Consider the following 57,671-nt stretch of genomic DNA (forward strand, 5'->3'; position numbering starts at 1 on the left):
CAACGTCGCCGACCGTCGCTACCCCGGTTGTCACCACTTCCCCGGTGGTGGCGAGTGAGGACCGGCTCGCGGTGCGCGATAGCCTGATCGTGACGATCGGCGGTCAACTGGAGCGGGCGGTCGGTACCTTGACGGCGCTGGTCATGAAGTGGGGGCTCGACCCGGCGCAGCATGGGGTTTACTCCGGACTTCGGCTGACGCTCGACCATGCCAACCGGGCAAGCCTGGGGATCGGCCGGGGAGCGGTGCAGGAAATTCCGATTCTGCGCGCCGCCGGCAACGACGCCGAAGCAACGCGCGTGGCCGACGTGGCCTTCGCGGCCTGCTCGATTGGCGCCTTGCTTTACGCAATAGGCTTGCTCGCCTTCGCCTGGTGGTGCTGGCCGAGCGGCGGCAGTGCCGATCCGATCGACCTGGCCTGGAGCGGCGGCCTGGTGGCGGTGGCGGCACTGGTCTTGATAAAACGTTATCAGGACTTCTTGATCGCCTTGCATCGGGCGCATCGGCGGTTCCGTCTGACGACCGAGTTGGCGATTCTTGATGCAGCCGTGTTTGCCGCCTTGGTGGCCGCGGGGCTTTGGCTGGCGGGATTGTGGGGCTTGCTGGCGGCAGTCGGCCTGCTCTGCCTGTTCAACGTGGCCTATCTGCATGCAAGACATCCGATGCGCCTCGGGTGGGCCTGGGACGGCGCGATCGTCTGGCGGCTCCTGCGCACGGGGCTGCCGATCCTGGCGAACTCGGCGGCGTTCGCGGGCTTGTTGAGTTTGGATCGCGTCTTGATTCTCTCGATCGCCCCGAACGGAGCCGAGGCGGCGGGCTACTACGCGATCGCCCTGATGGGGACCGGCTGGACGATGGATCTGGCGGGTCGGATCGCGTCGGTGATGTACACGTACTTTCAGACGACGATCGGCCGGACGCGCGACGCGGTGGCCGTGGCGAAACAGGCCAGCCGAGTGGTTGAGGCAATGGCGCCTCCACTGGCGGCAGGCAGCGCGGTGGCGTATCTGGTCGCCCCGACGTTCCTGGGCTTGCTCATTCCTCGATATGCTCCCGGACTGGAGGCGCTCCGGCCATTGCTGCCGGGAACGCTCTTGCTCGGGTTGGCGTTGCCAAGTCGAGAGGCGATGATCGCGGTCGATCGACCGTATCGCCTGGCCCTCGTCACGCTGCCGGGCCTGGCGCTGGCAGCACTGGTGGGGGCGGTGGGAGCGTCGGAGACGGGCATCGTCGGCGTGGCGTGGGGGATGACGATCGGCTACGCCGTGGTCTATTTGCTGACCTCACTGGCGAGTCTCGGTAGCGGATTAGGATTGCGGGGGTGGGCAACCCATCAATCGCGAGTAATTCGATCAGTCTCCTGGTATGCGGTCGGGGCCCTGGTCGCGGCCCATGTGCCGATTGACGGGCCGGCGTGGCAAGTGTTTGCCCTCCGGGTGTTGATCCTCACCGCCTGGGGACTGCCGGCGTTGGCCTTGTGGGGACGAACTCACGGATGGGGGGGGCTCGCCGACCGATTCCGAAGGAGACGCGTGGGCTGATCCTTCGTCATCTCGAGAGACCACACGGAGCGCACGGATGCTCGACCTGGGATTTGTGAGCCTTTTGATCATCTGGTCGGCGGTGGTGGGGCTGGCTCTACTGCGCTGGTTCGGCCCCTTGCCGGAAGACGGAAGGGAAGCGGTTGGCCTGGCCGTCCCGCTGGGCCTGGGCGTGCTGGCAATGGCTGCGCTGGGGCTGGGCCAAGTGGGATGGCTTGGGCAACCGGGCTTGATTGGGCTGTTGCTTGTGGGCCTGGCAGTGGGACTTCGGCCGTGGGTCTGGAACGCCTTGCGATTGGGGCTGCGTCGTCCAAGGTTTCTGCGAACCGAGACTGGGCGGATCGATCCGATCGGAGCGGTCTTTGACCTGACCCTGGGGGTGATTCTGCTCGGATCGCTGCTGACGGCCATGATCCCACCGACTGATGGCGATGCTTTATGCTATCATCTTCAAGTGCCAAAGCTCTTCCTCTGGAGCGGGTCGGTCTTCTATGAGCCCGACCTGCACGAGACAGTCTATCCGCTGGTGACGGAGATGCTCTACGCGGTCGCGCTGTCCTTTCGGGGACCGGTGGCGTGCCGTTTGATTCAGTGGGCGCTTGGGGTGTTTTTCGCCTGGAACGTGGCGAGTCTCGCCAGGCCGTTGCTGGGGGATCGGGCTCGGTGGGCGGCGACGATCGCGCTGGGAGTTCCGGCGGTCTCGAACGGCATGGGAGCCCCGCTGAACGATGTCGCCCTGGCAACGATGGCAACGGCGGCCCTCGTAGCCTGGGCTCGTTGGCTCGACCGGCCGTCGGCTTCCGCGGCGGCGCTGACCGGCGTGCTGCTTGGGCTGGCGATGGGAGTGAAGTACCCGGCGTTGGTGTGGGGAGGAGTGATCGGGCTCGGGATGGTGCTGGCAATCCGGCCCGGCCGGGTGCCCTGGAACCGGGCGATCAAGCACGCGGCGGTCTTCGGAGGAGTTGCGCTGGTCATCGGTGGATCGTGGTATCTGAGAGCGTACCTCCACACGGGAAACCCGGTGCATCCCTTCTTCCGAGAGACGTTCGGCTCGGGGTTCGACGTGGTGCTCTCGGACGACAAGCGGCCGATGGAGCCGACGGCGTGGAACCTGATCACGGCAATTGTGCCGATGACGCTCGATCCGAACCGTTTTGATAGCTTTGCGCATCAGTTTGGCCCCGCGTTCCTGCTGTTCCTGCCCGCCGTCTTGATCTGGAAGCCGCCGACCCGCCTGGCGACCCTGATGGCGGTGGCGTATGCCTTTTTGCTCATTTGCCTCTCGCAGCGGCAGAGCATGCGGTTCGTCTTGCCAAGCGTTGGGCCGATGGCCGTGGCGGTCGCCTGGTTGGTGGCGGATTGGAGCAAGCGACGAGGGATCGCACCGAAGCTCTTGATAGCAAGCGTGGCATTGATGCTCGCGTTCGAGGCGACCATTGCCCTGTCTCGTCCAAGGCACGGCCTGGCCGTGGCATTGGGGATCGAATCGGCCGAGCAGTTCCTTACCCGCCGCGAGCCAACGTATCGGGTTGGGCAATGGATCGACGCTCGGTTACCGGACTCGGCGCGGATTGTCGGGCAGGACCACCGGGGGTTTTATCTGCCTCGACCGTATGCGATGGAGAAGGCGCACCGCAGGCGAACGAGCCTCGGGACTCGGGGAGAATCACCGGAGCAGATCCTCGCGCACTTTTCCGAGCAGGGGTTTACACACGTCCTGTTTTGTCCGCCCGAGCCGCTGGATGCGATCGAATTTGACCCGGATCTTCAGACGTTGCTGGGTCCTTGGGTCGAAGATCAGGTGCCGCTTTATGCCGAGTCGATCACCGACCCCGACGGCGTGACCCGGCATTACGCCCTCTATCGCTTACCTGATCCGGCCCCCTTGGCACGCAACGAGACACCGGGAGCGGCCCGCCAATGACGCAATCACGTCCAACCCTGGCCGAGCTGCGCCGTCGCGAGTTGTACGGGCCGGACGCTCGGATCGGCAACCTTCTGGCTCGTTGGTTCGCGCGGCCGACGGCGATTTACGGAACCTGGCTGGCGGTGCGGCTGGGACTCTCGGCGCATCAACTCACGGTGGCGTCGCTGGTGGCGGCCCTGGCGGGGGCAGCAAGCCTGGCCTCGGGAAGTCAACTCGGGTTCGTCGCCGGGGCATTGCTGAGTTTGCTCGCGTTCTGGCTCGATCGGGTGGATGGTCAGGTGGCTCGCTGGCGAGGGACGGTGGGAATCAACGGGGTTTATCTCGATTACCTCATGCACCATGCGGCCTCGATGGCGCAGGGGTTCGCCCTGGGCTTCGGGCTGGCCGCCCGGACAGGATCGCTGGGCTGGGCGGCGGCGGGGGCCTTCGTGTCGGCGGGCTGGATGTTCCTGAGCCTCCAGAACGATTGTCGATACAAAGCGTTCTTTCAACCGTTGAAACGATCGCCGGGTGCCTTCCGGGTGGAAGGAGGAGCCGGAGGCCGGCCCTCCCCTGCTCCTCCGTGGCCGAGACGAGGGATCGGGATGCTCACCTGGCCGTCGTACAAGGTGTGCGAACCGCATGTCGTGCTGATGGCCTTGCAGGGTATGGCAGTGCTTGCCGTCGTCGAGCCAAGCGTCTGGGAGTGGGTTTGGAAAGGGTATGTCGGCGGGATGGCCGTGCTGGCCCCAGCCCTGGCGACGGCTCGCATTGCGCGAGCGGTGTGGAAGGGAGCCGTTGAGGAGGAGTTCGCCCGCTGGTTTCGTCCGGAGCCCGTTGAACCGGTTCAGGAGGCCTCGATCGGAGGACCTCACCTGACGAGTGTCTGCCGCTCGGCTACGATGGACGGCTGAGTGAACGTTGAGGATGGTCGATCAACGCCGCCCCTCTCCGCCGGAGCCGAACCGATGAGCAACACTCCTCTGCTGGCCCCCGATGCCCACCTGCCCCGGATGCCCGAGCGGAAGGACTGGGGGATCGGCGTCGTGGGGGCGGGGTTTATCGTGAGGGATTGCCACCTGGTCGCGTATGCCGATGCCGGGTTCCCGGTCGTTGGGATCACCTCACGAACCCGATCGACGGCCGAAGAGGTCGCGCGGTCGCGGGGGGTTCCCCGGGTCTTCGATTCGGTTGAGGACTTGCTCGACGGAGCGGAGGTCGGCATTGTCGACCTGGCCGTGCCGCCGCAGGATCAACCGGAAATGATCCGCCGCGTGGTGGCGCATCCGAAGAAACCCCGTGGCATCCTGGCGCAAAAGCCGCTGGCGATGACGATCGAGGAAGCAAGGGAACTGGTGTCCCTCTGCGAATCGGCGGGAATCGTGCTGCAAGTCAATCAGAACATGCGGTACGATCACTCGGTTCGAGCCTTAAAGGCGTTGATTGACGGCGGAGCGCTGGGCGATCCGGTGCTGGCGACAATCGACATGAGGGCCATTCCCCACTGGATGCCCTGGGCCGAGGGGTTGCGGTCGCTCTCGACGTTTATCATGAGCATCCACCACCTGGATACGATGCGGTACTGGCTGGGTCATCCGAGCCGGGTGCTGGCCAGTACGAGGCCCGATCCGAGAACGAAGTTTCCACACACGGACGGCATCAACCTCTACATCCTCGAATACGACAACGGCGCTCGAGGGTGCGGCTGGGACGACGTCTGGACCGGCCCGGCGCGGGAAGGCGGCGGGGCCGAGATCGGAATTCGATGGCGATTCGAGGGGACGCGAGGCACGGCGATCGGTACGATCGGATGGCCGGGATGGCCGGACCGGATGCCAAGCACGATCGACTATTCGACGGTGGACGACGGCCAGTGGCATCGGCCCAGATGGCCCGAAGCCTGGTTCCCCGACGCCTTCGCCGGGCCGATGGCGGGCCTGATGATCGCCCTGGAAACCGGAACCGAGCCCGACATCTCGGGTCGGGAGAACCTGGGGACGGTCGCGCTCTGCGAGGCAGTGCTGACTGCTGCGGCCGAGCACCGGGCCATCGCTCCGGCAGTCTGACACGCTCCTGTTGGCTTCAAACCATTCTGAGTCACTCAAGCGATGAGCGCAACGCGATCGGTGTACATCGGGACGGACAGTGGCGCGACGACCTCGAAGGTTGGTGCGGTCTGGGAGGATGGGTCGCTCGTCTCGACCAAGCTCTTGCAGCAGCCGACCGACTCGCACGTGGGTCCCGAGGCGGTGGTCCGAGGCTGGGTCGAGGCGATCGGGCGGTTTCTGGAGCAACACGGACTCGTCTGGGACCAGGTCCAGGGGGTCGGTCTGGCGATTCCGGGGCCGTTCCGGAGCGACGGCGTGCTCGATCGCTCGGCCAACCTGGACGAGAGTTTTGTCGGGTTTGACATTCGATCGGCTTACATGGCAGCTTTGTTCGCCCGGACCGGGCGGCCGATTCCGGTGGTCGTGGGGAACGACGGCGACCTGGGGGGTGTTGGCGAAGCCCAGCGGGTCCGAGGTTCGGGAACCGGCAGTGTGGTGATGCTCGCCGCCGGATCGGGCCTGGGGGCAGCCTATGTCGATGGGCGAGGCTTGCCGCTCAATGGTGATTCGCTGGCGGGCATGGAGGCCGGGCACATGCCGGCGCCGTTGCAGATGCTCGGGGTGCCGGCCTATCCGTGTGGCTGCGGACGAGATTGGGGATGCGTGGAGGTGTATACCACGCTCTCCGGCTTGCCTCACCTGCTCGGGGCGAAGCTCCCTGAGTATCCTGATCATGAGCTGGCGAAGTCGGATCGCCCCATGAAGGAGCGCGTGTTCGCGCTGCGAGAGTTGGCCCAGCAGGGAGACGAGCTGGCCCTGTCGCTCTTTGATTTCCAGGCCAGGGCGATGGGCTTCCACGTGGCGAACCTGACGATCGCGCTCGATCCGTCGTTCTTTGTCATCGGCGGGGGATTGATGGACCCGGAGGCGACCACTACCGAATTCCGGGAGCGGTATCTCGGGATTGTCCGGAAAACGGCGGAACCGTACCTGTTCCCCAGGCAGCGCGAGCGAATGAAGATTGTGCCGGCGACGCTCGGCGATCTGTCGCAGTCGATCGGCGCGGCCCTGGTGGCGTTGTATCAAGGCCGAGCGTGACTCACTCTCCGGTCCAATTCACGCGCCAGAAGCAGGGGAAACATTGGCCCTTGCTGATCGGACAACGCAAATGATCCGGGAGAGCCGTTCGGGCGACCTTGCCGCATGGAGGGGTGTCGGCTTACCATGCAGTATTGACCCACCGCAAGACGCACTCCCCGCTCGGGACGTCCGAACCAGAGAGGGTTCGGAACGGCCCGATCCCCTGGCACGGCATGGAGCCCGATGCAGCAGTACAATCCCGCCAACCCCTTGATCGTGCAGGGCGACCGGACAGTCCTGCTTGAGGTGGACAACCCGCTCTATCCGGAGGCCCGCGACGCGCTGGCCCCCTTCGCCGAGCTGGAACGAAGCCCCGAGCACATCCACACCTACCGGCTCACCCCGCTTTCGCTCTGGAACGCGGCGGCCGCGGGGATGACGGCCGATGAGATGGTCGAGGTCCTGGCCCGCTACACCAAGTTCCCGCTCCCCCCAAGCCTCGGGGCCGACCTGGCCGAGCTGGTCGATCGCTACGGCCGGGTCCGCCTGGAGCGGGTCGACGGCGAGCTGCGTCTGATTTCGTCCGATCGGCCGTTACTGGAGGAGCTGGCCCGCCGCAAAGGCTTGCGAGACCTCCTCTTTCATCGGCTCGACGAGACGACATTCGCCGTCGATGACGAACACCGAGGATTGCTCAAGCAGCAGCTTATCGCCGCCGGGTATCCGGCCGAGGACCTAGCGGGATACTCCCCCGGCACTCCGCTAGAAGTCGAGATGCGCGAGGGGACGGCGGCCTCGGGTCGGCCGTTCCAGGTCCGGGATTACCAGCGGCAGTCGGTCGACGCCTTCTACGCCGGGGGAGACGCCCGGGGGGGCTCCGGGGTCATCGTCCTGCCTTGCGGGGCGGGGAAGACGGTCGTCGGCATCGCGGCAATGGCTCGGTTGAAGACGCAAACCCTTGTCCTGACAACCAGCACGACAGCCGTTGAGCAATGGCGGCGCGAAATCCTCGACAAGACCGATCTGACCGAGGATCAGGTGGCCACCTACACGGGAGACTCGAAAGGGATCGCCCCTGTCACGCTCGCTACCTATCAGATCGTCACCTACCGCCCGAGCAAGACCGGGCCGTTTCCGCACTTCAAACTCTTTGCCGAACGAGATTGGGGGCTGATCGTCTACGACGAGGTCCACCTCTTGCCCGCACCGGTCTTCCGCGTGACGGCCGACATTCAGGCCCGCCGACGCCTGGGTCTGACGGCCACGCTCGTCCGCGAGGACGGCCGCGAGGACGACGTCTTCAGCCTCATCGGCCCGAAGAAGTTCGATGTCCCTTGGCGGATTCTGGAGCAGAAAGGCTGGATCGCCGAGGCCCGCTGCACCGAAATTCGGGCCGGATTGCCCGACCCGAACCGGATGGAATACGCCATCGCCGAGTGGCGAGACAAGTTCCGCCTGGCGAGTGAAAATCCGCTCAAGGATGAACTCGTCGCCGAACTCCTCACCCGGCACGACGGCCCCGAGGATCGGGTGCTCATCATCGGCCAGTACATCAAGCAGCTCCGGCAGCTTTCCGAGCGGTTCGACATTCCCGTGATCACCGGGCAAACGTCGAACGGAGTCCGAGAAGACCTGTACGGCAAGTTCCGCCGGGGGGAGCTTCGGCGCTTGATTCTCTCGAAGGTCGGCAACTTCGCCATCGATCTGCCCGACGCGAACGTGATGATCCAGATCTCCGGCACCTTCGGCAGCCGACAGGAAGAAGCCCAGCGGCTCGGCCGCATCCTCCGGCCCAAAGGGAGCGAGGAGCCGGCGCACTTCTACTCGATCGTCTCACGAGACACGAGGGAAATGGAGTTCGCCCATCACCGGCAACTGTTCCTGACCGAACAGGGATACGCCTATGAGATCGTCGATGCCAGTGAGTTGCTCGACGGCCTTGATCTGAGTGCCTGCTCGGCCTCGGCCGGAAGGCAAGACGACGAGCCGGAGCGCAACCAGGACGAGGCGGAGGAATCGCTTCCGACCGACCGCTCTCAGCGTGCCGGAGCGAGAAACGAGTGAGTGACTGATGCCCCCCCCACCGACCGCCCGAACGCCAATCAAGCTGCATCGCAACGTGGCCCTGATCCGGACCGAAGATCCGCTTGTCGTCGAGGAATTGATGGCCCGCAAGCCCCTAGCCCGCTTGATCGCCGGGCGGCTCTCAGACACGGTCCTTCTGGTCCGATCGGAAGACGAGACAACCCTGCTTGAGGAACTGAGGCGCATGGGCCACGCCCCTCGCGTTGTGCGCTGAGATGATTGACCCGACGCTTGACGACGACTTCGACGCCGACGAACGCGGGGATTCGTCTCCGCCCTGTTCCTATCGTGCCGCGCTGGCCGAGGCCACCCCGTTCCGGCTCCGGTTGATCTTGCGGGAACTCGGCCACGAGCCGGGCCGGAGGACCTCGGGCCTGGCCGACGAACTGGCCGATCGGCTGGACGAGCCGGGAGTCGTCGCCGGCCTCCTGGCCGACCTCTCGCCAGTCGAGCGGCAAGGACTCGGACTCTTTGCGCTGAGCGAAACCGCCGCCTGGCCGGCGGTGGCCTTCGGCGAGACCTTGCGCGGGCTCGGGCTCGACCAGCAGCAGGCCATCGAGCGGCCAATGGCCCTGGGCCTGATTGTGCCAATGCCCCCGGCGGCCGATCCCGAAGATCGGCTCTGGCCGCTCGACCCCGAGCGCGTGGGCGGCATGCGTCTGGTCGCTCATCCCGCGGTGCTCGAAACGGCCCGGATGGACGAGCCGGAGGGAGAAGGACCGCCGGTCCTCGACGAACCGGCGCGGCTCGTCCGGGAATCGGATGGCCTGGAGGCGGTCCTCCGCCTGGCGGCCCTCTGGCAGCTTGCCGATACCAGCCCCCTGAAGCGCACTCGGCAAGGGGGGCTCTACAAGCGCGATCGTCAGCGGCTCGACGAAGACCCTGCACTGGCCGGGCCGATTGCCGACGTGTTGCACCCGCCCGAGGATCACGTCTCGCTCTGGTTGAGCCTCGGTCGGTCGATCGGCCTGCTCATCGACGAACCGGAAAGCGATCGGATTGTCGCGGCTCCGGCGTCGATCTGGGCGGAGCACGGGGTCCATCTGCCGCAGATGATCGCCGCGCGGTGGCTCGGCGGAGTGGACCTGACCGACGGAGGGGACGATCCGGGATCGAACCTCGCCCTACGTCCGGTCGCCTTGCTCTGGCTGGCCAGCCTGGAGGAAGGGGCATGGGCCCGACTTGACGAGCTGGCCGCCTGGCTCTCGGGTCGGATGCGACCCCCGAACCCTCCGGAACCGAGCGGCAAGGCCGAGCGCCGTCGAGGCCGATCGGCCGACGAGACTCCCTCGGGCGATCCGATGACCGAGGTCCTGCGATCGACCTTGCTCGGCCCGGCGTATTTGCTTGGCCTGGTCCGGGTCGGCGAAGCGGGACCGAGTCGCACACCAGCCGTGCAACTGACCGATCGCGGACGCTATGTGCTGGGTCTCGGGCCGCCGCCGCCGCCACCGCCTCGGATCGAGCAATTCCTGTTTGTGCAGCCGAACTTTGAGATCGTCGCCTATCGCCAGGGGCTCAATCCGGCCCTGATCGGCCGTCTCAGCCGGTTCGCCAGGTGGTCGCAACTGGGTTCGGCCCTGACGCTTCGGCTCAACTCCGACGCGATCGACCGCGGCCTGGCCTCGGGGCTCTCGGTTGATCAGATCCGAGACTGGCTGACCCGGCACGGCGTCCGCCCGTTGCCCGATGGAGTGGCCGGGGCGATTGCCTCGTGGGCCGGTCGGCGCGATCGGCTGACCTACTACGCCTCAGCCACCTTGATCGAGTTCTCCAGCGCCGAGGACCTTGAAGTGGCCCTGGCCGATTGGGCCGAGGGAACCGCTCCGCCGCCGGTTCGGGTCGCCGATCGCGTCTTGCTCGTCGAGGATGAGGGGGCAATCCCGTTCCGCCGTTTTCAACTGGCCGGAGCAAGAGATTATCGCAAGCCGCCCGAATCGTGCGTGGAAGTCGGCTCGGACGGCATCTCACTCTCTGCCGACCCTGCGAGGGGAGATCTGTTCATCGAGGCCGAACTGTCACGCTTTGCCGACCCGATGCCGGGGGACGGATCGGAAACAACGCTCCGGCGCCGCTACATCGTTTCGCCGGAGTCCTTGAAGCGAGCGTCGCACGAGGGGCTGACGCTCACTGGCCTGTCTCAGTGGTATTCGCACCGAACCGGCGCGCCGATGCCGCCGGTCATCCGATGGCTGGCGAGCATCGTCGGATTCGAAGGGGCCCAACCGGCCGAGGTGGTCCGAGCTGGACGCCCCCTGATTGTTCGGACAGAGCGATCGGAGGTTCTCGACGGCTTGCTCCAGCATCCCGAGACCCGCCCCCTGTTCGGTGATCGCCTGGGGCCGACCGCGGCCATCGTCCGATCGGGCGACCCCGATCGGCTTCAGCAAGTCCTGGCAAAGCTGGGTGTCTCGCTGGCTGTGGAGTGAGTCACGGGCGGCGCGGAGGGCGGCGACCGCAAGAGCTCAACTCACGCGATGGCCAGGCCCTGGCTCATCGAGAGCGTTCTTCGGCCGCTTCACGGAGCTTGCGGCGAGCCGTGGCGAGGATCGGACCGACGGAATTTTCGGGAATGCCGAGTTGCTTGCCGATCTGACGGTAATTGAGGGAGGAGAGGTGATAAAGGCGCACCACCTCGGCCTCTCGCCCCGAAAGCTGGCGGAGCATGACCTCAACTTCCTCGGCCGAGGCGATCGGCTCGGCCAGGTCTTCCTCATCCTCAGCCATGACCACGGCGCGATGGGCGCGGGCATGACCGAGCGAAGCTTCTCGCTGACGCTTGACCAGTTCCTTGACGCAGATCCGACGGGTAATGACCGTCAAGTACGTGGGCAGGGAACTTTGCCCCTTGAAGCGCCGAAGAACGGCGTAATCGTCATCAATGAGCCGCAGCATGATCTCGGCGCAGATGTCCTCGACGTCGGCGGCCGAAAGGGTCACGCTTCGAGCGTAGGCGACATGATTGATGACATGATAAATCAGACCCATGTAACGATCGACGAACTCGATCCAGGAACCGGGTTCGTGCTTCAGACAGCGATCGAGAAGCTGGCGGTCGAAGTCGCGGAGGGGCACGTCCAGACCTCCCAGGAGAGACGATCGATCGTCGAAGGTCCGCGGACCGTCCCGGTTGCGAGCCAAGCCCCAAGAAAAAGGGAATGCCGAGCGGGGGGTCTTTGGAATCGAAAGACACGATGCGGACGAAACCAATCGTCCGAAGTCCCTGGTGCGAACCCGGGGTTCTCCGGTCGCGTTCGAGACGTCGAGCGATCACGACGCGCATCGGTCCACAAAAGAAGTCTTACACCAGGAATGCTCTCGGGCAAGGGCCGCCGTCCGGGTTGATCGGGAGGAACCGGAGGAGCAACCCCGGTCGGCGGAAGCCGCATTCCTGCGTTTCGTCGGAATTGGTAGACTCAGGGCGACAATGGGGATCCGAATTGACGGATCGTTCCGAAGATCGTGGAACCAGGGCAAACCCACGCATGGACACCTCCTCGGATCAGCCGGTCATCCTGATCGCCGACGACAATCCGCAGAACGTTGAGCTGCTGGAAGCCTATCTTGCCGGCCTCGATTGCGAGATCCTGACGGCTTCGGACGGCGAAGAGACGCTGAAGGTCGTCGCCGAGCACAAGCCGGACCTCGTCCTGCTCGATGTGATGATGCCTCGCGTCTCGGGCTTCGAGGTCTGCCGGACCATCCGATCCGACCCGGAGACAAGCAACACCCTCATCCTCATTGTCACCGCCCTGAACGAGGCGTCCGACTTTGAGCGCGGTGTGCAGGCCGGGACCGACGACTTCCTGACCAAGCCGGTCAACAAGGTCGAGCTGCTCTGCCGGGTCAAGAGCCTCCTGCGGGTGCGCCACCTGAAAAACCAGCTCGACCGAACCCTGGCCTACCTGGCCGATGTCGAGACCAGCAGCCGAGATCAGGACTGAAGGCCTGGATCTTCGGGGGTGGCGACGATTTGATTCCAACAAACCTCCCCGGTGAACGCGACGCAGCGAAGCCATTGGGGCGGTAGGATGAACAGGACAGGTCACTAACGTCTCCGACCGAGGCCGCCCCCTCCTCTCGGTGCTCCTCGATGATGGATCTGCCTCCGCTGCTTCGTAATCCGCGTTACACGCTCCTCGACGTGTTCCGAGGGGTCGCCTGCCTGATGGTCGTGGTCCATCACGCGGGTTTTGTCCTCTTACCAGGCGAGGCACCGCAGTCGGGGGCCTTTGCCGGGCTGGGACGGACGATGAACGACGTCCTCAGGCATTTCGACCTGGGCGTGCCGTTATTCTTCGTCATCAGCGGCTATTGCATCGCGGCAAGTGTCGACGCGATGAGACGGCGAGGAACCTCGCCGGCGCGATTCGTGGGGCGTCGGCTCTGGCGGATCTATCCGCCGTACTGGGTGGCGGTCGCCTGGTTCGTGCTGGTGGCCATCACGTTTCAGCGGCTGGGCCTGGAGCGATTGCTCTGCTGCCATTCTCCTTACGGCCTGGAAATGAACCTGCCGCAGGGCATGAACCGGCTCCAGTGGCTTGGGAACCTGACACTGACCGAGACGTGGCGACCATTGGTCACGGGTGGACCGGCCTTGATCTTCACGAGGGTCGCCTGGTCGCTCTGCTACGAGGAGCAGTTCTACTTCATCTGCTTCCTGATGCTGATGCTCGCGTCGAAGCGGTTGTACGCGGCGATGGGGTGGACGACCGTCGTGATCGTCTTGATCCGGGTCGTGGCGGCCGACGTGGGGATGATTCACCGGCTCAGTGGAACCTTCTTCGACCTCTGGCATCAGTTCGCCATCGGCCTGGCGGTCTACTGGCGGCTCAACGTGCCGTCGGAACCCTGGAAGCGAAGGGCCGTCGAGCTGGCCCTGGTGGGAACGGCGTTGATCGGCTTTCAGGAACGGATGGTCAATACACCGGTCGCCTATTCGACCGGAGTGACGGCCGTCTTCGGTCTGGTCCTGATCGCCCTGCGCGACCACGACGATCGCATCTGCCAGTGGCGCTGGATCGTGCCACTCAAGGAAATCGGTCGGCGCAGTTACAGTGTCTACCTGTACCACCTGCCGATCACGACGGTTGGCACCTTCGGCCTGTATGAGTTGGGGATCACCGGCTTCTGGCAGCGGGTCTTTCTGACGATTCCGATCGTCTCGATCACAGCGGTGATGGTCAGCCTCGGGTTCTTCTGGCTGGTCGAGCGGCACTTCCTCAACCCGCCGATCGTGGGCCCGAGCAAGGCGAGCCCTGAAGGTCGGATTCCCCTGGCCGGCGAGACGGCTTCTCCTGCTCCCGCGACGGACTCGGAGGAAGCCAGGGCGGGGTGATCTGCGTTGCGGATTGGGGTTTGCTCGATCGCCTCGGGACCGTACAACGGGCGATCGGTCGTCCCGGCTCGAAGGGATCGGGACGCGCTGCACCCTGGCCCCGCTCGCGCTCAAGGAGGATCGCAGATGCAACCGAGCCCAGAATCCCCGAGGGCCCGGATCATCCGGAGACACTGGCCCTGGATCGTACTGGCCCTGGCGCTCGTCCCGGCGATCGGCTACCTGGCCATCTTCCCGAGCGGCGTCGATCGGGAATTTCCCGAGGTCGTCCGGCCGACCTTCAGCGCCTATCCTCCGGCGGCGTATCGCGTGGCCGAACCGGGAGATACGCTCGACCGGATCGCCATGTACCTTGCGTCGGGCGCCGTCGCGCTCTCGATCTTTGGGGTGACCCGTCGGCGCGCCGTCGGGCCGGGCGGCTCACTCTGGATCGCAGCGCTGGGCGTCTCGCTCGTGAGCTTCTGGTCGGTGACGAATCCGTGGCCGACGTTCGACGGCTGGCATGGCCTGGGCTGGCGGGTCGTGTTCGACTCTGACGCTCCGGACGCTCTGCGAGGGGCGATCGCCGTGGCCGGCCTGGCGCTGCTCGGGATGATCGCCGTCGGAATCAGAGGCGTTGATCGGGCCTGGCCGTTGCTGATGCTGCGGGCGAAGCGATCGGGAATTTTGCCGATGCTCGTTGTGGCCGGAGTGCTGGCCAGTCTGCGAGCCCTGGAGTGGCCCGCCACCGAGCCGAGAGGGTTCTGGACCCGTTGGGCGGCCATCGGCGCGGCCTGGCTCTGGCTGGCAGCCTTGATCCGCATGAGACCGTCGGTGCCGACTCCTCGAATTGCTCGGGTCGGGACGCGAGTTGCGGTCGTGGGAGGGACGGTCGGCCTGATCGTCGTCGGGCTGACGGTCTTCTGGTATCACCGGCCCCTGGAACGCTTCCGGGCGATCGATCCGGGGAAGATCTACATCAGCGCAATGCCGCACGGCGAAGGGCTGGAAGTGCTCCATCGGCGGCACGGATTCAAGACCATCATTAACCTGTTCCAGGAAGACCTGCCCGGGTTACGCAGCCCGCACCTCGACGCCGAAATCGCCTTCGCCCAGGCCCACGACATCCACTTCATCCGAAGCCCGGTCGAAGCCAGCAAGGCCGAGGCCTTCATGGACGAAACGCTCCGCCTGGCGAACGATCCCGAAGCCTGGCCCATCTTGCTGCACTGCCATGCCTGCATGGACCGCACCCCGGCCTGGTGGGGGATTTACCAGTTCGTGGTGAAAGAGCGGCCGTTGATCGAGTCGCTGCAGGCGATCGAGCAGCATCGCGGTTCACGGCCGAAAGGCTCGGTCACCTTGCTCTACAACCGCGTGCTGGCTCGGCTGGCTCCCGATCGCCACCGGGCCGATCCCACCGCGGCCTTGCTTCAGCGCTACGCCCGGGGAACCCCCGATCCCTTCGAGATTCAGCTCGAACGGGAACGCCAACTCGCTCAGGACGATCAGGAGTCGGCTCCCAAAACCCGCTGAGCCGCCTTACGTCAAAAGGCCATGAAGCCCTCCACGGGGGGAGCCGTTCAGGCTCCCCCCCTGCTCTCGTGCAGACGCCTCAGATCTCCTGATCGCCCCCGAAGGAGGTGCGTCCCTTGACGTGCCCAAGGCGGCCGGTGGTGCTGTCGAGCGAGCGTTCCAGCTTTTTGAGCGCGCCGGTGACGGCATCGTCAACATTGGTCGACTGATCGGTCACCGCAATCGGCTGCAGGCCGGCGAGGCGGGCTTCGATGGTGCATTTGATGTCGATTCCCGACTTGGTCGAGCCGTTAACGTCGCTGACGTGGACCTCGACGCGGGTAATCTGCTCGCCGAACCGACTGAGCGAATCTTCGACCTCGGTGCGGATGCGGTCGGCCAGATCGGCGGACCCATGGACGTGATTGTTCGTGTTCAGCTGGACATGCATGACCATCTCCTCTTGAGTCGGGCGGTTCTCGGGAGCCCGACAACCCGGGGAAGGTGAAGCGAACATGGGCGGCTCACGGTCCCCCCTCGAAGTCGAGGCGAGGCGGTCGAAGCCCACCAACGAAGAAAAACAGAGCTCAGCGATCGGCGTGCCGCAAGGAAGTGGACAGCAGAATCGCCATTTCTTGCCGCTGAATCCGCCCCAGGACAGCGGATGAAGGGGATTCCGAACGGGCCGCCGTACAGGAGTCAACGAAGGCAAAGGGGTCCCAACCGTCGCGGAGCAATCGAGCGGTCAGGGCGTCGTCGCCATGATCGCGAAGGAGCGGTCGGGCAGCCTCCGCCAGGATCACAAAGTCGGGATGGCGGCCGACGCGACGGAACCAGTACGAGGCATTACCGGGGTCGGGCTCGCGACGGTGCGCGATCCCATGCCAGTAAAGCGACGTGGTACGCTCGCCCCGATCGTCGGCTTCCTGGGCCGCATTGTGACTTGCCTCCCAGGCATCGAGGATCTGCAATAGCCCGCTGGCGAGGGCCAGCAGGCTCGGGCGGTCGGCGTCCGGGAACAGGGCCACAAGGTTCTGTTCCGAGACGGCCTCCGCCAGCTTCGGGCGGCGAGGACGCTCGTGAACCAGGGGGGGGCCATCATCGTCTCCAGGACCAAGTCCGGCCGAGGCGATGGCCACCACCAGGTCAGCCGCGCGCAGCCCCAGGGCCCGACGGACGGACTCGGCATTCTCTCCAGCTTCGAGCCGATCAACGGCCTCGGCAACCGCGACCTCAGAGCCGAGCAAAACCAGGCCGTCTCCCCGGTCTTCGACGCGATCCAGAATCCCTGGCATGGCGGCAACCTCCTCCTCTCCTCTTTCTGGATCTTCGCGGGGAGGAGGGCCGCTGTCAATTGATTCAGCCTCCCGAGTCGGCCTCAGGAGCCTCAAGGAGCTTCAGCGCCGCAAGGTCGGGCACGGCGTCGAAGGGAGCGATCGTCGCCGAGGGGAGGGAATTATCATGCACCAATGCGCCCAGTTCCCCAACGAAGAAGCTCCGCGAATCGGCCACGCTGAGGTTGAACACCGGCTGAACCTGGCCGTCGTCGATGGCCTCGACGGCAGCGGTCCGGCCGAGCGCCCGGACCACGTCGCCGACGTCCAGATCCCTGGCCATCACCCAGCCCCGGCCTGCGACCCAGAAGCGGTGAAACTCGCTGGCGACGATCGTCTCGCCGTCGATGCGAACCTCAAACGTTTTGCTCGGTGGGTTGTGGTGCGTGGCGATGATCGGGCGATAGGAAAGGGCTCCGGTGGTCGTGTCCTGGCTGAGGACGAGGTCGCCCAAGATAAGGTCCTCGATGGGGACGGTCCCCCGATCGGTCCAAACCGGCGTCCCAGCCGCGAAGCACGACGTCGTGAGCTGCCCGAACATGACCCGTTGATCGATGATCGGGCGGCGAGCGGTATCCCGCCCCCGATGGGCCTGGAAGCCGATCTGGTTGAGAAACCAGTCCTGCCAGCCCTGGCGATCAAGGCCGGATTCGAGCCCAGTCCCTTGCTGGAGGACCGGCAGAACTTGCTGGTTCGTCTTCACGATCGCGGCGTTTGTCTCCTCGATGAAGCGGAGATCCGCCTCAAGGCGCTGCTGAGCATTGAGCGTTTCTTGCTGTAAGAAGAGGTAATTCCGCAGAGCGTTGTCTTGGATCGGCCTCAGGTGTCCCCCCACCGCCCAGCTTCCCAGAGGATCGGAGGCCAGCGGAATGGCACCTCGAAGGAAGAGCCCGGCAGTCGGGGTCAGCTGAGACGCTCCGTTCCGACGAGTCGCCTCCTCCTTCAGAATTGAGACCGCGTTCTGCGGATCCGAGGCCAGTCGGCCAGCGAGGTTCGAAACCTCGGCGCTGGGTTGCCCAAAGGCGATTTGCGGAACCATCCCGTAGGCCGTTCCGTCAGGACCAATCGCCGCCACCTCACCAGGCATCGGTGGCCGAAACGCAGTCGTGGCACGGACTTCGTAGAAGCGACGGGTATCGAACTTCTCCCCCTCGATGTAGAGCACGCCCGGCGAACCGGGGCCGCCAACCGGGCGGACCTCGTATCGAAACAGATCGCGGAGCGAACCCACGAGTGGACCGGCCCATTCGCGGGGGTCGCGGCGGCGAAGCGTCTCGGTGGCCACACGACGGACTTCGGCATCGTCGCTGAGGACAGCGAGCTGCGCGAGGGCCCGAGAGGCGTCTCGGGCATCGATCTGTCCGAGAACCTGCACCGCGGCCGGCTGATCAGCACGCGGGCCGGCGACGAGCACCGACCAGACCGCCGGGACGAGCAGCGGGTGATCGACCGAACCGAGCCCGGTGATCGCCTCACCGCGGCGGGCGGGGTCGGCGAGCATCGCGGCCCATTGCTCCAGGCGGGGACGCCACTCGGCCTCGACGGCAGCCCGGGCGGCGGCCTCGGCTTCCTCGACGGCGATCTGGTCCTGGGTCAGCCAGCGGCCATCCTTCTGCGTATATCCGAGGCGCTTCCAGGCGGCCTCTCGTTTCGGATTGAGCCGGGTGACGGCGGTGAAGTGGGCCGTGGCCTCGTCGAGCAGCCCCTTCTGCTCGCACCAGAGGGCCAGCTTCCAGTGAGCGTCGGCGGTCGGATCGAGCCGGGAGCGGCGGCCTTCGTACTCCTCGCGGAGGGCGGCCCGGTCGGGATCGGGAGTGTAGCGACGGGGCACGTCTCCCGGCCGGACCCACGACTCGCCAAACCGTACGCGACCCATCAGAGCCCGAGCCGCGGCGTGGTCGGGGTCGATCAACACGGCCAGGGCGAGGTGATGCTGCGCCTCCGAGAGTCGGCCCTGGGCCTCGCACCAGAGCGAAAGTTGGAGCTGTGCGTCGGCATCGCGTCCGGCGGCCGCGGCCGCAGCCTGGTAGGCGGCCTTGGCGGGGTCAAGTGGGGGCGCGTCGGAAACGCCAGTTCCAAAGCTCAGGCCGAGCGAGACGATCCAGACCGGGCCAATCATCGACGGGCAGCACATGGCGGGCCTCCTCCGGCTGGGCTGTGAGATCGACCAATCCGGGCCGATGCCGGGTCGTGGGAACACCTTTCCCGTATTCCATTCGGACGATCGCCGACCGGGAGATGTTCACTTGCAAGGACGCAGATCTCTCATCCTGTCATTCTTCTCCCTGGCTCACCCCCAATCAGAGCGTGCATGCAACCCCAGGTCAAGTGAATTCCGGAGGTTGAAAATTCATTCATCAATGATCTGGTCGGTTCCCGAATCACGACCGTTCCAAACGCGGACGGGTTCTTGGTGGCAATCGGAGGTACACTTTCGGTGGAAGAGGTATCGACGGCTTCGGAACCCGAGGGGAGGACGCGGTGATGGATGAACAACCGCCGCCATCTCGACGGATGACACTGCTCGAACAGCGAGAAATCGAGGGAAAGATCGTCGCTCCGCTGATTCAAGCCGTCCGAGAGGAACTGGGAGACGAACGGACGATGGCCCTGTTGCGTCGAGTGGTCGAGGGGCTGGCGCACGATTCGGGAGCGGAACTGGCCCGGTCGGGCGTCGCCGAGGGCCTGATCGGCTTCGCCCGAACGCTCGATCGCTGGACCGAGGGAGGAGCCCTGGAAATCGAGCTGCTGGAGCAGTCGGCCGAGCGGCTCGACTTTAATGTGACCCGCTGCCGATACGCCGAGATGTACCATCGGCTGGGTCTCGGTACGCTCGGGGCCAGTCTATCCTGTTGCCGAGATGCGGCCCTCGCCTCCGGGTTCGATCCCGAGATCAAGCTGTCCCGATCTCAAACGATCCTGGAGGGGGCACCGTTCTGCGACTTTCGCTTTCGAAGGGCCTCCTCGAACGGTCCGAATCAGATCGAATCGCCCACGACGCCAGATTCTTGCAATTCCGAAGGCGGCGTGGAACCATAGGCTCAATCACCGGGCGATTCGATCGGCGGCCTGAACCACCATTCAAGTCACCCCCTCACCACCTCTCTCTCGAATCGTCACGACTGACGACCAATACCTAAACGTTTGCATACGACGACGGCGGTCTCGACGACCAGAGATTCAGCATCACGCAAGCATTAATCTCTCGTTTCCATACGATGAATCCGACTGGCCCAATTTCTGCGAGCCTAAACCGACCGGAGCCCCGAAACCGACCGGGGACCCCTTGATGCGATCACCCGTCGCGTGATCGACCAGAGGAGGAGGAGAAACGGCCGTGTCAACCGAAATTCGGGTCGGAGACGTCTACTTCAACCTTGGTGACGACGACGGAAACCCCAGCAGCGGCGAGATTGCGACCGAACGCCGGGTCCTGGAAACCGCCGAGGACCATCCCCATACCGAAACGCTCCCTGTGCTGGCCGATCCGGCGGCCGATCATCTCGACCCGGACTTGATGCAGCGCCGGGCCGATGTGGACGAGAAGCATCAGCGCGTCGTCGAGTTCCTGGAGCGCCACGGCTACGATGCCGCCGTTCTGGGGCGGGCCGAGTCGGTGTCGTGGTTCACGGCCGGGGGAGAGCTTCGGCGGCATCTGGCCTCGTCGGAACGGGCCTCGGCGCTCGTGTTCGTCACGCGTCAGTCACGCGCGATCTTGACCGACAATGTACAAAGTCCCCGGATCTTCGAGGAGGAAGTGGCCGGCCTGGGCTTTCACCTCAAGGAGCGGCCCTGGCACGAGCCAGTCGAGGCAAACGTTGCGGCCCTGAGCCGGAGCAAGAAGGTCGTCACCGATACGCATGGCCTGAATCTCGCGGTCGATCAGGATGGGCTCGGCGCGCTTCGCCTGACCCTGACGAAGCTGGAACGGCAGCGCCTCCGAGAGCTGGGGCGAACCATGACGCTCTGTGTCGAGGCAACATGCCGGAACTTCCACCCTCGCGAAACCGAGGCCGACCTGGCCGGCCACCTCGCCCATCGGATGCTCCGCGAAGGGGTCACGCCGGTGGATCTCTGTGTGGCCGGAGACGACCGGGCACGTCGCTACCGTCAGCCAACCTTCAAGTCGGTCCCGATCGAGCGGATGGCGACCATTACGGCGATCGGCCGAAGGCACGGCCTGTGCGCGGCCGTCACCCGGATCGTCTCGTTCGGCCCGGTTCCGAAGGCAGTTCAAGAGGCCCTGGCGGTCGCCGCGATGGTCGATGCCACGGCAATCTACTTCTCCCGCCCTGGCCAGACGGTCGCCGACGTCTTCCGCCGGGTCCGACGCATCTACGAAAAGTTTGGGCATCCGCACGAGTGGACACTGGCCACGCAAGGAGCGATCATTGGCTATCGCCCGGTCGAGCGTCCCCTGTTGCCCGAAACGTCGTTCCCGTTCACGTCGCATTTGCCGGTACGATGGACGCCCAGCGTCGGCCCCGCCCGGTCGGAAGATACGATCGTCGTGGACGAACGCGGCTTCGAGGTCGTGACCGAAGCCCAACGTTGGCCAAAACTTGAGGTCATGGTCAAGGGCTTCCCCTTGCCTCGTCCCGGCATCCTGGAACGGTGAGCTGAGCCCAGAGCAATCGCGCTAAGGCAAGGCGTAATCCCCCGCCCTTCCTTCAGTCCCGATTGAAGATGAACTTCCCGAGATGATCGAGCGTGCCTAGAATGAATGGGAGTTTTCTGGGTGCGAAGGGTTTTTCGATGATCCGATTGTCGTGGAAGATCGGCCAGGTTGCTGGAATTGATCTGTATCTGCATGCCACGTTCCTGCTGATGATGGCCGTTCTGGTCCTCTTCAGTCAGGAAGTGGGAGCAGTGCTGGTCGTCTCAGCCCTGTTCGGATGCGTCGTCCTGCATGAGTTGGGTCATGCGTTGATGGCCCGCCGGTACGGGATTCCGACCGAGGACATCACGCTCTATCCGATCGGTGGGGTCGCCCGCTTGCATCGCATGCCTCGCGCCCCGGGAGCCGAGTTGCTGATCGCCCTGGCCGGTCCGGCCGTCAATGTGGTTCTGGCCTTGATGCTCCTGGCGATGGGGGGGCTGCTCGGCGTCCTCACGCCTGAGCTTGCCGCCGGGTCGATCGGGTCGTTACTCGCGGATCTATTGATGGTCAATGTGATCCTGGCCGGGTTCAACCTGATCCCGATCTTCCCGATGGACGGCGGCCGGGTGCTTCGCGCCCTGTTGAGCAGCCAGATTGGTCGACTGCGAGCCACCGAGATTGCCGCGGCCATCGGCCAGGCTCTGGCCATCTTCGCCGGCATCGCCTGCCTGGTGGCAATGATCCTGACCGGCTCGCCGATCCTGCTCATGCAGCTGGTGCTGGCCGCCTTTATTTACCTCGCCGCTCGATCCGAACTGAGTCAGGTTCGGGCCGAGGAGCAACGCCTGCGCGCCTCCGATGCTCCGGCCGGCTACTCCTGGATCTACCGGGGCAAAGGGGTCTGGCAACTCGCGCCGGTGATCGTGATCGATGATCCCGATCCGATCGGGTTCCGAAATCCCCGCCCCTGGGTCCGCTCGTAAGGTCCGGGCTTGAAGCAAACCTCTCAGGACGCCGAAGCAATCGGAACCGGAAGGCTGGGTCCCGTCATGAGCCCTGAGTCGAACCCTGAACGCCCCATTCCGATTGTCGAACTTGGCGTGGCCGAGGCCTATGACCTGCTCTCCCATCGCTTCGGGGTTCGGGATCTCCCCCCTCTGGAGGCGATCGAGAACGAGGACTGGGGCAGAGACTCCTTGCTCTCCCGGTTCCTCGACCTCTCGCCCGCCGACCTTGCCGCCGCCGGCCTGACCTGGGACGAGGAGCCGTTCGACCGCGCCCCTCTGGACCGGCCGGACTGATCTGCGCATCGACGACGGGGTCCGATTACCCGGCTCCGGGGCGAGCCTCCTCCTGCCACGCGTAATCCGCCTGGCGACGGAACCCATCAACGCGGATGGTGCCGTCGTCGAGGAGTTCAACCACCGCGTAGCCGTTCTGATCCAGCCCAGACCCTTCGACCATCGCCACCAAGGTGCAGTAGGGAATCCCGCCGATCTCCCGCAAGTCGTTCTGGTGGCTGTGCCCCTGGAAGACCGCCCGGACCTTTCCGGAGGCTTCGAGGATTTCCCGAACCTGTTCCGCGTTCCGAACGCCATGCGGGCCGGGATCATCAAGCCGCTGATGGGCGAAGATGATGGTCGGCAACTCGGTGGCGGCGAGGTCGTCGCGGAGCCAGTCCCGCTCAGACTCGGGCACGTTCGCATCCGTCCAGACCGAATTCTTCCGGCCGTACGGTTCGCCATCGCTCCGGAAGCAGGAGTCGAGCCAGACAAAGTGGAACCCACCCGCGTCGAACGAGCCGAACGACCGCTCCTGACCGACCCGGCCGAGGAACTCCTCCTTGGTCAACGTATCGACACAGTGATTACCCAGCACATAAACCCGTCGCTCGGCAATCTTTGAGAAAGACTGATCGATGCGGTCGAGATAGCCCAGCTCAACCTCGACCGATTCGGCGGCGTCGATCAGGTCACCCAGCTCGACGAGGAAATCGAGCTTCGTCTGCTGGAATCGCTCGGCGGCCTCGGCCAGTTTCGACAGGGTTTCGCGGTAGTGCCGCGAGCCGGCCGGAGGCTTGTCGGCGTAGTGCAGGTCGGTGATCAGGCCGAAGCGGAGCACGGAGCGCTCATCACGCGATCGGCCCCGCAAGGCAGAGGCGGCAATGGTCGTCTGTCCGGTCATGCTCGCCGATCCCAGCAGCAAGACCCCTTCGGCGAGAAAGGCCCGACGCCCGATCGGTTCCGGCAATGGGTGATGGCTCATGGGAGAGATGCCTCAGCGATCGGAGGTGTCGATGCGTCGGAAACCCGTCGTCTCGTCGGTCTTGGTCACATGAACGAACCCGAGATGGTTGCCCTCCTCGTCCCGAGGCCCTGAGGCCACCAGCACCCGACCGTCGCCGATGCCGACGATTCCGAGTGCCGCGTCGAGGTTCCAGCGGCCGACGATCCGGAAGTTCCGATCGGTCTTCAGCAATTCCGGCGGTGATCCATAGCAGCCGAACCACCAGTGGCCGTCGGCAAATGCGGCCGTCTGGATGCCGAGCCTCGTGTAACCGGACGGCAACACAATCCGCCGTCGAAAGGCGAGCGACTCGTCATATTCGTAGAGGTAGTTCTCCTCGATCCCTTCCGGCAAACCCCCGACGATGAGGAACGTCCCGTTCTGATACGCGATTCCCCCTGCCCCGTGGACCAGTTCGGGAATCTCGATGCGGCCGAGTTCATCGAGGGTTTCGGCGTCGTACACGTAGATCCACGACTGCGCCTGGCCGGCAGGCTGGTTGAACGCCCCGAGGTTCACGGCCACGTAAATCTTGCCGTCGTGGTAGCAAAGGTCGCCGTGATGATCGGCCACCGGCATGCGACGGATCACCTTGCCGCTGAGATCGGTTTTGACCAGATCTACCGTGAAGGACCAGTACAGGGCGTCTCGGTCATTCGTGCAAACTCCCTGCAGGTGCTTGGGATAGGTTCCTTCGCACGCAATCGTCGCAGGGAGATCGGCGAACACGTCGGGTTGCTGCGCATCGGCTCTCACGGGAATCAGAAGCCAGGCGCAAACCACACCGAGGAGAACGGAGCCAAGGGTACGGTCGATCACGGGAACACCCTGGGTTCATCGAATCGAAGTCACTCGAAGCGAAGCGATCGGGACGCCAACGACGCTTCCCCGATCGCCCGATTCTGCCCCGATCGGCCCCAGGAGTCTACCCCGTCAGCTTGCCACTCGGCGGTTCTCGGCGGCCCGAGAGGCAGCGAGGATCGACGTGGTACTCAGGCCCGGAACCAGCGGAATGGTGACGACTCGCCCGCCTTTCGCCCGGACAATCTCGGCTCCCACGATCCCATCGACCGTGTAATCCCCCCCCTTGACCAGCACATCGGGCTCGATCGCCTGAATGAGCCGCTCGGGGGTCGGATCGTCGAAGACCACCACACCATCGACACAGGCCAGGCCCGCCAGCAGGGCAGCCCGGTGATTCTCGTGGACCACCGGTCGTTCTGGCCCCTTCAGGCCGCGCACCGAGGCATCAGAATTCAAGCCGATGATCAGGGCGTCTCCCAGGCGCCGGGCCTGCTCCAGGCAGGTCAGGTGTCCTGCGTGGAGAATGTCGAAACAGCCGTTGGTGAAAACGATCGAGCGACCCGCCCGCCGCTGGCTGGCAGCCCACCGCGCGGCAGCCTCGATCGACCGGACCTTCGGCGAGCAGCCGCGCAAGGCCCAGTCCAGCTCAGCCCCCTGAACGACGTAGCAGCCCGGATGCCCCACGGCGATCCCCGCCGCCACGCTCGCGGCCCGACAGGCCTGATCGACCGGAAGGCCCCCACCCAGGCAGGCGGCCAGCACGGCCGCGACGGTATCGCCCGCTCCGGTCACGTCGGCCACCTGTCGGACCTCGGCCGGAAAGTGATGCAAGGCGCTGCCGGTGGCCAGCGTCATGCCGTCGGCCCCCCTCGTGATCAGCATGGCGTCGAGGCCAAGGGTGTCTCGAAGCTCAGCACAGGCCTCGCCCACCGATTCGTCATCCTCGAGCGATCGGCCCACCGCGCGTCGGGCTTCGAGCAGGTTGGGGGTGAGCAGAGTCGCTCCGGAGTAAATCCGAAAATCAAGCTGTTTCGGATCGACGATGCAAGGAATTGCCCGCTCTCGGCAGGCCTCAATCGTCGCCCGGACGAGTTCCGGGGTGAGCGTCCCCTTGTCGTAGTCGGAGAGAACCACCACGTCCTGATCGGCCAGCAAATCCGGCAATCGCTGGCGGAGGTCGTCTCCGGCGGCGCGGAAGTCGTTCCGCCCGCCGTCCTGATCGAGCCGAAGCAACTGATGGTGGCCATGCGAGACAACCCGAGTCTTGCAGATCGTCCGGCTACCGGGTCGTTCGACCAGGGCGCAATCGGCCACGCCGGCGTCGAACAACGCGCGACGAAGGCGATCGACCTCGGGGTCTTCCCCGGCGGCCCCGGCCAGGGTCGTCCGGCACCCGAGCCCCGCCAGCGAGGCGGCGACGTTCCCCGCCCCTCCCGGTCGATACCATTCGTGAGTCAATCGCACGACGGGAACGGGCGCTTCGGGAGAGATGCGGTTGACATCTCCCTCCAGATAGCGGTCCAGCATCACATCGCCGAGAACCAGGGCCCGCACGCTCGACCAGTCGATCACGGGCAACACTCCTTTGTGTGGTTCCGGAAGCCCTTATCGGCGGGCTCACCTCGGGAGGCATCCTGCCTCACCGGCCTTTGTGCAACGGGTCGTCGGCGCGTTCGCCTCAGATCGCGAGGCGAGGACGCACTCAGGAGTCGGAAACGGCCATGAGCTGCCGAATCCCCTCCTCCAGGGTCGTGAAGGCCGCATCATACCCGGCGGCCCGCAACTGCGTCAGATCAGCCTGGGTGAACGACTGATACTTGCCCCGAAGCGACTCGGGGAACGGGATGTACTCGATGCTCCCCCGGCCCAGTTCGTCGATCACGATCTGGGCGATGTCGTTGAAGCTCCGGCTGGCTCCGGTGCCGACGTTGAAGACGCCGACACGTTGCGGCCCCTCGGCGAAGAACAGGTTGATCCGGGCCACATCGCCAACGAACACGAAATCGCGGCGCTGCTCGCCGGCCTCGTAGCCGTCGGTCCCCTCGAACAGCCGGGCGACCCCATCCTTGGCCAGCTGCCGGTGAAGTTGAGAGACCATGGAGGCCATCCGCCCCTTGAACCCTTCGCGGGGTCCGTAGACGTTGAAGTACCGCAGGCCGACGACGGTCGAGGTCAACCGCGATCGGTTGGCGGCCACGTAGCGGTCGAACAGGAGCTTCGAGTAGGCGTAGACGTTCAGCGGACTCTCGCACTCGGGCGACTCTCGGCAGATGGTGTTGTTGCCGTAAACCGAGGCGCTCGAAGCATACACCAGGGCCGCGTTCCGATCGGTCGCCCAGTGGAGCAACTCCTTCGAGAAGGTGAAGTTGTTGTCCATCATGTAGCGGCCGTCGGACTCGGTCGTATCGGCGCAGGCTCCTTGATGGAGGATCGCATGGACCTGACCGCCGAAGGGAGCGTTCTTGCGGATCTGCTCGCGGAACTCGGCGATGTCCATGTAATCGGCGATCGCCAGGTCGCGCAGGTTCCGGAACTTGTCGCCGTGCTGAAGGGTGTCGACGGCCAGGATGTCCGAAACGCCTCGCTGGTTCAGGGCGTGGACAACATTACTGCCGATAAACCCCGCAGCTCCCGTGACGATGTACATGGCAACTTCACTCACCGGAATCCTGGGGCCTTGACGGCCGGAGACGAGGCAGACGCCATTGCGTGCCTCGACGTGCTCGTCGTTCTTCGGGGCCTCGCAAATCCATCCCCTCCTTCGAGCGCCGGAACCCTAGCAGATTCCTCCAGAAACTGTCAACGCCGCCTGCCTGCCCCCCATCCGGAGCACCAAACTTCCCATTTTGTGTGACTGAGATCCGCAAACTCCACGATAGTTAAAGAATGTCGGACCTTGGCACCGGATCGGGAGCGACCGGTCGGTTCGTTCGCTGACAACGTCGTCGGCACCCAGACCACGAACCACACCCCAGGCATGAGCCATCGCGTTGCCAACCGGCAACCACGCACCCCCTTGCCTCCGAGACGGACGGTTTGCGTCCCTTTCCGAGAGGCCTCTGGAGAGACACCTGTGAGCCAACGTCGAATGTACTACCTCCGACCTACGCGATCGACTCCGTCGGAACCGCCGCCGCCGCCACCGCCGCCGCCGCCGCCGATCGTGACCCCCGAAACCGCTCCGAACCGCTTACTCTGGCTCGACGCCGCGTCGGGGGTCAGCGCTCGCGGAGCCTCGCAGTTCAACGGAACCAACCAGTTCCTCTCCGCCGCGAGCAACACCGCGCTTCGTGCCGGCGGAACCGACTTCTTCATCGCAACCTGGGCACGGATCGACGCGTCAGGGATTCTGACCTTCGCGTGCAAGCAGCCCACCCCGAGCGATCGGGAATGGATCCTGGGCTACGATTCGACCGGCGCGTTTGCCTCGAATCGCTTCTTCTTCCGCACGGCCGGCGCGAATGCCTCGAACAACGTGGCCGCAAACGCCTTCGGCGCGGCGTCGATTGGACAATGGTATTTCGTTATTGCCTGGCGCGATTACGCCGCGAATAAGATCCGAATCCGGATCAACGCGGCGGCCACCGATGAAAACACCCCCGCCAACGCGATCACCCCGACCAACGCTCCCTTGCTGCTGGGTGCTTCGCAGGTGTCAACCACCCCGACCTACGACCGGTTCCACTCCGGACGGCTCGACCAGGTTGTTTTCGGGAAACCGGCATCGATTGGCACGATCATCAACGAGCTTCACGCCACCCTTTACAACGGCGGCGCGGGCGTCTCGTACAGCCAGCTTTCCGCCTCGCAAAAATCAATCTGGGGTCTGGTGTCGTTCTGGGAACTCGACGAGCGCTCCGGAGAACGCAAGGACTCCCACGGGTCGAACCATCTGACCCCCGCGAATAACCCGGTCGCCGCCGACGGAATCATCTCCGGCCCGGCCGACCCCCTCGATCCGGTCCAATCCTGGGTCGATCAGATCGCCTCGATCCGAATGACTCAGGACACGGCCAACCAGCGGCCGACCTGGCAATCGACGGGCGGCCTCGACTTTGACGGCCTCGACGATCGCCTGAGCCGCGCCGCGCCGATCGTCGGCAATCGCTCGCACTTCACCCTGCTGGGCAAGGTGCGGCTCAACGCCCTGCCGACGACCAACCCTGCCGTCATCTTCACCGAGGCCGATCCCCTCGCCGGCGTCGTCAACCGGCTGGCGATCGCCCCAACGGGCCATGTCGTCGCCTCGTACCGACCAGCGGGAGGAACGCTCGTCACCGCAACCTCCTCGGCCTCGATTTCGCCGGGGGTTGAGGTGATGGTCGGGGTCCGGCGCCAGGGCACCGCATTCCAGGTGTTCCTTGACGGAGTCCCTTCGGGCGCCGTGGCCACCGTTGACCCCGGCACCAGTCTCGACGGCGCCACGATGCAGATAGGGGGGCCCGTGGAATCGAGCGGCCAGGCTCACTTCGGCGGCAGAATCACCTCGCTCTTTGCCGTCGGTCAGGCGCTCTCCGATCCCGAGATCGCCAGCCTGTCAAGCAACCTCTGAGCGGCGGGCCACTCCCCGTCGGTCGCGGGGCCGGTGACACGAAGCGCGGTCACCGGCCCTCGGCCAGTTCGGCCGATCGCAAGGCGGCGGCCTGCACGGCGTCCATCAAGGCGGCGCGCAGGCCGCCACGTTCCAGCGCATGGATTCCGGCAATGGTCGTGCCGCCGGGACTGGTGACCTGATCTTTCAACGCCCCCGGATGCGCTCCGGTTTCCAGGACCATCCGGGCGGCTCCCAGCACCGTTTGCGCCGCCATTGCGGTGGCAAGGTCACGAGGAAGTCCGACCCGCACACCGCCATCGGAAAGAGCCTCAATCATCGCGTACACAAACGCCGGACCACTGCCGCAAAGCCCGGTCGCGGCGTCCATCAATCCTTCGGGAACGCGTCGAGCAATGCCGACCGATTCCAGAAGCCGAAGGACCAGGGATTCATCGTCAGCAGAAACGCCTGGCCCCAAACAGTAGGCCGCCGCTCCTTCGCCAACGAGGGCCGGCGTGTTCGGCATCACACGGACCACGCGGGCCTCAGGACCGAGCCTCGCCGAGAGAGTCGCTACCGAAATGCCCGCGGCCACCGAGATCACCAGCTTCCCTCGTCCTCCGCCGGCCAGTTCGTCCAGGGCGGCGGTCATCGCCTGCGGCTTGACGGCCAGCACCAGCACGTCGCTCCGATCGGCCACCTCGGCATTCGAACCGCACGCCAGAACCCCTTCGGCCGCCATCGCCTCGCGGGCCTCGGCCATCGGATCGCTGACGGCAATGGCCGACGGCGTCACCACTCCGGCCCGGATCATCCCCCGGATCAAGGCCGAGGCCATCTTCCCCGCCCCGAGAAATCCCCATCGCGTGTCGGCAGCGGCAGACGATCCGGTCATGATGGGTCGGTCCCTTTCGATAGCGATCGACAAGCGAGACGAGCGCGAGACGGACAATTCCGAGCAACGATCGGACGAATCATGCCCGATCGCCCATGAGGGTGCCTATCCTACCATCAAGGCCACCGAAGCCGAGAGGGTTCGGCGGCCCGATCCAACCGCAAGTCCCTCTCCCTTTCCCGTTCTCACTGTTTGGAGCCTGGGCATCACTATGAGTCACGCCAACGCCACCACTCCGCCGGTCGAACCGAGTCGCAAGAGGATCACCGGCTGGCTCCTTCTCATCGGCTTCGCGCCGCTGGGGCTCTGGCTCCTCTGGGAGATTCAGCGAACCGTGGGCCTCGATTCTCCTCGGCTCTGGGAGCTGCTCCGCGAAGATCGCGTCTTCGCCTTTGCCATGCTCGATTTTTTTGGAACCGCGGCCTGGGCGGCGGTCGTTTTGCTGGAACGAGCCGATCCGAGAAGCTGGCGTACCTGGTTATCACTCTTGATCTTCTGCGTTGTGCCGACGCTGGGAATCATCCTGTTTTTGCTCATCGGCCGCACCCGACCAATGGGCGTCTTCCAGCAACCGCCCGAACGATCCAACCTGCAATCTTGAGGAATTGCCGACCGAATCGGAGACCGCGTGTTAAGCTCCGAATAAGGACCCACAAGAGCCTCCGACACGCTCCCGGAAATCCTCGGCTCCGCAATCGTTCGGCGCCAGGATTCGGCGCGGGCCGACCATCGTGATCGGTGCTTGATCGCTTGCCGTTCTGGCAAGTGTTCGCGATCGTCGTCCGTGCCTGGAATTGGATTGGAAGTCTTCATTCCGGTTCAGGGAACTTCAATTCCGGGAAAAATCGGCCTGGCCCGCTGGAGTTGAACGACCCAAATCCGTTTCCCGCGTCCGTTCGGAATGGACGCGAACAGGCGTTTCGCAGTCTCAACAACACGATTGGGATCGAGCCAGGGAGGCATACGGACTATCTGTCGCAACCAGGGATGAATCGATCGGGCGACGTAACCTTTTGAGATGCGGCATTCTCAGCCATGAGCACGTCACGGAAGCGTCCCGTTCGACCTGTGTGTGACACCTTGGAAATCCGGACTCTGTTGAGCGGTCTCGCACCGATTGCAACCTGGATCGGCCAGGATGGACACGACTTCGTCGGCCGCTCGACCACCCCCGGACCCAACGGTGTCCAGGACATTCGCATCACCCTCGATGACCTCCCCACGGATCAGACCGTAACTTCGGCCGAGATCCGAGGCTATGGTGGGGGCATCTGGACCTACAACGGAACCGGAGTTCACTGGGCCGCCGCCTTCGTCCGGGTCAACGACTCCCCCGAGGCCGACCTGTTCTTCGAGCCGAATCGGGTCGAGGTCGGTCGGCCGTTCAGCGTCCGCCTCTGGTTCGACGACGGATCAACCACCCTGATCTCCTTCGCCGGAGGGATCGCCGATCCAACCTTCCGCATGCCCGAACTCACGGCGCAGCTTTCCTGGATTGGCCAGGACGGCTCCGACCGGGTCGGCAACGGTGCCTCGGTCGGCCCCGACGGTCGCCAGGACGCCGTCATCGCCCTGACGAACCTCTCGCCGACGGTCCCCATCACGACGATCGACGTCAGAGGGCCCGGCAGCCTCGCCTGGCAATCGGGGGCCAATCCCAAGGGGCTCCCCAACGCCGAGTTCGTCCGAAACGCAGCCGACCCCACGCAGGGCTCCCTGTTCTTCCAGCCCGAGCAAAGCCTTGATGGCCTCCCCCTGACCGTCACGATTTTTTACGCCGACAACACGATCGAACTCGCGGATCTGACCGCCGGGCCGAGCGATCCGACCCTCCTCGTCTCCCCTGCCCCGAGCGTCCCCCTCCGATCCGATCCGATCCTTGCTCAGTGGCTCGGCCAGTCGAACGACCCAATCGCCGGCCTCGGCGCCGCCGGAGTGAGCCTGGAAGGGTTGCCGACCGATCGAACCGTCGTCGGCGCCTCGCTCAGCGGAACCGAACGAGGTGCGACCTGGGCCTACACCGACGCCTCCATCACTGCCCCGGTCTCGATCGAACCCTCGTCCCGCCCCTTGACCTTCCGACGCGATCCGGACGACCCGACCCGTGCTTCAATCGCCTTTGCCGCCCGAGAGAAGGCCGAACCGGGCGAGATGACCCTTCGCCTCCAGTACGACGACGGCACCTTCTCGCTCGTCCGCATCGAACACGGACCGATCGACTCGACTCTCCGGGCCCCTCGGCCAGAGGCATCGCGCGTGGTCGCTCGGCCGGGAGACGATCTGCAAGCGCTCGTTGATGGCTTTGGCGCGGTCCACCTGTCGAGCGGAGTTTACGACCTCGATCGCCCCTTAATCCTCAACCGGGCCATCCAGATCTCCGCCGATCCCGGTGCAACCCTCGTGTTCTCGCAAGCGAGCGACGCCCCGGCCTGGCCCTCGGCCATCACCATTCATCACGGCAACACAACGCTCGACGGCTTCGCCGTGCGATTCGATGGCCCGGTGCGTTGGGACTGGTCGGTCCCGTTCGAGCCGGCGGTCATTCTCAGCACCGATGCTCGGGACAAGACTACCGGGACCGCCAAGGTCGGCCTGCTCCTCTCCAATCTCGACCTGCAAGGCCCGCCGGTCTCGGCCCTGGGCGATTCGCTCGAATACTCGGCGCTGCTCGTCAATCTGACCTCGTCCGAGAACGGCCGGCTGCTCGACAACCAGTTGCGCGGCGGATCGGTTCGGGTCTTCAACGGCCCCTGGGAGATCGCCGGCAATACGTACCTCGGCGCGATGCCCGGCACCTGGACACACGACGTTTTCGCCATGAGCCGGGCTTACGATGTCACCGTCCGGGACAACGTGGCCTCCCCCCTGCCCGGCTCGGGCAAGACCTATCGCTTCCTGGTTTTGACCCAGGATGGCTCGAACATGCGAGTCGTACGCAATCGGGTCGAGGGGATCGGCCCGAGGGACGACGACCCGCAGCCCCACCCGAACAATCCTGAAGTCATCCTCACCGAGGCCTATCACGTCCCGTTCGAAGGCAAGCCGCTGGCCCTCTCCGACAACGGCTTGATTCTCCAAATCCCGCCGCCTCAGGGCCGAGCCATCCGATCGGGAGACGTGGTCGCGGTCCTCTCCGGCCCCAGCGCCGGCCAGTGGCGACGCATCGCTCATGTGATCGATCCGCAAACCCTCTTACTCGATCATCCCTTGCCGACCGATCAGCCGATCGAGGCCGTCTCGGTATCGTCGGGCTTCGTGGATCTGATCATTGCAGACAATTATGTTGATGTTCGAGGGGGTTCCGAGGCCTCGCCGATCGTCCTCGCCGGGGCCCATTTTGGCGTTGAGGTACGCGAGAATCATTTGCTCGGCGGCGCTCCGGTTCGGATCGAGTCGGCCGCGTCCGAATCGACCGTTCACTGGGGCTGGACGCACACCCCTCAGCTCGACGTCCGGTTCATCGAAAACACGATCGAAGACAGCCAGGGAGGACTCGACGCCGGGATCGTTCGCTACCCTCAGGGGAAACGGAGTGAGGGACGAACCTATGTCGATCTCCAGATCCAGGACAACCTGTTCGCCTGGTCCCCGGCCTTTTTCTCGCAATTCAACACCGTGACCCCGCCGACGGCCATGATCCTCGGCGACCCTCTGTCCATCGACCCGCTCGAAATTCGGATGACGGTCACCGGCAATGTCGTCAAGCTGCCCCCCTCGATCACCAGCGGCGCGACGATCCAGGCCGAGTCGATGACCTTCAACGGTGATGCCGTCTCGACCCAGTTCATCCGCATGCCCGAGCAACCGCTGATCGCTCCGAAAGGGCTGCGCCTGATTGCCGATACTGGCCTGAGCCCCAGCGACTTTCTGACCTCTGACCCTCGGCTCGCTGTCGATCGCCCCGACTGGGCCGTCGGTCTCGAATACCGTCGGGAAGGTCAAAGCACCTTCCAACCGATCCTGAACCCCAACGGCTTCCTGCCGCAGAACCTGACCGACGGCACCACAACCATCTTCATCCGAGCAATCGACGACTACGGCCGTCCCAGCCCCGAATCCTGGTTGACGATCACGCTCGACACGACTTCGCCCGAAGCCGTCACCCCCAAACTCGGGCCGGGGCAAGACACCGGCGTCTCGACCACCGACCGCCTGACCCGCATCGCCGCGCCGGTTCTCGTCGTCGAGGGGAATGCAAGCGAGACGTTCGTCCTGGTCCGCCTCGTCGGTGGGACCGAGACGGAGCTGGATCGACGCCTCGGACCAGGTCCATTGCAGGCAGACTCTCCCCTACCCGACGGCGAGCATCGGCTTGCCGTCCGTCGGATCGACGCCGCCGGAAACGCAACGCTCGGCGACCCGCTGACCGTCACCATCGACACGACGCCCCCCGATCCGGTTGCCGTGATGCTGGGCCCCGGTCAGGACACCGGCCTTTCCAGCTCCGACAGGATTACCCGCCTGAACCGGCCGTCTTTCCAGGCGGTGATTCCCAACCTCGACCGACTCGTCTTGCTCCACAACGGCCGGAACGTGGCGCAGAACCTCGGCTCGGGCCCGTTGCGTCCCGATGTCCCCCTACCCGACGGCGAGCATCAGCTTTCCATCCGTCGGATCGACGCCGCCGGGAATGCCACCGAGGGGCCTGCCCTGACGGTGCGAATCGACACCACGCCACCCGCTCCGGTCGCCGGCCTGACCCACCTGGGAGGCGGTCGCGTCTCGTTCCAGCAGTTGTCTGACGCCGTTGATTATGTCTACCGCGTGGGGAATGGTCCGACGATCCCCTTGGCCGGGGCGACCTCGTTCCTGGCCCGCGGCTTGCCCTTCGACCCTACTCCGGTCACGGTCCGCGCAATCGACGCCGCCGGGAACCTGGGAGCCGAGGCAACGATCACAGCCGCCTTCCCCGCTCCGACTGGAATCTGGCTCGGGCAGCGGGCCGGAGTCGATCTCGTGGGCCGATCGGTCAGCCAGACGGCTCCCGACGGTTACCAGGACGTGGGCTTCGCCCTGACCGGCCTGCCGACCGACCGCTCGATCGTCTCGGCCGAGGTCCGCGGCTGGGGAGGCGGGATCTGGCAATACAACATCGCCAGTTCTGTCTACTGGAAGGCCGCCCTGATTCACGCTCCCGGCACCGCTCGGGCCGAGCTTTACGTGCAGCCGTACATGGTCGAGACCGGCCGACCCTACTTCATCCGCCTGAATTTCAGCGACGGGTCCACCATCGGCGTCAATCTGAACGGTGGCCCGGTCAATCCGGCGCTCCGGACCTTCTCCGTGGCCGGCCCGGCTCCGACGGTTGGGGACGGGGAAACCGTGTCGGGCGGTGGGATCATTCCGGGGACCCAGGCGCCCGCCACGTCCTGGCGTGAGCGGATGACCTTGATCCGAGAGGCGCAGCGTGAGCGGATCGCCCAGCGTCGGGCGGCACAGCTCGAACAAATCCAGGCCCGGCAGAACGCCCTTCGGGCGAATCGCCCCGTGGTCAGTCCCCAGGAACGACCGGCACAGCTTACCGGGTTCGGCTTCCGACCCGCTTCGAGGAGCAATTTCGCTCCGATGGGCTGAGCCTCGCGGGGCTCGTGTTACAAGATTCCGGATTCCCAGGGCCCCGAGCGAGCGAACCTCGCAAGGGCCTTCGGAATCTGACGGATGCTCGGCACGGATCGAACGCGATGGCTCCACGAGGATCGGGAGCAATCGCGTGCCGACCGAACCATCAGGTCACTCGTTCAGCAATCGCTGGGTGACTTCTTGCTGGCAATGCTTGCACCACTTCCAGCGACCCGTGCCGACAGAATCGTCGAGGTGTCGCTTGGCAATCCGGATGGTACGGAACCAGAGCAAGTCCGGATCGTTCTGTCCCCGATCGACCTTGGGGCATCGTGCGAAGTGCAAGAGGTTGGTCGTCGCTCGAACGGCCCGACGAGGGGCATCGGGCTCAGGGACCGTACCGTGGAAGATGAAACCGGCGGCTTCCAGCCGAGCCTCGGACAGGTCATCAGCGTCTTCGATGACCCGGACGGGCGATTCGACGGATTGATCGACGGGCATGAGGTCTTCCCAGGGTTTCGGGCCGGGGTCGTCCTGACATCAAGAATTCAATCTCAGGAACTCCAGTGGCACCAGTTTACTCGGGAGGGGCACCTCGCCACAACCCCGGGTCGTATGTCGGCCGATCGTTCCCCACATCAAGAGGCCCTTGGCAGGCCGCTTCGGCAAGGAATGCTTGAGCCCTCCGGCGGCACTCGGGTAGGCTATCGGCTGACCACGACCAGGGGCGACGGCTGTTGCGCATCCCCCGAGGCTCGCTCCGCGCAATTCCCTTCGACTCCTTGATCGATGCGTCGAGGGGACCGGATCGGCCGCGACGAACCCGGCGCGGTTCGTGGTAGCTTCACGGTTCGACCCTCGATCGTTTGCTTCTTCTATGAGAGGCGCTTTGCCCGGTGCTTCGCGAAACCGTCGGCCACCTCCGCGACCTGCCGCGGTATCGGCAAATCCTCTCGACCCTGCTCCGTTACGGATATCAGGACGTCGTTGCGGCCATTCACATTGAGGGCCTCGTCCGTCCGCTGGAGCAAATCGCGCTGGGTGAGGAGAACATCCCCCCGGCCGACCGCGCCATGCGGCTCCGGATGGTCTGCGAGGATCTCGGGCCGACCTTCGTGAAGCTCGGCCAGTTGCTCAGCACCCGGCCGGACCTGATGCCCGATTCGTACATCCAGGAGCTGAGCCTCCTGCGAGACGAGGTTCGCCCCTTTCCCTATGCCGAGGCCGAGGCCATCATCCGCGAGGATCTCGGCCCTCCCGAGAACTTCTTCGCCGCGATTGACCCGGTCCCTCTGGCGTCGGCTTCCATCTCGCAGGTCCACGCCGCGACCTTGCTCAACGGCCGCTCGGTCGTCCTCAAAATCCGACGCCCGGGGATCGAGAAGGTGGTCCAGGCCGACCTCGACATCCTCCGCAACCTCGCCCATCTCGCCGAGCGCCGAATTCCCTGGATCGCCGCCGCCCGACCGATGGCCCTGGCCAAGGAGTTCGAACGCAATCTCAAGCGAGAGCTTGACCTGAACGCCGAGCGCCGCACCATGCAGCGCTGCAAGTTGCAACTGGCGAAAGAGCCTCATGTCTATGTGCCCGAGACGATCGACAACCTCTCCAGCGGCCGCATCCTCACCATGGAGCGGATCGACGGCGTCGATATTGACGACCTCGACGGCATCCGAGCCCTGGGGATCACTCCCGAGGAGGTCGCTGTCCGGGGCGGAGTCCTCCTGGCCAAGCAAATCTTCACCTATGGCCTCTTTCATGCCGACCCTCATCCCGGCAACCTCCGTGTCTTGCCCGGCGGCATCGTCGTTCAGCTCGACTACGGCCTGTTCGGCCAGATGGACCTCCCCACCCGCGAACGCATTGCGGACCTCCTGCTCGGACTTATGGCCCAGGACACCGACCGCGTCATGCGGGCGCTCGACGATCTGGAAATCAGCGGCGAGGGGGTCGATTACCGCGCCCTCCGTCGCGACCTCGGCGAGATGGTCCTGACCTACTCCGAGCTGACGCTCGACAACATCGACCTCTCAAAACTCCTTGGCGAACTGGTGGCCCTGATCCGTAGCCATCACCTTCGCTTGCCTCCCGACCTGATGCTCTTGATCCGATCGTTGATCACCATTGAAAGTGTCGGCCGACACCTCGACCCCCACTTCGACGTGGCAACCCACGCCCGCCCCTACGTCGCCGCGCTGACCCGCAAACGCTATAGCCCGTGGCGATTGCTCGCCGCGGCCGGCCGAACCGCAGAGGATGTGCAGCGCGTGGCCACGTTGCTGCCCGAGGTCCTCGGCCAATCGCTCGAATCGATCCGACGCGGCGAGCTTCGGGTGACGTTCGACCTGCATAAATTCGAGCAACTGGTCAAGCAACTGACCCGGACCGGTAACACCCTGGCCGCCGGAATCGTCATCGCCGGCCTGGTCGTCGGATCATCGTTGATCGTCGATGCCGGGCCTCGCCTCCTCCCGCTCGGGGTGACCGGCTACGCGATCGCCGTGATCCTCGGCGGCTGGCTGCTCTGGAACATGTTCCGCCATTCGTAACGACCGTCACGATTGCGGCTTCCTTTGCTGGTCGCCGTCGGCTGGCCCAGGCGCCGAGCATGGCATAGGATAACCCGTTGGGCCTCCCACGCCGTCTCCCCGGACCCGTGCCGGAGCCGCCCTCACCCCCCCGTCTTGCTGCTCGATCCCACCGGGGAGCTCGCAATGCCCGTGACCGTCCGCTGCCCGAACCCGTCGTGCGAGCGGATCAACCGCTTCGACCCGTCGCTGGCCGGTCATGCCGTGCGCTGCCCAGTCTGCGGCTCGCGGTTCAACCTGGCCGACGTCCCTCCCATCGCCTCGCCGATCGGCGGCACCGGATCGGCCCAGACGCAAGAACTGACCACCCTGGTCAAGGGGGCCGAGGAACGGGCCCGGCCCGATCGGGAGCTGCCCCGCCAGGTCGGGCGTTACGTGATCAAGCGGGAAATCGGTGCCGGGGCCTTCGGCGCGGTCTACTGTGCGTATGATCCCCAGCTTGATCGAGACGTGGCGCTGAAGGTCCCGCATCCGGGGGTTCTGGAAGCCCCCTCGGCCGTCGAGCGCTTCCTCCGCGAGGCCCGAGCCGCCGGCAAGCTGCGTCACGGCCATATCGTGCCGGTCTTCGACGCCGGACAAGACGACCAGGGGCACGACTACATCGCCTCGGCCTACGTTCCCGGATCGACACTCGCGGAACTCTTGATCGACGGCCCTCTGCCCGCCCGCCGCGCCGCCGAGATCATTTGCGACCTGGCCGAGGCGCTCGAACACGCGCACGACCTGGGAATCGTCCACCGCGACATCAAGCCCTCAAACCTCCTGATCGACGCTGCCGGCGAGGTCCTGATCGCCGATTTCGGCCTCGCCCAGCACCGCGGGCCAAGCGATGCGACGATCACCGAGGTCGGCACGATCATGGGAACTCCCGGCTACATGGCCCCCGAGGTCGCCGCCGGCATCAACGGAGACGTCCCTCCGGCCAGCGATCAGTACAGCCTGGCCGTCGTGCTGTTCGAGTTGCTTTGCGGCCGTCGGCCGTTTCAGGGGCCGTCACACGTGGTCATTTACCGAAAGCTCGAAGAACCGCCCCCGTCCCCTCGGCAATTCCGCCCCGATCTCTCCCCAACGCTCGACGCCATCGTCCTCCAAGCCCTCTCCCGAAATCCGAAAGACCGTTTCCCGACCATCGGCGAATTCGCCCTCGCCCTCCGCTCGTGGCTCGACTCCGGAGACGACGCGCCCCTCGCCACCGAGTCGAACCGCGTCTCCTCAAGCTCCAGCGCTTCGCGCCTCGCCCCGGTGTCTCCCGAACCGGAGCCGAGGGATCTTCCTCCTCTCGTCCGCACACCCGAGGCTCCTCGACGGCGGACCTTACCGAACCTCTCTCCCGAACTCAGAATGGCACTGGTCACGCTGGCCATCTGGGGGCTCATCATTCTGGGGGTCGTCGTCCTGATACTGGCCCTTTCGGGCGATTCCTGACCCGATGGTGACCTCCAACACACCCCGGCGATCGCCGTTCATCAGGCGAATTCACCGAACATTCAGGGTGATTCGGCACGATCTCTGCATGAGAGTCTGGTATCCGTCGCTTCCGGGTTTCTCACGCAACTGCAACCTCAAGAGAGAAGGACGGCCCTCGATCGAGCGATGCTCCTCGATCCAACGGCCGACAGACTCATGATACGAGCGCTTTCCCTGCTGGGGATCGGTGCCGGCTTAATGTACTACTTCGACCCCGATCGGGGGCGTCGTCGCCGAGCCCTGGTCCGTGATCAGTTCGACCACCAGCTCCACCAGCTCGACACCCTTTCACGGAAGGCCGGTCGAGACACCCGGAATCGGGCTCAGGGGTTGGTGGCCGAAGGCCGAGCCCTGTTGACCAGCGATCATGCGCCCGATCGGGTCATCGCCGAGCGGATTCGGTCGGCCATCGGTCGGGTCGTCACCAAACCGAGCGACATTCAGGTATCGGTCCTGTACGGCCAGGCGACCGTCAGCGGCCCGATCCTTCCCGACGAGGTCGAGCCCTTGCTCGACACCGTCGCCTCGACCCGAGGGGTCATCGGGGTCGTCGACCACCTGCAACCGCATTACGGCTCCGACACCCTTTCGGCCCCGCTGCATGACCGTGTCCAGCGCCGCCGCAGTGCCCGACCCGATCCGATCCCGACCCAGTGGGACCCTTCCACCCGCTTGCTCGCCGGAGCCTCGGGCGGGGCCCTGCTCCTTGGCGGCCTCTCACGAGGCGGATTGCTCGGCCTGGCTGGCGGACTCGTCGGAGCAGGCTTGATCAGCCGATCCCTTGCCGATTTGCCGCTTCAAACCTTACTGGGTGCCGACGGCGGCAATCGGGCCTTCGAGTCGCACGACTCGATCACGATCCACGCCCCGGTCGAAGACGTCTTCGCCTTCCTGACGAACTACGAGAACTATCCCCACATTCTGCCGAACGTCCGAGACGTTGAGGCGATGGGGAAACACCACTGGCGATGGTCCCTGATCGGCCCCGGCGGGATGACGTTCGAGGTCGAGGACCTGATCACCCGATTCGAGCCGAACCAGGCCGTTGCCTGGCACAGCGCCGGGCAGTCGGAGCTGCATTACGCCGGAGCCGCCCGCTACGTCGCCGAACCCGACGGCAGCACAACGATTCACGCGTCGATGGCGTACAGTCCCCCCGGCGGTGCCCTCGGTCATGGCCTCGCCTGGCTGGCCGGATATTCTCCGAAACAGCAACTTCAGCAGGTGCTGTTGCGGACCAAATCGTTCCTGGAAACCGGCAAGGTTCCACACGACGCCTACGATCCAACGCCTCCCCCCGACCACCGCATCCGGGCCGAAGCCTGAGCCGCCGGCCCCTCGCTCCGATGCCACCGAGCGTCCTGTTCGCCGTCGCGGTCCTTCCAGGGGCCGCGACGCGGTGGGACCTCGTGACAACCCCTCGGGGCCGTGACTATCATGGGAACAGCGATCCCCCAACGGGCGAGGCACGACCGACGTCGCCTTCGCCCGGCTGCACCCTCAAGGTCCTTGCCCTCCGATGCCTCAGCCCCGCCTCGTCCCGATCGACCGTCCCGAGGTCGCCCCGCTGACCATCACTTCCCGGCTTCGCTCGCAACTCGTCTACTTCATGTCGGCGCCCGACACGCCGGGCCTTCCGCCCCTCGGGCCGAACGAATACTGGATCGCCCGCGAGGAGGTCGAGCGCGCCCTCGATGAAGGGGTCGTCCTGCTCGTCTCCCCCCTCGACACCGAGAATTTCACCGAGGTTGAGATCAACGAGGACCAGGAATCGCTCCTCGAATGGCTCCGCCAGCACGAGGTCCAGCATTTCCGGATTGATTCCTGAGGCGGCCGAGCCGCCTTCAATCTCCTCGTGCCTCGACCATCGCCGAGACGTCCACGGTATAAACATCCATCCCGCCGTCCCGATCGGAGACGAACGTCACCCCTCGGCCATCCGGGGTCCAGGTCGGCATCGTCGCTCGGCCCGAGTCTCCAGAAATGGCGACGGCGGGGGCATCGAGGTGGTTGAGGTCGAGCACGTAAATGGCAAACCGGCGATCGCGGTTCGAGACAAACGCAACGAGACGACCGTCGGGTGAAACGCTCGGATAATCGTCGAGCCCGGGGGAATCCGTCAGGCGAGTCAGGTCGGTGCCGTCGGGCCGAGTGCTCGCCAGCTCCAGGTTTCCCCATCGGTCGGTGGCAAACACGATCCGATCGCCCCGAGGCGACCAGGCCGGGTGCGCGTCGATCCCCGGGCTCTGCGTCAGTCGGACGAGGTCCGACCCATCCGCGGCTCCCGTGTAAATCTCCTGATTTCCCTCGTGGGTCGAGCTGAACGCGAAGCGCTCGCCGTCGGGAGCCCACGTCGGCCACTCCTGATGAGAAAGCCGACCGCCCCGGTCATCGACCACCACGGTCAGTTCCTCGGTGTCCCGATCCAGCACCGCCAGATCGCAATTCCCCTGCGTCCCCGATCGCGGAACGATTGTCAGAAGCATCCGGCGGCCGTCGGGGGCAAACACCCCTTGATATTCCGGGTCGGTCCGTTCGGTCACCCGGCGCGGCGGCCCCGGAGGCTGCGCGGGCATTACGTACTGCCAGATGGCCGATCCGCCTTGATCGGCCCGGCCAAAGGCCAGCTCCGTCCCATCCGGCGACCAGATCGGGCGGATCACATCACGACCATCTTCGGTGAGTCGCTCAATCGTCCCCTCGGCCCCGACCATCGCGGCCGAGGCGACCAGGACGCCGAGCTTTGCCATCACGCCCAACCGTTTCGTCCTTTCTCAACCAAAGGACTCCCCGCCTTCCGCAACCCGCCCATCAGGTGCCTGGGCCGTTGCATCGGAACGCGGGGGGTCGGATCAGAACAGTTCAGCGATGGGCTCCCCTCGATCGACGATCGCCCTCGGGCGGCCATCCTTTTCGAGGTAGTGGGCGTCGAGAGGCACGCCCATGTGCTTGTAGATCGTCGCGGCAAGGTCGCCCGGAGTGACGGGGCGGTCCTTGATGTGCCCGCCGTCGGGCATCGACGAGCCGATCACCTGGCCGTGGTTCAGGCCACCGCCGGCCATGCACATCGACATCACGCCGGTCCAGTGGTTCCGGCCGTCGGTGCTGCCCTGAGTGCCAAGCTGGGGCGTCCGGCCGAACTCGCCCTGGGCGATCACCAGCACGTCGTCGAGCAGGCCGAGCCGTTCCAGGTCATCGACGAGGGTCGTAATCAGGTGGTCGAACAGCGGCAGCAACGGCCCAAGCCCCTTGCTGATGCCGCCATACGGCGGGATGTTGTCGCCGTGGGTGTCCCACGTCCCCGAGGCCCGATGGTAGCTCAGATCAAGCGTCACGAACGAGACGCCCGACTCGACCAAGCGACGGGCGAGCAGCGCCTGCTGGCACCAGAGGTGCTTGCCATAGCGATCGCGGATCTCTTGCGGTTCCTGCTCCAGGTCGAAGGCATCTCGGGCGCGCCGTCCAGCGATCAGCTCGATCGCCTGGCGGCCGTAGTCGTCCATCGCATCCACCGAGGGAGACGATTCGATCGCCCGTCGGGTGTCGTCGAACTGTTCGAGCAGCGATCGACGTCCTCGAATCCGTTGTTCGGTCAGGCCGCTGGGCAGGTTGAACAGCTCGGCGTTGGTCATCTTGCCGGTATCGACGCCGACGTTGGTGTAGATCGGCAGCCGAGCGGCCTGGTTGGCGATGAACGGGTCGTATTCCTTGCCCAGAACCCCGGCATAGGCAATGTGCGTCCGAGAGGTCTGGAAGGCGACGTACGGCGGCATCCCCGGATGGTTCGCGCCGCGGTGCTTGGCCACGACCGAGCCGATCGCCGGGTACGAGTCTCCCCTCGGGTTGATCCGAGGGGCGGCTTCAAGGTTGCCGGTCTGAAAAACCTTGTTCGGCTCGTGGTTACTGTGCGCCGCATCGACCGATCGCAGGATGGTGAACTTGTCGAGCATGGCCGCCTGCTTCGGCAGGTGCTCGCAGATGTGAACGCCGGGCAGGGCCGTCTGAATCACACCGAAGGGGCCGCGGTTCTCATAAGGGCGATCGGGCTTCGGGTCCCAGGTGTCGATCTGGCTCGGGCCACCGGCCATCCAGAGCAGAATGACCGCCTTGCGACCGGCGATCGGCCGGCCGGCGTCCGACGCGGCGGCCCGCTGGCGAAGCAACTCCGGAAGCGTCAGACCCGCGATCCCGGCCATGCCCGCCTTGAGCATGTTGCGGCGGGTCACGAGCATCAGGCCTTCCCGATCGGTCGCGTTCAGGTGGCGAAAGGCGTGGTCGTGGCTGTGGCCGTGCGGCTCCATCGGCATCAATCTGCTCCCGAAAGGAGGGAGCCCGACTCCTCGGTTGCGGGGCGTCGATCGGGAGAGAAGCACGCCGAGCACCGCAAGGATCGGGCCTTGGTTCGGTCGGTTGGGTCGGGTCAGGCAAGGGCCTCGGAAATCACCGAAGCCTCGGGCACAAGCGGAAGGGGACGCCCCTGGCGGTCGTGCCACTCGCTGCTCGGGTCGATCCCCAGCAGATGCACGATCGTCGCCAGAACGTCCTTGGGAGAGATGGGTCGATCGACCGGGTCGGACGCGATCCGGTCGGACTTGCCGACGACCTGTCCCTGGGCAATCCCGCCGCCGGCCATCAAGAGGGAGTAGCAGCGCGACCAGTGGTCGCGGCCTCCTCCGCCCGCGATGTTGCTGATCCGGGGGGTTCGGCCGTGCTCGCTCAGAACGACGACGAGCGTCTCATCGAGCAACCCGCGCTGATCGAGGTCGAGCAAGAGGCCGGAGAGGGTCTGATCGAGCCCCGGCATCAGCTCGTCCTTCATCCGGGGGTAGTGATCCCAGTGGGTATCCCAGCCGTAGCCGGCCAGGCCGTACTCGTCCCAGAAGACCGAGACGAACCGGCCCCCGGCCTCGACCAGGCGGCGGGCGGTCAGGCTGGCCTGGCCGAACAGGGTCATGCCGTAGAGGTCCCGGGTCGCCTCCGACTCCTCCGACAGGTCGAACGCCCTCGCGAGCTTGCCGGATTGCATCATGCCGAAGGCCATCGACCGCTGGTCATCGACATTGCCAACGCGGTCGATCATCGCGTCCAGGCCGGGCCGAGCCTGCTCGATCTGCTGGAGCAACGATCGGCGGCGGTCGAGGCGGTCGAGCGTCAGTTCGGGGGGGCGGCCGGTCACCTCGGCCAGGCGGAACCGACTGTCGGGCGTGATGCCGCGGTACAGCTCGGGTCCTTCCCAGGTCTTGCCGGCGAGGGTCTTGCGGGCCGAGACGGTTCCCGTACCTTGAAACTCGGTCCAGACCGGGTCGTACGACGGGCCGAGGAACCCGCCGTACGGGCCGGCTCGGGCCACCTCTCCCGTGCGCTGGGTGCTAAAGGCCCAGGGAAGCGCAATGTTTCGCGGCACGGGGGGCACAAACCCTTCCGGCGCCTGGAGCCGGTCCATCGCATCGACGGCCGAGCCGATGTAGGGCCAGTGGGCGGCGTCTCTCGGATTCAGCTCCATCGGAAGCTCGATCCGGGGGATCGCCGTGGTGGCGAAGGCAACGCCGTGGATCGGGTACGGATGCGTGACCGACCGCAAGACGGTCACGCGGTCCATCACCTTCGCCATCCGGGGGAACCCTTCGCCGATGTCGAGCCCCGGCACGTTGCTCGGGATCATCCCCAGGTCGCCGCGCACCTCGTACGGGGCGTCGGGCTTCGGGTCGAACGTCTCAATCTGACTGGGAGCGCCGTACAGATAGAGCAGGATGCACGACTTCGCCCGACCAAATCCCGGAAGCCGGGAGACCGACTCCGAGGCGACCGCCGGTCGAGCTGAAAGACCGGCCCCCGCGCCGAGTCCGAGCAGACCGAGCGCCCCGACGTGCATCAGGTCGCGGCGTGTCATGCCGTCGCAGAGCCGCTTCGGGCCACCGAGGACTCGGATCATGAGACGATCTCCCTCCCTTTCGGGCCGAGGTGGGTTGCTCCCGCCCCCGTGTTCAACAGGAGTGCAACACCTTCTCGTTGTAGCAGAAGACGGGGTGAGGGGGAAGACATTGCCAGGGGTGATCGGCCTGCGCGGTGGCACCGCTCGACGGGTTGGGGGGCTTCTCGGGACCAGCGCGATCGGCGCGGGCCATCGAGCGGTCAGGCAACCGATGGCTCAGAAGATCCAGGAACCAGACGACCAGAGAGTTGGGACAGGCTGGCCTGTCCTGCCGCTCATAACCCTAGCGATTGCGTGTTGACGTCGAGGCCGGTTCTCTCTCCTGCCCCGCCGTCGTGGCCGCTCGACTCTGGAGCGAAGCGCGGCGCCCTCGTTGAACGGTGGACCGGGGCCAAGAACGACGCCCCGACCCCTTCAGATTTCTGCGAATCGGAGCCCTGCGATGCGACTCGTGACTCCGACCAGGCTGTTCTTGCTGGCAATACCGATGGTCGCGATGACCGGGTTTGCCGGAATCACCGGGGCCGAACGCTGGCCGTGGAATCGCGACCACCGCCCCGAAGGGCCTCCGGTCGCGAAGGTCGTTCGGCTGGACTCGCAGTCCCGCTTCGGCCTGACGGTACCCGGCCAGATCAAGAGCGCCCAGTACACGATGATCGAGTGTGAGGTCGAGAACATCAGCGGCGCCGGCTTACCCACAACAAGTGGCGGGGGCGGCGGCGGTCGCCGAGGCGGTCGCTCGGAGACACCGGCGGGCCTGACGATCATCAGCCTCGTCCCCGAAGGAACGTATGTCCGTGCCGGTCAGGTGCTGGCCGAAATCGACCCCTCGCGCTTCGAGGAGATCGCCCGACTCTTGCGGATCCGCGTCGAGGAGGCCAACGCCGTCGAGGCCAAGGCCCACTACGACCTTCAGGCCGCCGAGATCGCCCTGTCCGAATACCTCGATGGTGTCCGACTGGAAACCTTGATGCAACTTGAAGGGCAGGTCGCGCTGGCCAAATCCCAGGTTCAGCAACAGCGCGACCACCTCGACTGGACCAACCGAATCCTACCCCTCGGTTACGTGGCGCTCTCGGCCGTCCGAGACGAGGCCATCTCGATGCTCAGCGCCGAGCTTGCGCTCGACCGCGCCGAGCGTTCCCTGTCGGATTACCGAAGCTACACCGAACCGAAGCTGACCCGGCAACTTGAGGTCCGGCTCGAACAGGCCCGAGCGACTCACACCTTCGCCCAGCGTCGCCGCGAGCTGGACGAGGAACGCCTGGCCCTGGCCGAGCTCCAGATCGAACGGTGTACGATCCGGGCCCCCCACGACGGCCAACTCGTCTATGGCACCACGAGGGACGATACGCCCATCCGCCTGGGGCTGGAAGTGTATCGCCGGATGAGACTCTTCATGCTGCCGGACCTGGAACGCCCCGTGGTCGAAGCCCAGGTCAATCAGACTCAGATCTGGATGGTGTCCGAAGGCCAGGAGGCCCTGGTCCGGGTCGACGCCAAGCCGGGGCTCATCTTGCGGGGCAGAGTGGCGAAGGTGTCGCCGTTTGTCGACAACGAAGACCGCATGGCCCAGCTTTCCGGAATCATGCGCTACAACGTCCGGATCGACCTGGACGATCGGGAGCGGTTGCTCCCCGGTCTGAGTGCCGAAGTCGAGATCCTCATCCCGGCCAAACCGAACGCCTTGACGATCCCCTCCGAGGCCCTGTCCGTCGTCGGGAATCAAACCATTTGCTACGTCGTCGGCCCCAACGGGGTCGAACGGCGGGTCGTCGGCGTGCTGCCCGGCTCGATCGATCGGCTGCAGGTGGTCGAGGGCCTAGATGAAGGTGAGCAGGTCATCCTCGGCCCCTACGACCCGTCGTCAGAGCCCGTCTCAGCGCCACCGACCGACCTGCCTCAACCCCCTTCCGACGTGGTGGAAACGGTGTAGCCACGTCGCTGACCATCTGCCTTTCCTCGCGCCGCTTGCGGTGAAACGATTGAGCCTCAGGGATCCCTCTCCCCTGCGAAGCGGGGAGAGGGTTGACGCCGGCCTCAATCGTCTCAAGGCAATGGCCTTGAACGGCTCAAAGGTTGCTCAGGCGTCCGGTCGAGTCGCCGAAGCGGGGCAAGTCGTCGACGCCCATCAGGTCGGCCATGCTGAGGAACAGGTTGGCCATCGGCTCGGAATTGTGGCGCACGTAGCGCCCGGTCGTCAGGGCACCGCCGCCACCGCCGGCTAGCAGGATGGGCAGATTGTCATGGGTGTGGCGGTTGCCGTCGGCGTTGCCGCTGCCGTAGACGATCATCGTATTCTGCAAGAGCGAGTTGCCGTCGGCGTCGGGGGTCTGCCGCAAGCGGTCGAGGAAGCGGGCGAACTGCGAGACGTACCATCGATCAATGTCGGCGATCTTGTCGATCCACTCTTGCCGGTTCTGGTGGTGCGAGAGGTCGTGGTGCCCCTCGGACACGCCGATGAAGTCGAATGAGCGATTGCTCCCGTCGTGCGCGAGCAGGAAGGTGGCCACGCGGGTCGAGTCGGTCTGGAAGGCCAGCAGCATCATGTCGTACATGAGCTGAACATATTCGCCGAACTCCGGAGGAACGCCCGGCGGCGTGTCGATGCCCGGATCGGCCGGGGGGCCGAACTGCTCGGCCTTCTCGATGCGGGACTCGATCTCCCGGACCCCGGTGAGGTACTGGTCGAGCTTGTGCCGGTCTTCGGAGTCGAGCCGACGCTGCATCGAGCGGGCCTCGTCCATCACGAAGTCGAGAACCGATCGCTGTTCGAGGCGTCGGCGTTCGAGGTTCGCCTGCCGCTGATCCGGCGGGCCTTCGCCAAAGAGCCGCTCGAAGGCGAGCCGGGGGTTCGACTCCGGTGCCATCGGCGTGGTCGGCGATCGCCAGGAGAGGTTGAACTGATACGCGCAGGCGTAGCCCGAGTCGCACGCCCCGGAGCGTCGGCCCGGCTCGCACGAGAGTTCGAGCGACGGCAGGCGGGTCAGGTGGCCGATCCGCCGGGCAATGGCCTGGTCAATCGAGACACCGGCCCGGATGTCGGTCGCGCTCTTGTTCAGGCGAACGCTGGTCAAGAACGTGCCGTTGCCTCGGGCATGGTCCCCCGCGCCGTCGGGTCCGGCAGTCGCATTGATCTGGTCGAGTCCGCCGACGATCTGCACCAGATCGCGCACCGGCTCCAACGGTTCCAACGTCCGGCTCAGCCGAAGGTCAGCCCCCTGGGCCGGTTGCTCGGGCCACCAGTTCGAGGGAATCGCCCCGTTCGGGAAGCAGACGAAGGCACTGCGCAGCGGAGCGCCCGAGGCGGTCGTGCCCAGCGCCTTGACGCTCGGTGCCGAGGCGGCCAGGGCTCCGGCGGGTCGCAAAGAGGCGAGGGCCGGCAACGCCACGCACGTTCCCAAGCCTCGGAGGAACCGTCGGCGGCTGAGATCGGCGACGGGGCCGGGGGCGATCGGATCGTTGCGATCGGTCATGACCTTGAGTTCCCCTTGGGGTTCGAGAGAGATCGACTCAGTCGGTTCCGAGGTTCCGGTCGGCCGGATCGGACCGTTCGACGGTGGTCTGGCCCTCCGGCCCGCGCCGGCGCTGGAAGGGGGCCGATTCAATGATCCCGAGAATCAGCTCCGAGGCTCGCCCATCGTTCGCCTCCAGGCGATCGACGAGCGTCTCAACGGTTTGAACGTCATGATACTCAAGACCTCGCCCAACGGCATAGGTGAGCATCTTCTCGACCAGACATCGGTAGAAGTCCCGGCGGCGGTCCTCCGCCAGGATGCGCTTCAGATCCTGCACGCTCTGGAACGGCTCACCGGTAATCAGGACGCCCGAGGAGTCGATCGGGCCGGTCCGTTCGACCTCGCGGTACATCCCCAGGGCGTTGAAGTTTTCCAGGGCCAGGCCGAGCGGGTCCATGCGGTTGTGGCACGAGTTGCACAGGGGGTCGCTGCGGTGCAGCTCCATCGCCTCTCGGACCGACGGAACCCGCCCGCCGAGGTCCTTGCCCGCTTCCTCCAATGAGGGAATGTTGGGCGGGGGCGGGGCTGGCGGAGTCCCCAGGATGTTTTCGAGAATGAACAAGCCGCGCTTGACGGGGGAGGTGCGGTCGGGGTTCGAGGTGACGGCCAGGATGGTCCCCTGGGTCAAGATGCCGCCTCGGGGGCTGTCGGGCGGCAAATCGACCCGGCGCATCTCGTTCCCTTCAACCCCCTCGATGCCGTAGTGCCGGGCGAGCCGTTCGTTGAGGAACGTGTAGTCGCTGTCGAGCAGCTCGATCAGGCTGCGATCCTCTTGGATGATGGTTTCGACGAGCAGCTCCGTCTCCCGACGCATCGCGATCCGAAGGCCGCGGTCCAGCTCGAACTGGCGGAAGCGGTCGCGGGCGCGTCCGAACTGCTCGCGGACCTCGTCCAGCTCGGTCTTCTCGGCGTCGGTCAGGTCTTCAATCGGTTTCCGACGCAGTTCTCGGAAACGCTCGCGGCGGGCCTCGGCCTCGGGGTCCGGCGGCTCGTCTCGGGAAAGGACGGCGAAGGCGTTGACCGGGATCGAGTCGATGTTGCGCACCTGAAGCCACTGGCCGACGAAGTTCCGGACGAACTGGTTCGAGCGTTCGTCCTCCATCATCCGCTCAACCTGCTGCATCAAATTCGCCCGAAGCTCGCCCCGATCGGCCAGGGCGAACAGCTCGTCATCGGGCATGGTTGACCAAAGCAGGTACGAGAGGCGCGAGGCCAGGGCGTACTCGTCGATCCTCGGGTGCGGCCCCCGATCGCCCGGTTCGATCCCTTCCTCGCGGAACAGGAAACGCGGCGAGGCCAGCACGGCCACCATCGCCTGGGAAACCCCAGCCTCGTAGGTCGCCCCCGGTTCGGCGGCGATCGTCAGGGCCAGGTCGGTCAGACGGTCGGCGGTTTCGTCCCCCACGGGTCGGCGGAAGGCTCGGGTGGCGAAGCGACCGAGGAGGTCTCGCGTGGAGCGGCAACGCTCGACCGGATCGTCGGGGACGGGGCCGGTGATGATCGGATCAGCCCGGCCCACAATATCCTGCGCCGCGGCGATGTAGCGTTCCATCAGCAAGGGGGAGATGGTCAACACGTCGGCGATGGTGTCGAAGCCGTGGCCGGTATCGTCGGCCGGGAATTCGGCCTCGGCGTTGAAGTCGACCCCCATCAGGTCCCGAATCGTGTTGCGGTACTCGGTCCGGTTGAGCCGTCGGACGGTCACGCGGCCGGGGTCGGGGTGGTCGGGGTCGAGTCCGAAGGCGTCGAACGTGATCCAGTCGAGCAGCAGTTTCCGCTCCTCGTCCGACGGCTGGGGATGGTCGGACGGGGGCATGATCTCGGCCTGAACATTCTTGAGCACGGCGAGCCACGCGTCCCGAACCTCGGGCTGGCTCCCGTCCTCGGCATCGGCCAGGGCTTCAAGATCGACGTTCCCCTTGTTCACCCCGAGCGCATGGCAGGCATAGCAATTGTCTTCGAGGATCGGGCGGATCACCTCGTCGAAGCGGTCGTCGGCCGACGCCTCGGCGATGACCGGCCCGGCCCCGAAGACCAGGACCAGGGCAGGAAGCCCTCGGCCCGCGGCGTGGCCGACGACGGCCCGGATGCGGTTCAGACTCATCTCGAAGATTCGCATGGCGTTTGCTGGATCGTCGTTCACCGGGACCAAGGGGTTGGAACGTCCGTCAGACCGAAACAGAACTCCCCAGAGAGTCAAGCGTCATCGAGGAGAATCACGCGCCCTTTTCTCATCGGAGTGTTGAACCTTCGAACGCAAGCCGATCAGCTCTGGGCCCGACGCCGAATGCTCGGGAAGCCGGTCTCGTCTCTCGCAATGTATTCATACGGCGGGGTTTCGGCGAACTCTTGCCAGGGTTGATCGAGGTCGGGGAAGACCTCGAAGTTGGCCGAGACGCCGTGAATGAACAGCCGGTAGCGGAGGTCGAGCGGGTGCTCGACCGCCACGCCGTAGGCTTCGGGATGGGAAAAGGCGGCTTCCATCCAGCCATCACGGCGCACGTGCCAGTGGGACGGGTGCCGCGGGTTGTCCGGGTGGTCGAAGTAGGTGATCCCCTCGAAGACGCCGGGAGCCACCGGCCCGGAATAATCGACCCAGCGGTTGCGCGTCTCGAAGATGGCGTCCTCGCCGATCCCCCCTTCCGACCCGGTCAGGCGACCGCCGCCGAACTGCTCGGAGATCGACTTGGCCAGCCGGACGCCCAGGAAGCCGAAGTTCGTTTTGCCCAGTTCGACCGGTCGGCCGTCGGGCGAGGTGAACCGTGATTGCAGGTCGAGGGCGTAGCATCCCTCCCAGGTGGAGCTCGGCTCGACGGCGGCAATGAGGAACTGCGACAGGCGATTTTTGCCGTCGGCGTACCAGTCGATCTCGGCGGCGAAGGCGGCCCACTCCGGGCCATCCTCGTACCAGAGGACTCGCTTGTGCCGCACCTGAATGTCCGTATTCGACACTTCTCCCCAGAAGTTGATGTCGTCGACGAACTGGTGGCCGAACCAGACCGAGCGATGATGCTCGTGCCCGACCGGGTTCGGGTGGCCGATTCGCGTCAATTCTCGGCCCGACGGCCCCAGCACCGGGACGAAGCACGGGCGCGGCTTGCCCGGCTCGAACTCGTAGCCGACCACCTCGCGGCCGTCGATCCGGAGCGAGGCCCGCTCAAGCTGGGGGATCGCCTGGCACCTTGGGAAAACGAAGTCGGTGGCGTCGGATCGGGGCGAGCGGCGTCCGGTCATGGCTGGTCGTCCGGTTCGGGTTCGGATTCAGGTTCAGATTCGGATTCGGATTCGGGAGTGTCGACGCGGAGGGCGTAAAAGGGGCGTTCGCGGTCGAGAATCAGGACCGTGCCGGCCATCGCGGCTTTCCCCTCGGAAAAGAGCCGGGCGGAATATTCCTGCCGAGACCGGGGGAACTGGATTGAAAAGCGCACGGCCGGATCGGTGCCGGGTTCGACCTCGCCGACAACCTCGTACGCGGTCCCCGTCTGGTCCGATCGCAGGCGACCCGTCACGGCCCGGCCGTTCACCGCAAGGTCGAGCGTGCCGGTCTGCGAGCCGTCGGCATGCAGCAGGTAACGGCCGGCGTAATCGGTGGGCACAATCGCTCGGCCAGGGGAGGGAGCCCCCGGTCGAGGCTCGGCGAACTCGGGGCCTTGATTCAGCACAAAGAGCGAGGCGCCGCCGATGGCGTCGAGCCTCGGCTCTCCGTCCTCGGAGCCGACGAAGGCAAGGTCACCCCCCTGCCCCTCCGGGACGACCTGGCCGGAGTCGAGATCGAACCGGAAGCCGTCGAACAGCATGACGTTCTGCCCCTGTGCCAGGCGATCGGGGGCCGCGCCTCCTCCGGCCTCGAAGGTCGCAAAGCGTTCCAGGATCAGGATGGCGACCGGCTCGGGCCGATCGTCCGGGTCGGCCCCTTCGGGAGGCGGGGGGGACCAGAACCCGGGAGCCACCAGCACCCGACTGGGATTGCCCTGGTCGGTCTCGACGACGACAACCGGCGACCGGACCCCGGCCAGCACATTCGGCAGCGCCAGCAGGTCGTTCAGCGTCAGGTGGTCGCGGGCCTCGGCTGCGGCGGCGGTCGGAATGGCGGCGAGGGTGCGGCCTTCGAGGCGGTCGAAGTCGTCGGCCAGGGCAATCGACGGTATCAGGGCCAGCAGCGCAATCGAGCCTTGGCGGCGGATCATGGCGAGCGTCTCCAAAGCCAAGGGGCGGCGAGTGCCTTGCAAGGCGGATGACTGAGCTCTCGGTCGGATCGGCCCCCCCTGCCCTTCGGCCATGATAGACCCCAACCCGGATCGCCTGCCACGGAGCCGCGCCTGACCTGGGCATTTTTCGGAGAGATGGGGGCATCGTCCTTCCGAGCTGGTTAGCACCGTCGCATGATGACGCAAGAACGTCCTGAACGAAAGTGAGCCGTTTCGAGGAAATTCAAAAAAATTCAAAAATTCTGAACGAATAGGGATCGCCTGGCCCATCGAAACTGGGTAATCTCGACGATGTGAGACTCCCGCTCGGGTCGTGCCGGGAGCCTCGTCGGCCGGGGCGGCCGGCGCGCACGTGCCGGCCGCCCGCCGACATTGCGAGAGGGTCGGAGGGCCGCCATGCTTGATCTCGGAGCGACCACGGGCCGGACCTGCCGGGGCCCGTCGCGACGGGCGCTGTTGCAACTCGGATCGCTTGGCGCCCTGGGCCTGACCCTCGGTGATTGGCTGGCCATGCGAAGCTTCGCCGGCCCAACGGCCCCGGCCCTCGACGCGCCGGGCAAGGCCAAGGCGGTCATCGTCCTCTGGCTCTGGGGAGGTCCGAGCCACCTCGACACGTTCGACCCGAAGCCCGATGCGCCTCTCGAATATCGAGGGCCGTTCGACTCGATCGCCACGCGGGTTCCCGGCGTCCGGATCGGCGAGCTGTTGCCCAACCTGGCGGATCGGGCGGACAAATTTGCCCTGATCCGGTCGATGCATCACGAGTCGAACGATCACGGCGTCGCCGGCACGATCGCCCTGACCGGCAGCATCTCCGGAGCCATCAACCTGGGCGGCGCCACCTCTGCCGGAGCGTTGAAGCCGAGTACCGGAGCCATCGTCGCCCGCCTGGCCGAACGACAGCCGGGCGGCTTGCCGCCGTATGTGATTCTGGGAAACCCGTTGCATCAAGGGCACAAACGGGTGGTCGGCGAGGGGGGCGGCATCCTCGGCGCAGCCTATGATCCGTTCCGGGTCGATTACGAGCCCGGCGTCGGTCCGGTCTTGCCCGACGTCCACCTGCCCGACGGGGTGGCCGCCGACCGCATGGCCGCACGCTGGGAGCTGTTCGAACGGGTCGCCCCAGGCGGTGCCGACGCCCGATCGACCGCCGCGATGGCCGAGCACTATGCCCTGGCCCGGCAACTGATCGCCTCGAAGGACAGCCTCGAAGCGCTGGAGATCGACCGCGAACCGGAGCGCATCCGCCGAGCCTACGGCCCGCACCGCTTCGGCCGCTCGTGTCTGATCGCCCGGCGGCTCGTGGAAGCCGGCCTGCCGTTCGTGCAGGTCAACTGGAGCACCCACGTCGAAGGCCCCGAAGACGCCGGCGACGGCGGCTGGGACATGCACGACCGTTACTTCGCCATCATGCAGGATCGCCACGGCTGGATGTTCGACAACGCCCTGTCGGCCTTGCTCGACGACCTGGACGCGCGCGGCTTGCTGGAAACGACGCTCGTCGTCGCCGTCGGCGAGTTCGGCCGGACGCCGAAGATCAACGAGAAGGCGGGACGCGACCACTGGAACTCCTGCTACTCGGCCCTGCTGGCCGGAGGTGGGATCCGGGGCGGAACAGTCATCGGCGCGTCCGATCGACGGGCCGAATTCCCGAGCGAGCATCCGGTTCATCCGGCTGACCTGTCGGCCACGATCCTCGATCGCCTCGGCATCGGTTCCGCCGAGCTGACGAGCGTTGGCCTCACGCCGATGGGGACTGCGGTTCAGGGGTTGACCTGACCTCAATGCACACGCCACGGAGAGGGTGAGGCAATCGCCGCGGCTTGAAACGCAGGCAATTGATACCGGGCCCATCCCTCACCACCTGGAAGGCGAAGGATGGGCCCAGCACGGCATGATCAGTTTTCCATCACATGATCAGAGGGCTTGACCCCTTTTGTGAACGCATTGAAGCCGAAGGGGGTCGGGTTGTACTCGCCGACGAGGTCGACCTTCGTTCCTCCTTCGGGAATCTGGTCTTCCATGCCCAGGCACCAGTAGGCGGCGTTGACCAGGAGGCGCCGCAAGCCTTCGCTCAGCAAATCGACGGATGAGCCGGAGGTTGTGGTGAAGATGCGAGCGTCCTTGAAGGTTTTGGTCCAGGCAATCGGCATCATCGGGTCATTCTTCTCCCCTTCGACGGGAGGATCGTCGGGGCTCATGCCGGCGACGACCTGGCCGAGGATCAACGGTTGGCAGTCTCCGGGCAACGGAAGCGTGACGCCGTAGACATCGGTCGGCCCCCAGATGTCGCCATCGGAAATGCCTCGAGTGATCGGGTGCTCATCGGCGCCGGGGGCGATGATGCCTCGGGTGCTTTCCGACCCGTGGGCGCCGTGGTGGCTGATCCACGTTTCTCCCAGCACCTGCCGACCGAACCCGCCATCCCACTCGTTGCTCCTCCAGGAGTAGTGGTCATAGGTCGATCCTTCAGGCAGGTTGAAGGCGTGGGTCGAGGTCCGCATGCCGATAATCGGCTTGCCGGATTCGACATAGTTGACCACATGCTTCATTTGCTCATCCGGCAGTGCACGGAAGCGCAGGCCCATGATCACCAGATCGGCGTCGTCGAGCGATTCAAGGCCGGGGATGTTGCTGCTGAAGTTCGGGTCGATCTCGCCAGTTTCGGGATTGATCGCAAAAAGAACCGTGCATTTGAAGCCGTGATGAGTCGCCAGAATCTTGCCGAGCTGGGGCAAGCCTTCCTCGGAGCGGTACTCCTCGTCTCCCGAGATCAGGACGATGTGCTTTCCCTCCCCCGGGCCGGAGCCTCCTTCGTAGACGACCCAGGGATCGTCTGCCAAAGCGATTCCGCCCAGGCAGAGCATGCCGAACATTGCAGCAGCGTGCAGAAGTCGAAACATCAGCATTATTCCTCGATGGGGTGACAAACGAATTCCGAACCTTGTGAGAACGCACCGACCTGATCAAAGAGTCCAGGGAGCCCGATAGGGACGGGAGAGCATGGCGTTGGCCTCGTCGTCGTTCTGGAAGCGTTCGGCGACGGGGTCCCAGGTGAGCGGCCGGCGGAGCTGGTAGCCGATGACGCCGAGGTGGCAGACGGTCGCCGTGCGGTGCCCGACCTCGGCCGAGGCCACGGGGCGGGCGTCGCCTCGGATCGAGTCGAGGAAGTTGTCATAGTGACTCCCTTGAGCGTCGATTCGTTCGGCATCGTCGGGCAACGGTTCGGCGAGCGATTCGGGCTCGGTGGCGAACCGGGAGCGGGCGACTCGGATAATCCCCTCGGTCCCCTCAAAGGTGCAATCGTCGGGGCCGCCGTGGATCATCTCGACACCGTTGTCGTACACGAACCGCAGGCCGGTGTTCCCCTCGGCAGGCGGCTCGATGGCAACCGGGCCGGACTCGTGTTTCTTCAGGGCCCACTGAGCGATGTCGAAATGGTGGGCTCCCATGTCGGCGATGCCACCGTTGCCATAGGGGGCATAACTGCGCCAGTCGGGGAAGTGGTTGTGGATGCCTTTCGGGCAGAGGATCTCGTTGTACGGGTGGAACTCGGCCGGGCCGACCCAGAAGTCCCAGTCGGTTCCTTCGGGAACGGCTTGCTCCTCCAGATCGACGGGCTTGGGAGGGCCGCCGACGCCAATCCGGATCGTCTTCACCTCGCCGATCCGGCCGTTCCAGACCAGCTCGACGGCTCGGGGGAAGTTGCCGCCGAACTCACCGGGGCTGCGCTGCTGGCTACCGGTCTGGAAGGTGATGCCGTTGCGTTCGACGGCATCGGCGATGGCGCGGCCTTCGGCGACGAAGTGGGTCAGGGGCTTCTCGCAGTAAATGTGCTTGCCGGCGTCGGCGGCCATGATGCAGGGGATGGCATGCCAGTGGTCGGGGGTGGCGATGATGACGGCGTCGATGTCGTCTCGGGCCAGAAGCTCGCGGAAGTCGTGGTAGGCCTCGCAGCCGGAGAAGGACGCGGAATCGTCTCGCTTGGCGATGGCGTCTTCGATTCGCTTCCGGGTATCGTCGCGGCGCTCGGTGACGACATCGGCCACGGCGACGACCTGGGCATCGGGTCGACGGGCCATCCGAACCGCCAGGCCGCGCCCCTGAATGCCGACGCCGATGACGCCGAAGGTGATCCGGTCGTTCGGCCCCACGCGGGGAGCGCGGGCAAAGGCCGGGGCTGCCGACAGGGCGAACCCGGCGGCCAGCGAACTGCGGAGGAAGCGGCGACGTGAGGGTAAGGTAATCGGCTTCGGTCGGGACATCGTCATCAAGGCTCCGTGGCCAGAGAGGAATGAGACGCTCGGTCGGGACTGCCCCTTAGCGGTGGCTCCCTTCTGGCATTAGACTACCGCGAAAGGCCCCTGTGAAGGCGCCGGAAACCCATCCTTCCCCGAACGTTCGAATTGTCTGGAGAATCGCTCATGTCCTTGATCGAACGCCCCTTGACGCGT

The 57,671-nt window shown here is 65.5% G+C and carries 45 protein-coding genes (2 of these 45 cut by a window edge); 25 read left to right on the forward strand and 20 right to left on the reverse strand.

The features are described 5' to 3' along the window. From GA615_RS21255 to GA615_RS21290, 8 genes are all read left to right on the forward strand, one after another. Positions 1-1,541 carry the 3' portion of a lipopolysaccharide biosynthesis protein gene (locus tag GA615_RS21255; protein WP_235905598.1) on the forward strand. It extends 22 nt beyond the left edge of the window, so the window shows 1,541 of its 1,563 coding nt (coding positions 23-1,563); its start codon lies off the left edge, out of view; it ends in the stop codon at positions 1,539-1,541. Between the two features lie 37 nt (positions 1,542-1,578). Continuing rightward, positions 1,579-3,465 carry an ArnT family glycosyltransferase gene (locus tag GA615_RS21260; protein ID WP_152053338.1) on the forward strand — a complete coding sequence of 629 codons (1,887 nt, stop codon included), beginning with the start codon at positions 1,579-1,581 and terminating at the stop codon, positions 3,463-3,465. Further along, a complete protein-coding gene (locus GA615_RS21265) occupies positions 3,462-4,361 on the forward strand; it encodes a CDP-alcohol phosphatidyltransferase family protein (RefSeq protein ID WP_152053339.1) in 900 nt (299 codons plus the stop codon). The genes GA615_RS21260 and GA615_RS21265 overlap by 4 nt, the downstream gene beginning before the upstream one ends. Before the next feature lie 54 nt (positions 4,362-4,415). Then, positions 4,416-5,513 carry a Gfo/Idh/MocA family protein gene (locus tag GA615_RS21270; RefSeq protein WP_152053340.1) on the forward strand — a complete coding sequence of 366 codons (1,098 nt, stop codon included), beginning with the start codon at positions 4,416-4,418 and terminating at the stop codon, positions 5,511-5,513. 42 nt (positions 5,514-5,555) lie between these two features. Beyond that, a complete protein-coding gene (locus GA615_RS21275) occupies positions 5,556-6,593 on the forward strand; it encodes an ROK family protein (protein ID WP_152053341.1) in 1,038 nt (345 codons plus the stop codon). A 225-nt stretch (positions 6,594-6,818) separates the two neighbouring features. Beyond that, a complete protein-coding gene (locus GA615_RS21280) occupies positions 6,819-8,639 on the forward strand; it encodes a DNA repair helicase XPB (RefSeq protein WP_152053342.1) in 1,821 nt (606 codons plus the stop codon). A gap of 7 nt (positions 8,640-8,646) precedes the next feature. Further along, positions 8,647-8,874 (forward strand): hypothetical protein, encoded by a 228-nt coding sequence (locus tag GA615_RS21285; protein WP_152053343.1) that lies wholly within the window; start codon positions 8,647-8,649, stop codon positions 8,872-8,874. A gap of 1 nt (position 8,875) precedes the next feature. Next, positions 8,876-11,089, forward strand: a complete 2,214-nt coding sequence (locus tag GA615_RS21290; protein ID WP_152053344.1) for a helicase-associated domain-containing protein — start codon at positions 8,876-8,878, stop codon at positions 11,087-11,089. A 64-nt stretch (positions 11,090-11,153) separates the two neighbouring features. On the opposite strand, the gene GA615_RS21295 is transcribed toward GA615_RS21290, so the two are convergent. After that, a complete protein-coding gene (locus GA615_RS21295) occupies positions 11,154-11,735 on the reverse strand; it encodes an RNA polymerase sigma factor (protein WP_152053345.1) in 582 nt (193 codons plus the stop codon). A 410-nt stretch (positions 11,736-12,145) separates the two neighbouring features. On the opposite strand from GA615_RS21295, the gene GA615_RS21300 reads away from it, so the two are divergent. From GA615_RS21300 to GA615_RS21310, 3 genes are all read left to right on the forward strand, one after another. After that, a complete protein-coding gene (locus GA615_RS21300; protein ID WP_152053346.1) occupies positions 12,146-12,604 on the forward strand; it encodes a response regulator in 459 nt (152 codons plus the stop codon). Positions 12,605-12,753: 149 nt separating this feature from the next. Further along, positions 12,754-13,998, forward strand: a complete 1,245-nt coding sequence (locus GA615_RS21305) for an acyltransferase family protein (RefSeq protein ID WP_152053347.1) — start codon at positions 12,754-12,756, stop codon at positions 13,996-13,998. Between the two features lie 126 nt (positions 13,999-14,124). Continuing rightward, complete coding sequence (locus GA615_RS21310; protein ID WP_152053348.1) at positions 14,125-15,513, forward strand: fused DSP-PTPase phosphatase/NAD kinase-like protein; 1,389 nt, start codon at positions 14,125-14,127, stop codon at positions 15,511-15,513. Positions 15,514-15,592: 79 nt separating this feature from the next. On the opposite strand, the gene GA615_RS21315 is transcribed toward GA615_RS21310, so the two are convergent. The 3 genes from GA615_RS21315 to GA615_RS21325 form a co-directional block, all read right to left on the reverse strand. Continuing rightward, positions 15,593-15,943 (reverse strand): HPF/RaiA family ribosome-associated protein, encoded by a 351-nt coding sequence (locus GA615_RS21315; RefSeq protein ID WP_152053349.1) that lies wholly within the window; start codon positions 15,941-15,943, stop codon positions 15,593-15,595. A gap of 136 nt (positions 15,944-16,079) precedes the next feature. Continuing rightward, positions 16,080-16,787: a hypothetical protein gene (locus GA615_RS21320; protein ID WP_152053350.1), complete on the reverse strand. Its 708-nt coding sequence runs from the start codon at positions 16,785-16,787 to the stop codon at positions 16,080-16,082. Between the two features lie 64 nt (positions 16,788-16,851). Continuing rightward, positions 16,852-18,960 (reverse strand): polymorphic toxin-type HINT domain-containing protein, encoded by a 2,109-nt coding sequence (locus GA615_RS21325; RefSeq protein WP_152053351.1) that lies wholly within the window; start codon positions 18,958-18,960, stop codon positions 16,852-16,854. Between the two features lie 350 nt (positions 18,961-19,310). On the opposite strand from GA615_RS21325, the gene GA615_RS21330 reads away from it, so the two are divergent. From GA615_RS21330 to GA615_RS21345, 4 genes are all read left to right on the forward strand, one after another. Next, the gene (locus tag GA615_RS21330; protein ID WP_152053352.1) at positions 19,311-19,865 is read left to right on the forward strand and encodes an L-2-amino-thiazoline-4-carboxylic acid hydrolase; all 555 of its coding nucleotides are present in this window, start codon (positions 19,311-19,313) and stop codon (positions 19,863-19,865) included. A gap of 298 nt (positions 19,866-20,163) precedes the next feature. After that, positions 20,164-21,444, forward strand: coding sequence for a M24 family metallopeptidase (locus GA615_RS21335; RefSeq protein WP_152053353.1), 1,281 nt, complete (start codon positions 20,164-20,166; stop codon positions 21,442-21,444). A 137-nt stretch (positions 21,445-21,581) separates the two neighbouring features. After that, complete coding sequence (locus tag GA615_RS21340) at positions 21,582-22,409, forward strand: site-2 protease family protein (protein ID WP_235905599.1); 828 nt, start codon at positions 21,582-21,584, stop codon at positions 22,407-22,409. Between the two features lie 66 nt (positions 22,410-22,475). Further along, a complete protein-coding gene (locus tag GA615_RS21345; protein WP_152053354.1) occupies positions 22,476-22,727 on the forward strand; it encodes a hypothetical protein in 252 nt (83 codons plus the stop codon). Between the two features lie 25 nt (positions 22,728-22,752). Here the strand turns inward: GA615_RS21345 and GA615_RS21350 are convergent, their stop codons facing one another. From GA615_RS21350 to rfaD, 4 genes are all read right to left on the reverse strand, one after another. Continuing rightward, on the reverse strand, positions 22,753-23,691 hold the full coding sequence (locus tag GA615_RS21350) for a metallophosphoesterase family protein (protein WP_152053355.1): 939 nt from the start codon (positions 23,689-23,691) through the stop codon (positions 22,753-22,755). A gap of 12 nt (positions 23,692-23,703) precedes the next feature. Next, a complete protein-coding gene (locus GA615_RS21355) occupies positions 23,704-24,531 on the reverse strand; it encodes a hypothetical protein (RefSeq protein ID WP_152053356.1) in 828 nt (275 codons plus the stop codon). 114 nt (positions 24,532-24,645) lie between these two features. Further along, complete coding sequence (gene rfaE2, locus GA615_RS21360; RefSeq protein WP_201750271.1) at positions 24,646-26,088, reverse strand: D-glycero-beta-D-manno-heptose 1-phosphate adenylyltransferase; 1,443 nt, start codon at positions 26,086-26,088, stop codon at positions 24,646-24,648. Positions 26,089-26,218: 130 nt separating this feature from the next. After that, positions 26,219-27,163, reverse strand: a complete 945-nt coding sequence (gene rfaD, locus GA615_RS21365; protein ID WP_152053397.1) for an ADP-glyceromanno-heptose 6-epimerase — start codon at positions 27,161-27,163, stop codon at positions 26,219-26,221. Between the two features lie 426 nt (positions 27,164-27,589). Between rfaD and GA615_RS21370 the strand changes: the two genes are divergently transcribed. Continuing rightward, positions 27,590-29,068, forward strand: a complete 1,479-nt coding sequence (locus GA615_RS21370) for a LamG domain-containing protein (protein WP_161602473.1) — start codon at positions 27,590-27,592, stop codon at positions 29,066-29,068. A gap of 49 nt (positions 29,069-29,117) precedes the next feature. Here the strand turns inward: GA615_RS21370 and proC are convergent, their stop codons facing one another. Then, positions 29,118-29,945, reverse strand: coding sequence for a pyrroline-5-carboxylate reductase (gene proC / locus GA615_RS21375; RefSeq protein WP_152053358.1), 828 nt, complete (start codon positions 29,943-29,945; stop codon positions 29,118-29,120). A gap of 211 nt (positions 29,946-30,156) precedes the next feature. On the opposite strand from proC, the gene GA615_RS21380 reads away from it, so the two are divergent. Then, positions 30,157-30,546 carry a hypothetical protein gene (locus GA615_RS21380; RefSeq protein WP_152053359.1) on the forward strand — a complete coding sequence of 130 codons (390 nt, stop codon included), beginning with the start codon at positions 30,157-30,159 and terminating at the stop codon, positions 30,544-30,546. Positions 30,547-31,043: 497 nt separating this feature from the next. Next, on the forward strand, positions 31,044-35,519 hold the full coding sequence (locus tag GA615_RS21385) for an Ig-like domain-containing protein (RefSeq protein WP_152053360.1): 4,476 nt from the start codon (positions 31,044-31,046) through the stop codon (positions 35,517-35,519). A gap of 156 nt (positions 35,520-35,675) precedes the next feature. Here GA615_RS21385 and GA615_RS21390 read toward each other — a convergent pair whose 3' ends face one another. Next, positions 35,676-36,005: a hypothetical protein gene (locus GA615_RS21390; protein ID WP_152053361.1), complete on the reverse strand. Its 330-nt coding sequence runs from the start codon at positions 36,003-36,005 to the stop codon at positions 35,676-35,678. 395 nt (positions 36,006-36,400) lie between these two features. On the opposite strand from GA615_RS21390, the gene GA615_RS21395 reads away from it, so the two are divergent. The 4 genes from GA615_RS21395 to GA615_RS21410 all read left to right on the forward strand — a co-directional run bounded on the left by GA615_RS21395 (position 36,401) and on the right by GA615_RS21410 (position 41,387). Then, positions 36,401-38,053, forward strand: coding sequence for an ABC1 kinase family protein (locus GA615_RS21395; RefSeq protein WP_152053362.1), 1,653 nt, complete (start codon positions 36,401-36,403; stop codon positions 38,051-38,053). A 165-nt stretch (positions 38,054-38,218) separates the two neighbouring features. Next, entirely contained in the window at positions 38,219-39,517 is a 1,299-nt protein-coding gene (locus GA615_RS21400) for a serine/threonine-protein kinase (protein ID WP_152053363.1), read from the forward strand. Positions 39,518-39,715: 198 nt separating this feature from the next. Further along, on the forward strand, positions 39,716-40,885 hold the full coding sequence (locus tag GA615_RS21405; protein WP_161602474.1) for an SRPBCC family protein: 1,170 nt from the start codon (positions 39,716-39,718) through the stop codon (positions 40,883-40,885). A gap of 193 nt (positions 40,886-41,078) precedes the next feature. Then, entirely contained in the window at positions 41,079-41,387 is a 309-nt protein-coding gene (locus GA615_RS21410) for a hypothetical protein (RefSeq protein WP_152053365.1), read from the forward strand. 16 nt (positions 41,388-41,403) lie between these two features. Here GA615_RS21410 and GA615_RS21415 read toward each other — a convergent pair whose 3' ends face one another. The 4 genes from GA615_RS21415 to GA615_RS27615 all read right to left on the reverse strand — a co-directional run bounded on the left by GA615_RS21415 (position 41,404) and on the right by GA615_RS27615 (position 45,699). Next, complete coding sequence (locus GA615_RS21415; protein WP_152053366.1) at positions 41,404-42,309, reverse strand: TolB family protein; 906 nt, start codon at positions 42,307-42,309, stop codon at positions 41,404-41,406. Positions 42,310-42,411: 102 nt separating this feature from the next. Further along, complete coding sequence (locus GA615_RS21420; protein WP_152053367.1) at positions 42,412-43,866, reverse strand: DUF1501 domain-containing protein; 1,455 nt, start codon at positions 43,864-43,866, stop codon at positions 42,412-42,414. A 113-nt stretch (positions 43,867-43,979) separates the two neighbouring features. Then, complete coding sequence (locus GA615_RS21425; RefSeq protein ID WP_152053368.1) at positions 43,980-45,491, reverse strand: DUF1501 domain-containing protein; 1,512 nt, start codon at positions 45,489-45,491, stop codon at positions 43,980-43,982. Between the two features lie 52 nt (positions 45,492-45,543). Beyond that, on the reverse strand, positions 45,544-45,699 hold the full coding sequence (locus GA615_RS27615; RefSeq protein ID WP_161602475.1) for a hypothetical protein: 156 nt from the start codon (positions 45,697-45,699) through the stop codon (positions 45,544-45,546). A gap of 234 nt (positions 45,700-45,933) precedes the next feature. On the opposite strand from GA615_RS27615, the gene GA615_RS21430 reads away from it, so the two are divergent. Beyond that, complete coding sequence (locus GA615_RS21430; protein WP_152053369.1) at positions 45,934-47,427, forward strand: efflux RND transporter periplasmic adaptor subunit; 1,494 nt, start codon at positions 45,934-45,936, stop codon at positions 47,425-47,427. 136 nt (positions 47,428-47,563) lie between these two features. Here the strand turns inward: GA615_RS21430 and GA615_RS21435 are convergent, their stop codons facing one another. The 4 genes from GA615_RS21435 to GA615_RS21450 all read right to left on the reverse strand — a co-directional run bounded on the left by GA615_RS21435 (position 47,564) and on the right by GA615_RS21450 (position 53,196). Next, entirely contained in the window at positions 47,564-48,967 is a 1,404-nt protein-coding gene (locus GA615_RS21435) for a DUF1552 domain-containing protein (RefSeq protein WP_152053370.1), read from the reverse strand. A 37-nt stretch (positions 48,968-49,004) separates the two neighbouring features. Continuing rightward, complete coding sequence (locus GA615_RS21440) at positions 49,005-51,113, reverse strand: DUF1592 domain-containing protein (protein ID WP_161602476.1); 2,109 nt, start codon at positions 51,111-51,113, stop codon at positions 49,005-49,007. 161 nt (positions 51,114-51,274) lie between these two features. Beyond that, complete coding sequence (locus tag GA615_RS21445) at positions 51,275-52,243, reverse strand: DUF6807 domain-containing protein (protein ID WP_152053372.1); 969 nt, start codon at positions 52,241-52,243, stop codon at positions 51,275-51,277. After that, on the reverse strand, positions 52,240-53,196 hold the full coding sequence (locus tag GA615_RS21450) for a biopolymer transporter ExbD (protein ID WP_152053373.1): 957 nt from the start codon (positions 53,194-53,196) through the stop codon (positions 52,240-52,242). The genes GA615_RS21445 and GA615_RS21450 overlap by 4 nt, the downstream gene beginning before the upstream one ends. Before the next feature lie 417 nt (positions 53,197-53,613). Between GA615_RS21450 and GA615_RS21455 the strand changes: the two genes are divergently transcribed. Continuing rightward, on the forward strand, positions 53,614-54,996 hold the full coding sequence (locus GA615_RS21455; RefSeq protein ID WP_152053374.1) for a DUF1501 domain-containing protein: 1,383 nt from the start codon (positions 53,614-53,616) through the stop codon (positions 54,994-54,996). A gap of 119 nt (positions 54,997-55,115) precedes the next feature. Here GA615_RS21455 and GA615_RS21460 read toward each other — a convergent pair whose 3' ends face one another. Further along, complete coding sequence (locus GA615_RS21460) at positions 55,116-56,120, reverse strand: ThuA domain-containing protein (RefSeq protein ID WP_152053375.1); 1,005 nt, start codon at positions 56,118-56,120, stop codon at positions 55,116-55,118. Between the two features lie 63 nt (positions 56,121-56,183). Then, positions 56,184-57,482 carry a Gfo/Idh/MocA family protein gene (locus GA615_RS21465; RefSeq protein WP_152053376.1) on the reverse strand — a complete coding sequence of 433 codons (1,299 nt, stop codon included), beginning with the start codon at positions 57,480-57,482 and terminating at the stop codon, positions 56,184-56,186. Between the two features lie 159 nt (positions 57,483-57,641). Here GA615_RS21465 and GA615_RS21470 point away from each other — a divergent pair, with 159 nt between their 5' ends. Continuing rightward, positions 57,642-57,671, forward strand: partial view of an alpha/beta hydrolase family protein gene (locus tag GA615_RS21470; protein ID WP_201750273.1) — the beginning only. Its footprint extends 2,070 nt past the window's final position; 30 of the gene's 2,100 nt are visible here — the first part of the coding sequence; the start codon lies at positions 57,642-57,644; its stop codon lies beyond the right edge, outside the window.

The sequence above is a fragment of the Tautonia marina genome, assembly GCF_009177065.1.
GTDB lineage: Bacteria > Planctomycetota > Planctomycetia > Isosphaerales > Isosphaeraceae > Tautonia > Tautonia marina.

Bases quoted from the DNA above. Each gene is read 5' to 3' on its own strand.
- rfaD (WP_152053397.1), bottom strand. From the start codon at position 27,163: ATGTACATCGTCACGGGAGCTGCGGGGTTTATCGGCAGTAATGTTGTC.
- GA615_RS21380 (WP_152053359.1), top strand. From the start codon at position 30,157: ATGAGTCACGCCAACGCCACCACTCCGCCGGTCGAACCGAGTCGCAAG.
- GA615_RS21415 (WP_152053366.1), bottom strand. From the start codon at position 42,309: ATGGCAAAGCTCGGCGTCCTGGTCGCCTCGGCCGCGATGGTCGGGGCC.
- GA615_RS21275 (WP_152053341.1), top strand. From the start codon at position 5,556: ATGAGCGCAACGCGATCGGTGTACATCGGGACGGACAGTGGCGCGACG.
- GA615_RS21310 (WP_152053348.1), top strand. From the start codon at position 14,125: ATGCAACCGAGCCCAGAATCCCCGAGGGCCCGGATCATCCGGAGACAC.
- proC (WP_152053358.1), bottom strand. From the start codon at position 29,945: ATGACCGGATCGTCTGCCGCTGCCGACACGCGATGGGGATTTCTCGGG.
- GA615_RS21265 (WP_152053339.1), top strand. From the start codon at position 3,462: ATGACGCAATCACGTCCAACCCTGGCCGAGCTGCGCCGTCGCGAGTTG.
- GA615_RS21305 (WP_152053347.1), top strand. From the start codon at position 12,754: ATGATGGATCTGCCTCCGCTGCTTCGTAATCCGCGTTACACGCTCCTC.
- GA615_RS21290 (WP_152053344.1), top strand. From the start codon at position 8,876: ATGATTGACCCGACGCTTGACGACGACTTCGACGCCGACGAACGCGGG.
- GA615_RS21430 (WP_152053369.1), top strand. From the start codon at position 45,934: ATGCGACTCGTGACTCCGACCAGGCTGTTCTTGCTGGCAATACCGATG.
- GA615_RS21405 (WP_161602474.1), top strand. From the start codon at position 39,716: ATGATACGAGCGCTTTCCCTGCTGGGGATCGGTGCCGGCTTAATGTAC.
- GA615_RS21440 (WP_161602476.1), bottom strand. From the start codon at position 51,113: ATGAGTCTGAACCGCATCCGGGCCGTCGTCGGCCACGCCGCGGGCCGA.
- GA615_RS21330 (WP_152053352.1), top strand. From the start codon at position 19,311: ATGGATGAACAACCGCCGCCATCTCGACGGATGACACTGCTCGAACAG.
- GA615_RS21410 (WP_152053365.1), top strand. From the start codon at position 41,079: ATGCCTCAGCCCCGCCTCGTCCCGATCGACCGTCCCGAGGTCGCCCCG.
- GA615_RS21315 (WP_152053349.1), bottom strand. From the start codon at position 15,943: ATGCATGTCCAGCTGAACACGAACAATCACGTCCATGGGTCCGCCGAT.
- GA615_RS21270 (WP_152053340.1), top strand. From the start codon at position 4,416: ATGAGCAACACTCCTCTGCTGGCCCCCGATGCCCACCTGCCCCGGATG.
- GA615_RS21320 (WP_152053350.1), bottom strand. From the start codon at position 16,787: ATGCCAGGGATTCTGGATCGCGTCGAAGACCGGGGAGACGGCCTGGTT.
- GA615_RS21450 (WP_152053373.1), bottom strand. From the start codon at position 53,196: ATGATCCGCCGCCAAGGCTCGATTGCGCTGCTGGCCCTGATACCGTCG.
- GA615_RS21285 (WP_152053343.1), top strand. From the start codon at position 8,647: ATGCCCCCCCCACCGACCGCCCGAACGCCAATCAAGCTGCATCGCAAC.
- GA615_RS21425 (WP_152053368.1), bottom strand. From the start codon at position 45,491: ATGATCCGAGTCCTCGGTGGCCCGAAGCGGCTCTGCGACGGCATGACA.
- GA615_RS21420 (WP_152053367.1), bottom strand. From the start codon at position 43,866: ATGCCGATGGAGCCGCACGGCCACAGCCACGACCACGCCTTTCGCCAC.
- GA615_RS21280 (WP_152053342.1), top strand. From the start codon at position 6,819: ATGCAGCAGTACAATCCCGCCAACCCCTTGATCGTGCAGGGCGACCGG.
- GA615_RS21455 (WP_152053374.1), top strand. From the start codon at position 53,614: ATGCTTGATCTCGGAGCGACCACGGGCCGGACCTGCCGGGGCCCGTCG.
- GA615_RS21260 (WP_152053338.1), top strand. From the start codon at position 1,579: ATGCTCGACCTGGGATTTGTGAGCCTTTTGATCATCTGGTCGGCGGTG.
- GA615_RS21445 (WP_152053372.1), bottom strand. From the start codon at position 52,243: ATGACCGGACGCCGCTCGCCCCGATCCGACGCCACCGACTTCGTTTTC.
- GA615_RS21340 (WP_235905599.1), top strand. From the start codon at position 21,582: ATGATCCGATTGTCGTGGAAGATCGGCCAGGTTGCTGGAATTGATCTG.
- GA615_RS21435 (WP_152053370.1), bottom strand. From the start codon at position 48,967: ATGACCGATCGCAACGATCCGATCGCCCCCGGCCCCGTCGCCGATCTC.
- GA615_RS21460 (WP_152053375.1), bottom strand. From the start codon at position 56,120: ATGTTTCGACTTCTGCACGCTGCTGCAATGTTCGGCATGCTCTGCCTG.
- GA615_RS21345 (WP_152053354.1), top strand. From the start codon at position 22,476: ATGAGCCCTGAGTCGAACCCTGAACGCCCCATTCCGATTGTCGAACTT.
- GA615_RS21465 (WP_152053376.1), bottom strand. From the start codon at position 57,482: ATGTCCCGACCGAAGCCGATTACCTTACCCTCACGTCGCCGCTTCCTC.
- GA615_RS21300 (WP_152053346.1), top strand. From the start codon at position 12,146: ATGGACACCTCCTCGGATCAGCCGGTCATCCTGATCGCCGACGACAAT.
- GA615_RS21390 (WP_152053361.1), bottom strand. From the start codon at position 36,005: ATGCCCGTCGATCAATCCGTCGAATCGCCCGTCCGGGTCATCGAAGAC.
- GA615_RS21400 (WP_152053363.1), top strand. From the start codon at position 38,219: ATGCCCGTGACCGTCCGCTGCCCGAACCCGTCGTGCGAGCGGATCAAC.
- GA615_RS21325 (WP_152053351.1), bottom strand. From the start codon at position 18,960: ATGTGCTGCCCGTCGATGATTGGCCCGGTCTGGATCGTCTCGCTCGGC.
- GA615_RS21350 (WP_152053355.1), bottom strand. From the start codon at position 23,691: ATGAGCCATCACCCATTGCCGGAACCGATCGGGCGTCGGGCCTTTCTC.